Annotated in this window: 53 protein-coding genes (1 of these 53 running past the window's edge); 24 read left to right on the plus strand and 29 right to left on the minus strand. The window is 42.0% G+C overall.

All coding sequences use genetic code 11. From position 1 onward, the window contains the following. Positions 1-237 precede the first annotated feature (237 nt). From polA to FRX45_RS15135, 3 genes are all read right to left on the minus strand, one after another. Positions 238-3,087 carry a DNA polymerase I gene (gene polA / locus FRX45_RS15125; RefSeq protein ID WP_152269290.1) on the minus strand — a complete coding sequence of 950 codons (2,850 nt, stop codon included), beginning with the start codon at positions 3,085-3,087 and terminating at the stop codon, positions 238-240. A 316-nt stretch (positions 3,088-3,403) separates the two neighbouring features. Further along, positions 3,404-4,132 (minus strand): esterase family protein, encoded by a 729-nt coding sequence (locus FRX45_RS15130; protein WP_152269291.1) that lies wholly within the window; start codon positions 4,130-4,132, stop codon positions 3,404-3,406. Between the two features lie 74 nt (positions 4,133-4,206). Next, a complete protein-coding gene (locus FRX45_RS15135) occupies positions 4,207-4,950 on the minus strand; it encodes a ParA family protein (protein ID WP_152269292.1) in 744 nt (247 codons plus the stop codon). A gap of 164 nt (positions 4,951-5,114) precedes the next feature. Here FRX45_RS15135 and FRX45_RS15140 point away from each other — a divergent pair, with 164 nt between their 5' ends. The 3 genes from FRX45_RS15140 to FRX45_RS15150 all read left to right on the plus strand — a co-directional run bounded on the left by FRX45_RS15140 (position 5,115) and on the right by FRX45_RS15150 (position 7,967). Continuing rightward, the gene (locus FRX45_RS15140) at positions 5,115-5,432 is read left to right on the plus strand and encodes a very short patch repair endonuclease (RefSeq protein WP_152269293.1); all 318 of its coding nucleotides are present in this window, start codon (positions 5,115-5,117) and stop codon (positions 5,430-5,432) included. A gap of 192 nt (positions 5,433-5,624) precedes the next feature. Further along, positions 5,625-7,601 carry a DUF2075 domain-containing protein gene (locus tag FRX45_RS15145; protein WP_152269294.1) on the plus strand — a complete coding sequence of 659 codons (1,977 nt, stop codon included), beginning with the start codon at positions 5,625-5,627 and terminating at the stop codon, positions 7,599-7,601. 222 nt (positions 7,602-7,823) lie between these two features. Beyond that, the gene (locus FRX45_RS15150; RefSeq protein ID WP_226805399.1) at positions 7,824-7,967 is read left to right on the plus strand and encodes a hypothetical protein; all 144 of its coding nucleotides are present in this window, start codon (positions 7,824-7,826) and stop codon (positions 7,965-7,967) included. Positions 7,968-8,144: 177 nt separating this feature from the next. Here the strand turns inward: FRX45_RS15150 and uvrB are convergent, their stop codons facing one another. From uvrB to FRX45_RS15180, 6 genes are all read right to left on the minus strand, one after another. After that, the gene (uvrB, locus tag FRX45_RS15155; protein WP_152269295.1) at positions 8,145-10,190 is read right to left on the minus strand and encodes an excinuclease ABC subunit UvrB; all 2,046 of its coding nucleotides are present in this window, start codon (positions 10,188-10,190) and stop codon (positions 8,145-8,147) included. Positions 10,191-10,196: 6 nt separating this feature from the next. Further along, a complete protein-coding gene (locus FRX45_RS15160) occupies positions 10,197-10,778 on the minus strand; it encodes a hypothetical protein (protein WP_152269296.1) in 582 nt (193 codons plus the stop codon). 11 nt (positions 10,779-10,789) lie between these two features. Further along, on the minus strand, positions 10,790-11,290 hold the full coding sequence (locus FRX45_RS15165; protein ID WP_152269297.1) for a GNAT family N-acetyltransferase: 501 nt from the start codon (positions 11,288-11,290) through the stop codon (positions 10,790-10,792). A gap of 11 nt (positions 11,291-11,301) precedes the next feature. Further along, on the minus strand, positions 11,302-11,754 hold the full coding sequence (locus FRX45_RS15170; protein ID WP_152269298.1) for a methylglyoxal synthase: 453 nt from the start codon (positions 11,752-11,754) through the stop codon (positions 11,302-11,304). 200 nt (positions 11,755-11,954) lie between these two features. Next, positions 11,955-12,956, minus strand: coding sequence for a recombinase RecA (gene recA, locus FRX45_RS15175; protein ID WP_152269299.1), 1,002 nt, complete (start codon positions 12,954-12,956; stop codon positions 11,955-11,957). 496 nt (positions 12,957-13,452) lie between these two features. Beyond that, a complete protein-coding gene (locus FRX45_RS15180; protein ID WP_193311717.1) occupies positions 13,453-15,012 on the minus strand; it encodes an SUMF1/EgtB/PvdO family nonheme iron enzyme in 1,560 nt (519 codons plus the stop codon). A 451-nt stretch (positions 15,013-15,463) separates the two neighbouring features. On the opposite strand from FRX45_RS15180, the gene porV reads away from it, so the two are divergent. The 6 genes from porV to FRX45_RS15210 all read left to right on the plus strand — a co-directional run bounded on the left by porV (position 15,464) and on the right by FRX45_RS15210 (position 21,917). Next, on the plus strand, positions 15,464-16,621 hold the full coding sequence (gene porV / locus FRX45_RS15185; RefSeq protein WP_152269300.1) for a type IX secretion system outer membrane channel protein PorV: 1,158 nt from the start codon (positions 15,464-15,466) through the stop codon (positions 16,619-16,621). 293 nt (positions 16,622-16,914) lie between these two features. Further along, on the plus strand, positions 16,915-17,394 hold the full coding sequence (ispF, locus tag FRX45_RS15190; RefSeq protein ID WP_152269301.1) for a 2-C-methyl-D-erythritol 2,4-cyclodiphosphate synthase: 480 nt from the start codon (positions 16,915-16,917) through the stop codon (positions 17,392-17,394). A 391-nt stretch (positions 17,395-17,785) separates the two neighbouring features. Beyond that, positions 17,786-18,232, plus strand: a complete 447-nt coding sequence (gene dut / locus FRX45_RS15195) for a dUTP diphosphatase (RefSeq protein WP_152269302.1) — start codon at positions 17,786-17,788, stop codon at positions 18,230-18,232. 24 nt (positions 18,233-18,256) lie between these two features. Then, positions 18,257-19,069: a DUF4292 domain-containing protein gene (locus FRX45_RS15200; RefSeq protein ID WP_152269303.1), complete on the plus strand. Its 813-nt coding sequence runs from the start codon at positions 18,257-18,259 to the stop codon at positions 19,067-19,069. An 82-nt stretch (positions 19,070-19,151) separates the two neighbouring features. Continuing rightward, entirely contained in the window at positions 19,152-20,435 is a 1,284-nt protein-coding gene (locus FRX45_RS15205; protein ID WP_193311718.1) for a murein hydrolase activator EnvC family protein, read from the plus strand. 180 nt (positions 20,436-20,615) lie between these two features. Further along, positions 20,616-21,917 (plus strand): DUF3748 domain-containing protein, encoded by a 1,302-nt coding sequence (locus FRX45_RS15210; RefSeq protein ID WP_152269305.1) that lies wholly within the window; start codon positions 20,616-20,618, stop codon positions 21,915-21,917. 26 nt (positions 21,918-21,943) lie between these two features. Here FRX45_RS15210 and FRX45_RS15215 read toward each other — a convergent pair whose 3' ends face one another. Continuing rightward, positions 21,944-22,969, minus strand: a complete 1,026-nt coding sequence (locus FRX45_RS15215) for a transglutaminase-like domain-containing protein (protein WP_152269306.1) — start codon at positions 22,967-22,969, stop codon at positions 21,944-21,946. Between the two features lie 160 nt (positions 22,970-23,129). Here FRX45_RS15215 and FRX45_RS15220 point away from each other — a divergent pair, with 160 nt between their 5' ends. After that, the gene (locus FRX45_RS15220) at positions 23,130-23,915 is read left to right on the plus strand and encodes a hypothetical protein (protein ID WP_152269307.1); all 786 of its coding nucleotides are present in this window, start codon (positions 23,130-23,132) and stop codon (positions 23,913-23,915) included. Between the two features lies 1 nt (position 23,916). Here FRX45_RS15220 and FRX45_RS15225 read toward each other — a convergent pair whose 3' ends face one another. The 6 genes from FRX45_RS15225 to FRX45_RS15250 form a co-directional block, all read right to left on the minus strand. Then, complete coding sequence (locus FRX45_RS15225; protein WP_152269308.1) at positions 23,917-24,462, minus strand: DNA-3-methyladenine glycosylase I; 546 nt, start codon at positions 24,460-24,462, stop codon at positions 23,917-23,919. A gap of 268 nt (positions 24,463-24,730) precedes the next feature. Then, positions 24,731-25,048 (minus strand): Dabb family protein, encoded by a 318-nt coding sequence (locus FRX45_RS15230; RefSeq protein WP_152269309.1) that lies wholly within the window; start codon positions 25,046-25,048, stop codon positions 24,731-24,733. Positions 25,049-25,164: 116 nt separating this feature from the next. Beyond that, complete coding sequence (locus tag FRX45_RS15235) at positions 25,165-26,334, minus strand: N-acetylmuramoyl-L-alanine amidase (RefSeq protein ID WP_152269310.1); 1,170 nt, start codon at positions 26,332-26,334, stop codon at positions 25,165-25,167. 433 nt (positions 26,335-26,767) lie between these two features. After that, positions 26,768-27,373, minus strand: coding sequence for a L,D-transpeptidase family protein (locus FRX45_RS15240; protein WP_152269311.1), 606 nt, complete (start codon positions 27,371-27,373; stop codon positions 26,768-26,770). A 197-nt stretch (positions 27,374-27,570) separates the two neighbouring features. Next, the gene (locus FRX45_RS23595; protein WP_226805400.1) at positions 27,571-28,170 is read right to left on the minus strand and encodes a MerR family transcriptional regulator; all 600 of its coding nucleotides are present in this window, start codon (positions 28,168-28,170) and stop codon (positions 27,571-27,573) included. 51 nt (positions 28,171-28,221) lie between these two features. Next, positions 28,222-29,193, minus strand: a complete 972-nt coding sequence (locus FRX45_RS15250; protein WP_152269312.1) for a M23 family metallopeptidase — start codon at positions 29,191-29,193, stop codon at positions 28,222-28,224. A 136-nt stretch (positions 29,194-29,329) separates the two neighbouring features. Here FRX45_RS15250 and alaS point away from each other — a divergent pair, with 136 nt between their 5' ends. The 8 genes from alaS to FRX45_RS15290 all read left to right on the plus strand — a co-directional run bounded on the left by alaS (position 29,330) and on the right by FRX45_RS15290 (position 41,631). Next, on the plus strand, positions 29,330-31,969 hold the full coding sequence (gene alaS, locus FRX45_RS15255) for an alanine--tRNA ligase (RefSeq protein ID WP_226805401.1): 2,640 nt from the start codon (positions 29,330-29,332) through the stop codon (positions 31,967-31,969). Between the two features lie 251 nt (positions 31,970-32,220). Next, complete coding sequence (locus FRX45_RS15260) at positions 32,221-32,694, plus strand: Dps family protein (RefSeq protein ID WP_152269313.1); 474 nt, start codon at positions 32,221-32,223, stop codon at positions 32,692-32,694. Between the two features lie 196 nt (positions 32,695-32,890). Beyond that, positions 32,891-34,876, plus strand: a complete 1,986-nt coding sequence (locus FRX45_RS15265) for a glycoside hydrolase family 127 protein (RefSeq protein ID WP_226805402.1) — start codon at positions 32,891-32,893, stop codon at positions 34,874-34,876. A 103-nt stretch (positions 34,877-34,979) separates the two neighbouring features. Then, positions 34,980-36,323, plus strand: a complete 1,344-nt coding sequence (locus FRX45_RS15270) for an APC family permease (protein ID WP_152269314.1) — start codon at positions 34,980-34,982, stop codon at positions 36,321-36,323. Between the two features lie 5 nt (positions 36,324-36,328). Continuing rightward, the gene (locus FRX45_RS15275) at positions 36,329-37,489 is read left to right on the plus strand and encodes a trans-sulfuration enzyme family protein (RefSeq protein WP_152269315.1); all 1,161 of its coding nucleotides are present in this window, start codon (positions 36,329-36,331) and stop codon (positions 37,487-37,489) included. Positions 37,490-37,596: 107 nt separating this feature from the next. Next, positions 37,597-39,057, plus strand: a complete 1,461-nt coding sequence (locus FRX45_RS15280) for a TolC family protein (protein ID WP_152269316.1) — start codon at positions 37,597-37,599, stop codon at positions 39,055-39,057. Between the two features lie 17 nt (positions 39,058-39,074). After that, positions 39,075-40,481, plus strand: coding sequence for an efflux RND transporter periplasmic adaptor subunit (locus FRX45_RS15285; protein WP_152269317.1), 1,407 nt, complete (start codon positions 39,075-39,077; stop codon positions 40,479-40,481). A 112-nt stretch (positions 40,482-40,593) separates the two neighbouring features. After that, positions 40,594-41,631, plus strand: a complete 1,038-nt coding sequence (locus FRX45_RS15290; protein ID WP_152269318.1) for an NAD(P)H-dependent glycerol-3-phosphate dehydrogenase — start codon at positions 40,594-40,596, stop codon at positions 41,629-41,631. A gap of 3 nt (positions 41,632-41,634) precedes the next feature. Here FRX45_RS15290 and FRX45_RS15295 read toward each other — a convergent pair whose 3' ends face one another. Beyond that, entirely contained in the window at positions 41,635-42,249 is a 615-nt protein-coding gene (locus tag FRX45_RS15295) for an HAD family hydrolase (RefSeq protein ID WP_152269319.1), read from the minus strand. Between the two features lie 292 nt (positions 42,250-42,541). On the opposite strand from FRX45_RS15295, the gene FRX45_RS15300 reads away from it, so the two are divergent. Both FRX45_RS15300 and FRX45_RS15305 read left to right on the plus strand, forming a co-directional pair. Then, positions 42,542-42,916, plus strand: coding sequence for a VOC family protein (locus FRX45_RS15300; RefSeq protein ID WP_152269320.1), 375 nt, complete (start codon positions 42,542-42,544; stop codon positions 42,914-42,916). 38 nt (positions 42,917-42,954) lie between these two features. Continuing rightward, on the plus strand, positions 42,955-43,461 hold the full coding sequence (locus FRX45_RS15305) for an SAM-dependent methyltransferase (protein ID WP_193311719.1): 507 nt from the start codon (positions 42,955-42,957) through the stop codon (positions 43,459-43,461). Here the strand turns inward: FRX45_RS15305 and FRX45_RS15310 are convergent. Further along, positions 43,458-44,108: a CGNR zinc finger domain-containing protein gene (locus FRX45_RS15310; protein ID WP_193311720.1), complete on the minus strand. Its 651-nt coding sequence runs from the start codon at positions 44,106-44,108 to the stop codon at positions 43,458-43,460. The two genes, FRX45_RS15305 and FRX45_RS15310, sit on opposite strands and share 4 nt — an antisense overlap. Before the next feature lie 80 nt (positions 44,109-44,188). On the opposite strand from FRX45_RS15310, the gene FRX45_RS15315 reads away from it, so the two are divergent. Continuing rightward, positions 44,189-45,007, plus strand: a complete 819-nt coding sequence (locus tag FRX45_RS15315; protein WP_152269323.1) for a helix-turn-helix domain-containing protein — start codon at positions 44,189-44,191, stop codon at positions 45,005-45,007. Positions 45,008-45,118: 111 nt separating this feature from the next. Here FRX45_RS15315 and FRX45_RS15320 read toward each other — a convergent pair whose 3' ends face one another. The 11 genes from FRX45_RS15320 to FRX45_RS15360 form a co-directional block, all read right to left on the minus strand. Beyond that, positions 45,119-46,543 carry a sulfatase family protein gene (locus FRX45_RS15320; protein ID WP_226805403.1) on the minus strand — a complete coding sequence of 475 codons (1,425 nt, stop codon included), beginning with the start codon at positions 46,541-46,543 and terminating at the stop codon, positions 45,119-45,121. After that, positions 46,515-46,730: a hypothetical protein gene (locus tag FRX45_RS15325; protein ID WP_152269325.1), complete on the minus strand. Its 216-nt coding sequence runs from the start codon at positions 46,728-46,730 to the stop codon at positions 46,515-46,517. Before FRX45_RS15325 ends, FRX45_RS15320 begins: the two co-directional genes overlap by 29 nt. Before the next feature lie 211 nt (positions 46,731-46,941). Next, positions 46,942-47,604 (minus strand): GDSL-type esterase/lipase family protein, encoded by a 663-nt coding sequence (locus tag FRX45_RS15330; RefSeq protein WP_152269326.1) that lies wholly within the window; start codon positions 47,602-47,604, stop codon positions 46,942-46,944. 303 nt (positions 47,605-47,907) lie between these two features. Continuing rightward, positions 47,908-48,237 (minus strand): fibronectin type III domain-containing protein, encoded by a 330-nt coding sequence (locus FRX45_RS23600; protein ID WP_226805404.1) that lies wholly within the window; start codon positions 48,235-48,237, stop codon positions 47,908-47,910. Next, complete coding sequence (locus FRX45_RS15335) at positions 48,204-49,013, minus strand: discoidin domain-containing protein (RefSeq protein ID WP_226805405.1); 810 nt, start codon at positions 49,011-49,013, stop codon at positions 48,204-48,206. The genes FRX45_RS23600 and FRX45_RS15335 overlap by 34 nt, the downstream gene beginning before the upstream one ends. An 8-nt stretch (positions 49,014-49,021) precedes the next feature. Then, on the minus strand, positions 49,022-49,579 hold the full coding sequence (locus FRX45_RS15340) for an REP-associated tyrosine transposase (protein ID WP_152269327.1): 558 nt from the start codon (positions 49,577-49,579) through the stop codon (positions 49,022-49,024). A 273-nt stretch (positions 49,580-49,852) separates the two neighbouring features. Beyond that, positions 49,853-50,269 (minus strand): DoxX family protein, encoded by a 417-nt coding sequence (locus FRX45_RS15345; protein ID WP_152269328.1) that lies wholly within the window; start codon positions 50,267-50,269, stop codon positions 49,853-49,855. Between the two features lie 33 nt (positions 50,270-50,302). Beyond that, positions 50,303-51,466, minus strand: coding sequence for a Gfo/Idh/MocA family protein (locus tag FRX45_RS15350; RefSeq protein ID WP_152269329.1), 1,164 nt, complete (start codon positions 51,464-51,466; stop codon positions 50,303-50,305). 495 nt (positions 51,467-51,961) lie between these two features. Then, positions 51,962-52,852, minus strand: coding sequence for a FecR family protein (locus FRX45_RS15355; RefSeq protein WP_394350031.1), 891 nt, complete (start codon positions 52,850-52,852; stop codon positions 51,962-51,964). 5 nt (positions 52,853-52,857) lie between these two features. After that, positions 52,858-52,980, minus strand: a complete 123-nt coding sequence (locus tag FRX45_RS23850) for a hypothetical protein (protein ID WP_394350032.1) — start codon at positions 52,978-52,980, stop codon at positions 52,858-52,860. Positions 52,981-53,045: 65 nt separating this feature from the next. Further along, positions 53,046-53,591 carry an RNA polymerase sigma factor gene (locus FRX45_RS15360; RefSeq protein ID WP_152269331.1) on the minus strand — a complete coding sequence of 182 codons (546 nt, stop codon included), beginning with the start codon at positions 53,589-53,591 and terminating at the stop codon, positions 53,046-53,048. Between the two features lie 382 nt (positions 53,592-53,973). Between FRX45_RS15360 and FRX45_RS15365 the strand changes: the two genes are divergently transcribed. From FRX45_RS15365 to FRX45_RS15375, 3 genes are all read left to right on the plus strand, one after another. After that, the gene (locus tag FRX45_RS15365) at positions 53,974-54,582 is read left to right on the plus strand and encodes an RNA polymerase sigma factor (RefSeq protein ID WP_193311721.1); all 609 of its coding nucleotides are present in this window, start codon (positions 53,974-53,976) and stop codon (positions 54,580-54,582) included. 40 nt (positions 54,583-54,622) lie between these two features. Further along, on the plus strand, positions 54,623-55,864 hold the full coding sequence (locus FRX45_RS15370; RefSeq protein WP_152269333.1) for a FecR family protein: 1,242 nt from the start codon (positions 54,623-54,625) through the stop codon (positions 55,862-55,864). A gap of 154 nt (positions 55,865-56,018) precedes the next feature. After that, positions 56,019-57,671, plus strand: the start of a protein-coding gene (locus FRX45_RS15375) for a TonB-dependent receptor (protein WP_152269334.1). The gene runs 1,707 nt beyond the window's last position; only the first 1,653 of its 3,360 coding nucleotides appear in the window; it begins with the start codon at positions 56,019-56,021; its stop codon lies beyond the right edge, outside the window.

The following is a 57,671-nucleotide window of genomic DNA, read 5'->3' on the forward strand; positions in this document are numbered from 1 at the left end:
AAAAAGATAACCGATGCCCGCCTTTTGAATAGAATCAACAAAAAAGAAATCAGAATGAGGGCCTCGGCACCTCCCCAACTGCTCAAAATCGTCTCGAAAATAATCAGACCGCACTAAATCGGACAAGCCGGGTGCTTATTTTTGATATTTCTATTGTGTGTCTATGCTTCTATTGTGCCTATGTATTGAATTGCTTATACCACACATACACATCGGAGTAGTACATCATCACAAGTATCAATGCGCTTCCAGCCAGTTCTCCCCTTCTCCTGCTTCGGCAACAACCGGCACAGCATTGGGCAACAGCATAGCGGTTTGCATACATTCAATGATCAGTGCTTTTAATTCATTCGCTTCCTCTCTTACAGCATCAAAAATCAATTCATCATGTACCTGCAGGATCATTTTGCTCCGCATATTCTCCTTTTTTATTGCAGCATGCACTTTTTGCATGGCCAGTTTTATCATATCCGCCGCGCTGCCCTGGATAGGCGAATTGATGGCATTTCGCTCGGCAAATCCGCGCACTGTAAAATTGGATGAATTAATATCACGAAGCCAGCGCTTGCGTCCCATCAGCGTTTGTACATAGCCGTGCTCGCGGGCAAAATTGATGGTATCATCCATATATTTCGTGATCCCTGCAAACTGCTTTTTATAATTGTCTATGATCTCCTTTGCTTCCGTGCGGCTGATGCCCAGGTTATCAGCCAATCCAAATGCGCCCTGCCCGTAAATGATGCCAAAATTTACGCTCTTGGCTTTATACCGCTGTTCCTTTGTAACCGCTATTTCTTCAATGCTATATACTTTTGAGGCAGTAGCTGCATGAATGTCTTTGCCATTTCGGAATGCATCGCACATGGCAGGATCGCCGCTGATGGCAGCAACAATGCGCAGTTCAATTTGCGAATAATCGGCAGAGAGTAATATATGTTTATCATCACGCGGCACAAAAGCTTTCCGTATTTCTCTTCCCCTTGCTGTACGCACCGGTATATTTTGCAAATTGGGATTATTGCTCGCCAGCCTGCCGGTAACGGCCACTGCCTGCCCGTAGGTGGTATGTACCCTTCCCGTTTTACGGTTCACCATTTGGGGCAATGCATCCACATAGGTAGATTTTAATTTGGTCAGTTCGCGGTATGCTAAAATATCTTCCACAATTTTACTGGAGTGCGCCAATTTCAGCAACACATCCTCGCCTGTGGCATATTGCCCGGTTTTGGTTTTTTTCGCTTTAGGATCCAACTGTAGTTTTTCAAAAAGCACTTCTCCCAGTTGTTTGGGAGAGGACAGATTAAACCGTACCCCCGCCTGCTCATATACATTTCCTTCCGCCTGCTTCGCCTCTCTATCCAATTCCGCTGAATACTGGTTTAAAAAACCGGTGTCAATCCTTACCCCCTCAAACTCCATATCAGCAAGCACTTTTACCAGGGGATTTTCTACTTCATAAAAAACCTTCTCTACATCTTTTGCCTTCAGTTCAGGCAACAGGGCCAGCTTCAACTGCAATGTTATATCCGCATCTTCAGCAGCATATTCTTTTATCCTTTCCAGCTCCACATCGCGCATATTGCCCTGTTGCTTGCCTTTTTTGCCAATCAGTTCTTCTATATGTACCGGTTCATAGCCCAGATACTGCGCACTCAGCATATCCATACCGCGCTTGCCATCAGGTTCAATTACATAATGGGCCAGCATGGTATCAAAAAGCGCTCCCTGTATTTCTATGCCATACCATTTTAAAACCAGCATATCGAATTTAATATTCTGGCCAACCCAGGTAATATCTTTTTTAGTAAAAAGCGGTTTAAAGTGACTGAGGATTGCATTTGTTTTTTCCCGGTCAGGAGAACAGGGGATATAATAAGCTTCGCCCGGCTTCCATGAAAAACTCAACCCTACAAGTTCTGTATCATTGGCATCCAGTCCTGTTGTCTCTGTATCGAAACATATTTCTTTTTGCAACAATAATTTTGCTGCAAATGTTTTTAACTCCTCCTCTTCCGTAATGGCGGTATAGGTATGTGGCGTGTTATGAATATTTTTACCTTCAGGTAAGCTTGTTAACGCTGCATCTTCACCTGTTTGCTTTTTTTCGGGAAAGGTGCTTACCGAAACTTCCTGAACATTGGTATTCCCGAAAAGGTCGGTTTGCACCGCGGTGATAGTAACTTTTTCACCCGCATTCCTGGCGGCAAGGGGCAATGTTTCTCCAAATATTCTTTGGGCTATTGTACGAAACTCAAGGCTGGTAAACACTTCCATCAGCAGTTCGCGGTTCCAGTCCTTTAGTTTAAAGTCTTCATCATGAAAAGTAACGGGCACATTCGTAATAATGGTAGCCAATTTTTTACTCAGTATGGCGGAGTCTTTTCCGTTCCTTATTTTTTCTCCCAGCGCACCTTTTATTTTATCCGCATTTTCAAGTATATTTTCCAAGGTTCCGTACTCGGCCAATAGTTTAGCGGCGGTTTTTTCACCTACACCCGCAATACCCGGAATATTATCCACCGCATCGCCCATCAAACCCAATACGTCTATTACCTGTTCCACACTTTTAATGTTCCATTTGGCACATACTTCCTCCGGCCCCATTATTTCCACATCGCCGCCCTGGTAACCGGGTTTATAAATTTTTATTTTATCGCTTACCAACTGTCCGTAATCTTTATCCGGCGTTACCATAAATACATCATATCCTGCATTTGCAGCCTGTATGCTTAATGCGCCAATAATATCATCTGCTTCGTATCCGTCGAGTTCAATTACAGGAATATTAAACCCCTGTATAATGCGTTTAATATCGGGCAAAGCGCTCAACAGGTCTTCCGGCGCCTCCTGCCGGTTGGCTTTGTATTCCGCAAAATCGGTATGCCGTTCAGTAGGTGCATGCGTATCAAAGCACACGGCCATATGCGATGGTTTTTGATTGTTGATCAGTTCTACCAGTGTATTGGTAAACCCAAACTGGGCATTGGTATTACGCCCTTTTGAAGTAATGCGCGGATTGCGGATCAATGCATAATAAGCGCGAAAAACCAGCGCCATGGCATCCAGGAGAAATAGCTTTTTACTCATGCCGCTAAGGTAATTGTTTTGGATTTGAGATTTGAGATTTATGCAGGTTACAAGTTCCAGGTTGCAGGTCCAGGAAGATCCGTTTTAATGTGAGCTTATCGTTTGGGGCTATCAGCGATCAGCCTTCAGCTATCAGGTGAGTAACTACTAATGATAGGATAATATTCCTTCTGTACTGCTCATAGCTAATTGCTGATAGCTGACAGTCCTCGATTCTTAGTGCTTTACGGCTATCAGGGGAGTAACTACCAATGATAGGATAATATTCCTTCTTTGCTCTGCTCATAGCTGACCGCTGATGGCTGATGGCTCACCCCTAAAACCTTGTTCCCAAAAAATGAGGCAGCATTTTGCGCCAGGTGGGCCAGTCGTGGGTAATATCTTCACCCCATATATCCAGCTCATGCGGAATCCCTTTATCGTGCAGTACACCCGAAAACCTCCTGTTGGCCTGCGGATCTTCATAAGCGCCGCTGCCTGTTGCTATAATAATTTTCCCTGCTCTTATCCGGCTGAGATACCAGTCATCTGTAAGATTGGGAATATAGTGTATGGGTGAATTGTAGTAAACCTGCTCATCGTAATATCCCTTTGTATATTCTGTAAGATCATACACCCCGCTCATGGCTATAGCTCCGTTAATGAGGTCGGGACGTTTTAAAAACAAATTCATGGAATGCAGCGCGCCAAAAGATGCGCCACTTATGATCACCGGAGCATCCCACGACGTATGATTTTTAACAAAAGGTATTACTTCATTAAAAACATATTCATTAAACTGGTTGTGCCGTATTCCTTTATGTGCCCCTTCCATGTCATTATGTAACCAGCTTTCGTTATTGATACTATTTATAGAGAATACTTTTATTTTGCCCTGGTTAATAAAAGGCGCAATGGCATCAATCAATCCAAAACGTTCGTACTCTAAGTAATCTGCTCCGGCTGTTGGTACCAGCAATAAGGTGAAGCCGTAATGTCCGTATGCAGCTATTGGCATTTCTTTTCCAAGGGCATGACTAAACCAGGAAGTGAGCTCTTTCTTCATACGATTGGTATTGTGTTAGAAATGTAACTTCATTCGTAAAAATGTAATACTCAGCTTCCGAACTATTTTCCGCATTATTCCAGTACCCCCTCCTTTATTTCCGTCCACAGATCCCTGTAGCACTGCGCTGCATAACCCGACCGGGCATATGCTTCAACAGGCGCTTTGTGTATGCCCATTTTTTCCACGTCGGAAAGATAAGGGATATAGTTTCCAAAAAACCTTTTGTCTTTATATAATGTTTCCATGATCTCATTGTGCATATTCTTTCTCAGGTCAACCATGGTAAAAAAGCACATCATCTTAGAAAGATCAATACTCTTTTCTTTAAAATAATCCTTTACCATATTGTAGGTACGAATGGAAAGTGTGGTTGGAATAACGGGCATCAGTACAATATCGGCAGCATTAAAAATATTTTCAGATAATACGGAAAACCCCGGCGGACAGTCCATGAACACAAAATCATATGTTTTGTTTAATGGCTGAAGAATGGTTTTCAATCTTTTCTTTGACGACTTCATTTCTTCCGTGATCACATCAAAGCTTTTAGCGGAAAGATCGGCCGGAATAATATCTAAGTTCTCATAGTCCGTAGCCATAACCGCCTCTTCCAGGTCGGCATCTTTTTCAATTAATTTTTTGATGCCCCCTTTATGTTTGGGTTTGGACTGGTAATAAAAACTGGAGGATCCCTGCGGGTCAATATCCCAAAGCAGGGTTTTATAGCCATCCTGTGCGGCCAAATAAGCAAAATTTACGCAGGAGGCCGTTTTGCCCACACCTCCCTTTAAATTGTATAGTGCAATGGTAACCATACAATGAATATATAATTTTTTAGCTATTGATGGAAAGAGCGGAGGGAATTATTGCCTGTACTGCTATATTTCGCAACATTTTTTGCGGATAAAATACCCGGTATATTGAAATATCTATGCTAAATATCTTAGCTTAGCAATAATAAAGCGGTAAGGCAGGAAGCATGGCAGATGTGCATACCAAAGAAGTCAGGAGCTATAATATGAGCCAAATCCGGCCAAAAAACACAAGACCGGAGTTAGTAGTTCGTAAATATTTATTTGCAAAGGGGTTTAGATACAGACTGCACAGTAAAAATTTACCCGGCAGACCGGATATAGTGCTGCCAAAGTATAGAACCGTCATATTTGTTCATGGATGTTTTTGGCATGGACATGAAGGGTGTAAATATTTTGTAGTACCAAAAACCAAAACAGAATGGTGGTTAAACAAAATTGCCAGAAACAAACAACTGGTTCAACCGCTTATGAAGGCTGCTTAAATATACTTTTTGTCAAAAACAATTATAATGAAAAAAGCGGAATTTAATATAACTATTGAAGAACTTTCAGAGAGATACAAAAACTATCAGCATCAGGTTGAATTGAGAACTTTGGACAATTCCCCTTTTATTGTTTAAACAGATATTGGAGTTATTAAAATAACATCCATTTTCGAAGATAAAGAATAATAAATGCTGAATTACTACTTTAAAGACACGATAGAATCTTTTCTACTAAAAAGCACCGAAGAAATAATTGGTTTGATTACCATGGCAAATCAGTTTGATTCTACGTCTAATCAAAATAAATCATGGGAACAACAAATACCTATTCTGAAAAGTGCTCTTAACGGTTATAGCGGAACAATATTTTTCGAATTTTCTGTACCGAGAATGGGTAAGAGAATAGATTCTCTTGTAATTGTGGATAATGTTGTCTTTGTAATAGAATTTAAAGTTGGAGAAAACAGGTTTCTTTATTATCAAATTGAACAGGTTTGGGATTATGCACTTGACTTGAAAAATTTTCATAAACCGAGTCACAATTTAATATTAGCACCAGTACTAGTTGCAAGCGAATCAAAGAAATCTTTTATTGAAATTATAACAACATCGCATAATGACAATTTGATATTGCCGATAAAAACAAATAAGGAAGATTTAAAGGAGGCAATTAAAAGCACATTAATATTTTTTTCTGAGACAGAAATTATTAACGTTGATGAATATGCAAAAGGAAGTTATTCACCAACTCCAACCATTATAGAAGCAGCTATTTATCTTTTCAATAATCATTCTGTTGAAGAAATTACGAGAAGCGATGCTGCAGCAATAAACTTGACCACCACGACTTCTGCCATTTCTGAAATAATTGATTTTGCCAAGTTGAACAGGAAGAAAATAATATGTTTTGTCACAGGGGTCCCGGGTTCTGGAAAAACTCTTGTTGGATTAAAAGTTGCAACTTCTCATTTGGATGCAGAGAAAGGAAATGCCAGTGTCTATTTATCGGGGAATGGACCTTTAGTTGCAGTATTGCAAGAAGCTTTGACGAGAGATAAAGTTAGAAGAGAGCAGGAAATTGGAAATAAATTATCTAAAGGCAGAGCTAAAGAAAGTGTCAAGGCTTTTATACAAATTATCCATCATTACAGAGATGCTTATTTAGTGGATCCAAGCCCGCCTTATGATCACGTTGCAATTTTCGATGAAGCACAAAGGGCATGGGATAAGGAGCAAACGGTTAAATTCATGATGCAGAAAAAAAATCAACCGCAGTTTGATTACTCTGAACCAGAATTTCTTATTTCATGTCTCGACAGACATAAAGATTGGGCTGTCATAGTTTGCCTGGTAGGCGGAGGACAAGAAATAAATACAGGTGAAGCTGGAATATCGGAATGGTTAAAAGCTATTCATAATCGATTTCAAGAGTGGGAAGTTAATATTTCATCAAACCTAATCGATACAGAATACTCAGCAATTGATGCAATTAAAATATTGCAAGAAAAATGTAAGGTAAATTTTAATGATGCCTTGCATCTTTCAGTTTCAATGCGTTCATTCAGAGCGGAAAACCTTTCTTTATTCGTCAAAAACCTTTTAGACCTGAATATTGGAGAGGCGAAAAATATTCTACTAAACATTTCAGAAAACTACCCCATCGTTCTAACAAGAGATTTGACCAAAGCAAAAAAATGGTTAAAGGAAAAAGCAAGAGGAAGTGAGAGATATGGAATGATAGTTTCTTCGCAAGCACAACGATTAAAACCTTTTGCAATTGACGTTAAGTCTCCAATGAATCCAGTGAATTGGTTTTTAGATGATAAAGATGATGTTCGTTCTTCATTTTATTTGGAGGATGTTGCAACTGAATATAAGGTTCAGGGTCTTGAACTTGATTGGGTCTGCGTTACATGGGATGGAGATTTGAGATATTCGGAAAATGGCTGGAAGCCATTCTCGTTTTCAGGCAATAAATGGCAAAACATTCATAAAGAAGAACGAAAAAGGTACTTAGTTAATGCTTATAGAGTACTCTTAACAAGAGCCCGGCAAGGTATGGTAATTGTAGTTCCTGAAGGGAATATTGAAGACCACACAAGAAAAGCGGAATACTATGACCCAACATATAACTATTTAAAAACTCTTGGCATTAATACCCTATAAATTCAGAAGATATTTATAAGATTAAACCAGTATTCCGGAGGCATTGCGTATAATAGAATATTAGGAAAAAAGAACAGAACATTCGCACCGTTGTTAGTGTTTGTGAGAGCGGCTAAGTGAGCTGGCATCACCAACCCGTCCGATCTCTTTTGTTGTTGGTCTCTTATACACGGCACAAGAAGCCCATCACTCTTTTCCTGCACCTCATTCTTGCGCCAAAACATGGCTGACCGGGCAAAAGTAGTAGGCTTAAAAAGCAGGGCGAGTGAAATTTTGAATAAGAAAAGAAAATTGTCTATAGATATGATACGTCAGTTACACGACATGTTAGAGATACCTACCGATGTATTGATACAGGCTTATTGACAAAGCATAAACGCCCAACACCAGCCGCAAGGTTGCCAACCTTCAACACCTACTTATAAACTGAAGTTTGGCGGATATAATGAAATGAGGATTTGGCGGATAAATGGCAGATATAATGTTAAATATTGAATTGCACTGATTGCAACAGATCAAAAAACAAGCGCTTAGTCGTGAGGATCAGGAGCCTTTCTTCATCTCCTGCAGCTTCTTCTGCATCGTAAACATTTCATCCCGCAACCTGGCTGCTTCCATGAAGTCAAGGTCTCTTGCAGCCTTTTCCATTTCTTTTTTAATTTTTGTTATGGCTTTTTCCATTTGGGGAACAGTATGATAGATCTCCTGATCCTCCGCCGCTACGGTTACCAGGTCTTCATCCGGCGCCATAGCATAAGGCTTATTTACATCATATCCCTTAATGTCAAGCACCGATGTTTGCGCAAATACCTGCTCCTTTGATTTTTTTACTGTTGTTGGCGTAATATTGTGCTCAATGTTATAAGCGACCTGTTTTTCCCGGCGACGATCCGTTTCGTCAATCGTGCGCTGCATGCTTTCGGTCATCTTATCCGCATAAAAAATAACCAAACCATCCACATTTCTTGCTGCACGGCCTGCCGTTTGCGTCAGTGACTTTTCATTGCGTAAAAAGCCTTCTTTATCAGCATCCAGAATGGCCACCAGCGATACCTCCGGCAAATCCAGCCCTTCACGCAAAAGGTTAACGCCTACCAGCACATCAATTTCTCCAAGACGCAACTGCCGCAGTATCTCCACACGTTCCAGCGTATCTACCTCACTGTGTATGTATTTTGATTTGACATTAATGCGATGCAGGTATTTGTCCATTTCTTCGGCCATTCGTTTGGTTAAGGTAGTTACCAGTACCCGGTCACCCTTCGTTATTCTTTTATCTATTTCATCCAGCAAGTCGTCTATCTGGTTCACACTTGGCCGTATTTCTATAGGAGGATCAAGCAATCCTGTGGGCCGTACAACCTGTTCCACTACCACCCCGCCTGTTTTTTCCAGTTCATAATCCCCCGGCGTGGCAGATACATACACGGTTTGGTTCAGCATGGCATCAAACTCATGAAAGTTCAACGGGCGGTTATCCATTGCCGAAGGCAGGCGGAAACCATAATCAACCAGCACCAGCTTGCGGCTTCTGTCGCCGCCATACATACCACTGATCTGAGGTATGGTTTGATGGCTTTCATCAATTACACATAAAAAGTCTTTCGGAAAATAATCTATCAAACAGAAAGGCCTTGTGCCTGGCTCGCGGCGGTCGAAGAACCTGGAATAATTTTCTACCCCATTACAATAACCCAGCTCACGGATCATCTCCACATCATAATTTACCCTTTCGCTGATACGTTGCGCTTCTATGTATTTACCGGTGCTTTTAAAATACTCCACCTGCCTCGCCATTTCGTCCTGTATTTCATACAACACCTGTTGTAACTGGTCCTTTGGCGCCAGGTAAAGATTGGCGGGAAAAATAGCTGCATTTTCTACAGGGCTGATGCGTTTGCCACTATTGATTTCCAGGGTTTCGATCGTTTCAATTTCATCACCAAAAAAACTAATGCGGTAACCATAATCCATATAAGGCAGGTTAATATCAACGGTATCACCCTTTACCCTAAAGTTTCCACGGTTAAAATCGCCCTGGCTGCGGCTATACAGTGAATTAACCAATGCATGCAAAAATCCCTGGCGGCTGATCACCTGTCCCTTATGAATACGGATGATTCCATTGGCAAACTCAGCGGGATTACCAATACCATATATACAACTTACCGATGCCACTACAATAATATCCCGCCTGCCGCTTAACAACTGGGCAGTAGCCTGCAGGCGCAACTTGTCTAATTCTTCATTTATGGAAAGATCCTTTTCAATATAAGTATCACTAACAGGCATATACGCTTCGGGCTGGTAATAATCGTAATACGAAACAAAGTACCCTACCGCATTTTCAGGAAAGAACTGCTTAAACTCGCCATATAACTGTGCAACCAAAGTTTTGTTATGTGTAAGCACAAGGGTGGGCCGTTGCACATTCTGTATTACATTGGCCATGGTAAAGGTTTTACCGGAGCCCGTAACCCCCAGCAACACCTGGTGTTGCTCTCCTTCTGTTATTCCCTCGGTGAGCTGACGAATAGCTTCGGGCTGGTCGCCAGCGGGTGTATAGGATGAATGTAGTTTGAAAGACATAATATTTTATTCAGCAGAAAGGCTGATAATTTTTGCGGGTCTGTCCTCGTTCAGGTAAAAATTATCAAACCCGTTTTCAAATATTTCGTTTAGGTATTTCAGGGAGTAGGTCATTATTTTATCGGCGCCCTCCTGTGGGTCAATATTTTCCAAAGCATCTGTTCCATTTACTTCTTTATAGTCCCTCATACCCAACTGGAAAGAAGCTATTTCGGCTGTTTTGTTAAAATAAGCGCTATTGGATATCATTTGCTGATCCTCCAAAAATGGTTCACTATAATTTAATTTATCTTCACCGGCATCCAGGCTGATTATGTCTTTAACTCCAAATTTTTTAAAATGCACCATAAGAAAAGCCTCAAGGTCAACAGCATCATTAAATAAAGGAGATTCATCGTTCACTTCAACATCGTCATCTTCTTCGTCATTACCTAAAGCCGCATTATCAATAAGGTCAATCCCCAAAGACACCAATTGAAGAAGCAGCCTGTATTGTTTGTTGGTCAGTTCTATTTTTTGCATACTTAATTGTTTGTTGCCGATCAAATAATTGCACAAAGATAAGTTGATACTTATTTTCTGCCTCATACGGCTGTGGTTTATCTGAATTTTACCCAAACATATTCATCTATGATTTCGTTATTTTTAATCGCCGACTTTTTCTGCACACTTTCTAAGTGAAAGCCATTTCTTTCCAATACGTTCATGGAAGCTTTATTGTATTCAAATACTTTAGCGTAAATACGGCTGAGTACGGGAAAAGCTTCAAATATATATTCCATCATTTGCTTTACAGCTTCAGTTGCAACGCCTCTGCCCCAATAAGGTTCTCCTATCCAATAGCCCAGTTCTGCACTAATACGTGAGATATCGTCCTGTAATTCAAGACCTATGCATCCTGCAAGCTGCCCCTCAACCTCAATGGCCAATACAGGTGATGGATCCTGCTTTCTGCAATACTTTATAAATGCACTGGCATGTTGTATGGTATAAGGATGAGGCAGCCGGTCACGCACATTGTTCCATATCCTGATATTATTGGCCAATGCAGCCAATATAAAACGGTCTTTTTTTTGCCAGTGGCGTAAGGTCACCTGCATGAGCTTCTGCTTTATAACTTCCTTTTTATATAACTGCTGTAATCGGGAATCACAGCTTCATACACTTCGTGCATGAGCGGGGAAGTCATTAAAAAGTCGGAACTGGTTCTGTTGCTTGCCGCCGGAATATTCCAAACCACAGCAAGCCGAAGCAATGCTTTTACGTCGGGATCATGGGGCTGTGCTTCCATCGGATCCCAAAAAAAGATCAGTACATCAATTTCTCCTTTGGCGATCATCGCTCCAATTTGCTGGTCGCCACCTAACGGTCCGCTCAATACCTGTTTTACCGGTCTGTCCAGGCTTTCTTCCAGCAGCTTACCCGTGGTTCCTGTGGCAATTAGTTCATGGCGCGCCAATACTGTTTTGTTAAAATCCGCCCATTCAATAAGGTCTTTCTTTTTATGATCATGTGCCACTAATGCTATGCGTTTACGTGCGCCTAAAATGCGGGAGGTAGTCATGGAAATGTATTTAGTATGGAAAAGTAAAACCCTAAAAGCAATAAAAAAAGGCTTTGGATTATTTATTGAGCATGTTCACACAATAATAAGCCATATTTTTTAATGCATGGTTTTAGAGATGGCGTAAAAAAGCCGTTGAAAAATTAATCTCAACGGCCTGCCTTAATAACCGTCCATTATTAAAAAGGTAAATATTGTATTTATGCCAATTGCACTTCTTTGATCTTCTCCCTGATCCTGGCTTCAATTTCGTTTGCCAGTTCCGGGTTATCAATCAGTAATTGCTTTACTGCATCTCTGCCCTGTCCCAGCTTATCTGTATTATAACTATACCAGCTTCCGTTTTTTTGTATGATGCTCATTTCAACACCCATATCAATAATTTCACCTGCTTTAGAAATACCTTCACCATACACAATATCAAATTCAGCCGCACGGAAAGGAGGCGCCACTTTATTTTTTACCACTTTCACTTTTACACGGTTCCCTACAGCCTCATCGCCGTCTTTAATTTGCGCCATGCGCCTGATGTCTAACCGTACAGATGCGTAAAACTTTAAGGCATTACCGCCTGTGGTAGTTTCGGGGTTACCAAACATAACGCCGATCTTTTCCCTTAACTGGTTAATGAAAATACATACCGTATTGGTTTTGCTGATGGTAGCTGTTAGCTTACGCAAAGCCTGCGACATGAGTCTTGCCTGCATTCCCATTTTACTGTCTCCCATTTCTCCCTCCAGTTCGCTCTTAGGTACCAGCGCGGCTACAGAATCTATTACTACCACATCTAAGGCGCCGGAAAGGATCAGCCGGTCTGCAATCTCCAGTCCCTGTTCGCCATAATCCGGCTGGGAAATCAGCAGGTTGTCTATATCTACACCCAGTTTTTGCGCATAACCGCTGTCAAAAGCATGCTCAGCATCTATAATAGCGCATACACCTCCTTTTTTTTGCGCCTCCGCAATGATATGTATGGCAATGGTAGTTTTACCCGAAGATTCAGGCCCGTATATTTCAATAACCCGTCCTTTTGGCACACCACCAACGCCCAGGGCAACATCCAGTCCAATTGAACCCGTAGAAATCACTTCTATCTGCTGTACTCCCTTTTCATTCATCATCATCACACTCCCTTTACCATAGTCTTTTTCAATCTTATCCATGGTAAGTTTCAGCGCCTTTAATTTTTCATTGCTTGACATATTGTATGGGTTTTATATCCTCAAAATTAACTGTTGAACGTAAAGATATATATAAACTTATTAACACTAACATATTTAGCAAAAAAATACTAAAATTTTTTGTTTTGCCTCAATGACCTTTTAAAATCCGAAGCCGGAAGTCCGAAATCCGAAGCGAAATACAGCCGAAAAGAACCAGGAACCAAATCACAAGAAACAAACATGCCTAAAGGGCAGGCAGGCCTGTCCGCCGGGGCGGATAAATTTCAAGGCGAAGATTTAAATTTCGAAATCCGAAACGAAATGCAACCATAAACCACAAACGATAAACCACACATTAAAAATCCGAAGGAAGGGGTGTCAGCAATCAGCCAATAATGCTATCAGCAAAAGACGGAGTATGCATCCTATCATTAGTAATAACCCACCTGATACCTGATACCTGATACCCAATACCTGATACCAAAAAAATACCCTCTCCGGAGAGAAGGTATTTCTTTATGAATAAACCTTAATATTAGTTTTTGCGGGAATTCTGGCGGCGTTTGCTCCAGTTGTTGCCTGGCTTAAACCCATTGCCTTCCTGGCTGCCCACCCTGTCCATGGCGCATCGGAAACCAACAGTGCTGCTACCCTGTGTTTCATCAAGGAAGCGGCGCGTGCCGGGACTTAACCAGTAAGCGCGGTCGTTCCAGCTTCCGCCCTTAATTACCCTGGCGTGATCACTTATTAACGTAGTTTTTCCATAACCATAGGTAACCTGTGAGGCAGAATCACCATCAAGATAATCAATTACATCACCTCTCTGGTAGTTACGGCGGTTCTTACTTTCTTCATCGGTAACAAATTCCTTTACCACTCTGCCGAGGCTATCCCTCTCGAATTCGCTATTTTCATTTTTCTTGAATTTCTCAAAGCGGTTACCACGATAAGGATTGAAATCGTCATTATCCATACTGGAAAGCGGACGATATACATCGGATACCCACTCATTGACATTTCCTGACATATTATATAATCCAAAACCGTTAGGATAAAAAGCATCAACCGGACCTGGTATAGAAGCGTTGTCATTTAAACCGCCTGCCACACCCATCATATCGCCACTTCCACGCTTAAAGTTGGCCAAAAATTTACCCTGCCAGCTTCCGTGACGACCATCGCGTAAGCCGTTAACATTCTGGCTCCAGGAGTATACTTGCTTTTCTTTAATCAGCTCTTCGCCCGAACCATTGGATTTTTTCTTTGGCCTGGGGTTTTGATTGATATATCCGTATGCGGCGTATTCCCATTCGGCTTCGGTGGGCAGCCTGTAGTTGGGCAGCATATAACCATCTTCAAAAGTTACTTTTAGCCTGGGTCTGCCATTGGCGTCCATTAAAGGATTTTTCTTGGGTTTGCCCGGTTGCGGCTGATATAAATCTTTCAGATAAGACTGGGTGTTAAAGTTTTCCTGTCCCTGACCCTGCGTAGTTTTTAATTGGTTTTTATTGATATAGCCTTTTTCAACCAATATTCTTTCATTTACCCTGTCGCTGCGCCAAAGGCAGAAATCATTTGCCTGCTTCCAGCTTACTCCTACTACGGGGTAATAATTATAAGAAGGATGACGGAAATAGTATTCCACCAACGGTTCATTATATGCCAGCTCTTCTCTCCACACCAGCGTATCAGGTTTTGCCGCTTCTAAAACGGCGGCATACTGAGGATCATCAAATACCGATTCCAGCCAGTGCAGGTATTCGCGGTAATGAACGTTAGCTACTTCTGTTTTATCAATATAAAATGAAGAAACCGTTACACGGCGGGGTATATTATTCCAATCTCCCATAACATCTTCATCTGTAGCGCCCATAGTAAACGTACCACCCTGCACAAACACTAATCCTGGGCCGGTATTCTGCTCTTTTTCCTTAGAAACGTTGAAACCACCCATATTTTTATCATTGTAGTTCCAACCGGTTACATCCGATTTCTCGAATTTCTTCTTGCCAAAAAGGCCATTTTTACACGAAGTAAAAAAAAGCCCGGCAGCAGATAAGAGAAGAAGCGTTTTCAAATTCAGTACTCTTTGCATTTTGCTGGATTTAAACTAAAAAAAGATAACGGGTATACACTGTAATTATTGTATTAAAAGAAAGCCAAACTCTCCTTTTTTAATGGTATAGAACAAGGTTAACAGCATGCAATTTAATTACTTTACAAAAATGCCGGTATACCTGTTGTGTTTATTAAATGCTAAACTTACGAAACACTATCTATTATTGCGCCAAAGTGGTGAAAATCATATACAAAACAATAATTATTTTTTTACCCCGTTTGTAAGAAAGGTTTAACAGGAATGAGATATGATAATAGTTAAATGAGCCCGGTTTTTGAAGGGATGTTAACAATTTGATGAAGAAAAGCCCTGAAAAACAAAAAACACTGCCTTACTTTGCAAATCAATTTCAAAACACATTAAACAGATTCCGAATATTGAATAAAATGCTACTTCTTTATTCATTTTCAATCAAACACAATTTCTGATGAAACATTCATTGAGGAGATTTTCTGTTGCCGGCCTGCTGCTTATTGGGATATCGGCCAGCACTTTTGCGCAAAGTGCCGAACCCATAAACATTGTTACTACTGCGGTTCCTTTTTTGCGTATTTCACCCGATGCACGTGCAGGTGGAATGGGAGATATGGGCATATCTACAACTCCGGATATCAATTCGCAATTTTATAATGTTGCCAAGTATCCTTTCATGAAAAGTAGCGCCGGTATTGGACTCACCTACACTCCATGGTTAAAGGACCTGGGGCTTAATGATGTGTTCCTGGCTTCTTTGGCCGGGTATTATAAGTTTGATGAACAACAGGTTATTTCCGCTTCCTTAAGATATTTTAGCCTGGGTAATATACAGTTTACAGACGCTCTGGGCAATGATTTGAACCAGTTTAACCCCAGGGAGTTTGGGCTGGATCTTGGTTATTCCCGTAAATTATCTGATCAATTGTCTTTAGGTGTTGCGCTTCGTTATATTTATTCCAACCTGGCAGGCGGAGCGTCTTCAAATGGCGTTTCTTATAAAGCGGGTACTGCTGTGGCAGGAGATATTGGATTGTACTATACAACAGCCAATGAAGAAGGACAGGGATGGAATATTGGCGCAGCATTTACCAACCTGGGTTCAAGGATATCGTATACTTCGGATGCCACACAGAAAAATTTTATCCCCGCCAATTTCGGTATAGGAGCAGGGCATACGTGGGTCAGCAACGAAGTGCATAAAATAACGCTCAGCGGAGAAATTAATAAATTACTTGTTCCGGCGCCTCCGGGATCAACCGGCGACCAGTCTAAAGATTCAATTGCCTATGCAAATTATAACAGCGATGGCGTGGTAACCGGCTGGTTCAAGTCTTTCAGCAATAACGCGCTTGCTTATTCTGTTGGCGGAGAGTATATGTATAATGACCAGTTTGCTTTAAGAGCAGGCTATTATGGCGAAAGCGCCAATATGGGAAAAAGAAGTTATGTTACCCTCGGTGTGGGTATCAATTATAATATTTTCGGGCTCAATTTTTCTTATCTCCTGCCTTCAGGAAATGGCGTAAACAGGAACCCGCTTTCTAACACAATTCGTTTCAGCCTGCTGTTTAACCTTGATGGCAACATGGAAACAGGGACCGGAGAGTAGTAGTAATATGTGAGAGGTGAAATAGTGAATAATGAAGGGAGTAAACCGCGATTCACTATTGCCTATTGCCTGTTCACCTTCAATAATCGCCGGGGCGGATAAAGCCCGAAAGCTCAATTTCGAAATCCGAAGATAAAGCCAGGGAGCCAAATAAATCAGAAATCAACAAACCAGCAATCAAAAGGGCTCCATACCTGATACCTCAATAGCCGATTGCCGGCGGCTGATTGCTGGGAGCTTATGAGAATATATGCTGCCTCCTGGGTCTTTCTTTTTATTTTAGCAAAAAAAACATGTCGTACAGAATAGGATTGGGAGTAGATTTTCACCAGTTGGCTGAAGGAAAAAAATTATGGATAGGCGGAATTGAAATCCCCCATCATAAAGGATCGCTGGGGCACAGTGATGCCGATGTATTGCTGCATGCCATTTGTGACGCCATGCTGGGCGCTTTGTGTTTAGGTGATATTGGCGTTCATTTCCCCAATACTTCCGCGGAATTTAAAGATATTGACAGTAAAATTCTGCTGGAGCGAACTTTTGCATTAATTCAAAAAGAAGGATATGTTATTGTAAATATTGATTCCACCCTTTGCTTAGAACTTCCTAAAATAAAGCCCTATGTACTGCAAATGCGCGAAACGATCGCGCGTATTGTACAGCTTACGGTTAAGGATGTTTCGGTTAAAGCCACTACTACCGAACAAATGGGCTTTGCCGGAAGGGAAGAAGGATTAATGGCCTATGCAACGGTATTGCTGAGGAAGAAGTGAATGGTGAATGGTGAATTGGTGAGAAGAGAGAAGAGAGAAGTGAGCGGGTAAATACAAAACACCAAGAACCAAAAGACAAGAACCAAACTTGCATAGGGCAGGCAGGCCTGTCCGCCGTGGCGGATAAAAATCAAATCGTAAAGTTGAAATCCGAAGCCGGAAGTTCTAAATCCGAAGCGAAATGCAACTATAAACCATAAACGATAAACTACAAATAAAAAAATCCAAAACCGTGAGACTCTTAACCACAGAGAGACAGTGGCACAGAAGCTCGCAGGGGAATGCATATAGTCTGTATAAGGAGCATTCAGTCTGTCATTAGTAGCCGCTCACCTGAAAGCTGACAGCCGATACCTGACAGCCTATAGCTAAATAATCTTATTTTTGCCGCATGTCAGCAACACTCACTATTAAGATTATCAATCAATCTGATAATGCCCTGCCCGTGTATGCCACCCCGGGAGCATCCGGTATGGATATCCGCTCATTTCTTCCGGCGCCGGTTATTTTACAACCCCTGGAACGTTCATTGATCCCTACAGGGCTTTTTGTTGAAATACCCGAAGGGTACGAAATACAGGTTCGCCCACGCAGCGGATTGGCTGTTAAACAAGGAATTACCTGTTTAAATACACCGGGCACTATAGATTCGGATTACCGTGGTGAAATAAAAGTTATTCTTATTAATCTTTCCAATGAACCCCAGTCCATTCAACCCGGAGACAGGATCGCTCAAATAATCGTTCAGCGGGTAGAACAGGCCCAGTGGGAGGCAACAGAAAAAATAAGCGTTACCTCCAGGAATGAAGGAGGTTTTGGCCATACAGGAAAAAATTAATTCAGCTAAAAAGCAAAAGCGATCATGCGGTTTATTATTACCATACTTTTCTTTATCGCTCTATTGTGCAGTTGCCGCAGCTCAAAAAAACTACAATCAGCTATCAGTAAAAAAGATACCATCGTTACTGTGCTTTTAAACCCGGCAGAAACCGATTCGGCCAGGCTGGTGCATGAAACATTCGAAAAAATAAAAGCCAATCATATTGACTTCAATACTTTTTCTTCCAAAATAAAAGTGCAGTATAAAGACAATAAACAAAGGAATTATGATTTCAATGCATTTGTGCGTATTCAAAAAGACAGCATCATATGGATATCTATAAACGCTGCATTTGGCATTGAAGCTTTCAGGGTTTTTATTACGCCGGACAGTGTAAAGGTGATGGATAAGTTAGACAAGAATGTACAACATCGTTCTGTGGAATATATCAGGGAAATTATACAGCTACCGGTAGATTTTTATATCTTACAAGACTTAATAGTGGGCAACCCTGTATATTTAGACAGCACACGTGTGCTTATGTATAAGGAAAGGGAAAATTCAATTACATTATCTACGATGGGCGACTTTTTTAAACATTTGCTTGCTTTGCGAAAGTATGATTTTGCTGTATTACATAGTAAACTGGATGATGCAGATGTTGTACGCAGCCGTACTGCCGATTTCACCTATAATGATTACGTTACGATAAATGGAAGGCTTTTTTCCACCAGCAGAAAAATTGCCGTAGCCGAAAAAACAAGGCTGGATGTAAGTCTTGAATACAAACAGGTAGCATTTAATGAGCCCCTCAGCTATCCTTTTAATATACCCCGTAATTACAGTACAAAATAATTTTAACAAAATTCAGTACAATCACATTCCTATACCATCGTTATTTGCAGTACCATCCCTTACATCATATAAAATTTCAGGCATGCGCAAATTCTTTTTCTTACTGTTCGTTTTACTTTGCGGGTTACAAATTTCATCCTGGTCACAATCAAAAGATGAATTAGAAAGCCAGCGGAAACAAATACAACAGGAGATTGAGGAGTTAAGAAAATCGCAAAGTAGCATCAAAAAAGATAAAAAGGAAAGCCTGGGACAACTGGCCCGCATACGTAACCTCATTAAGAAAAGGGATGCTGTTATAGAAACCATTAACAGGCAGGTACGTCTGATCAATGATGATATTCACACCAATAACAGGGAAATAGCACGTTTAAAAAATGAGCTGGATACGCTTAAAGCCCAGTATGCCAAAACGATTGAATACGCCTATAAAAACAGGAGCAGTTACGACATGCTCAACTTCATTTTTTCCGCTGTTAGCTTCAACGATGCCATCAAAAGAATTACCTACCTGAAAGCATACCGTGAATACAGGGGGAAACAGGTAGATAATATCCATCAAACCCAATTGTTGTTGGCTCAAAAAAACCAGACGCTTGCCGAAAATAAAAACCTCAAAACACAAACGCTTGCTGTGCAAAGCCAGCAAATGCAGAAGCTGGAAGAGGAAAAGAAGCAAAAAGACGCCGTTGTTTCCAAGCTGAAGCTTAAGGAAAGAGAGCTGGACAAACAGCTCACTTCAAAAAGGAAGTTAGAGAATAATATTAAAAATTCAATTGCTGCCATTATTAAAAGAGAAATAATGGAAGCGGAAAAAGCAGAGCGGGCAAAAAGAGAAGCCGCCGCTAAAGCTGCAGGCGGCAGTAAGCCTGTTGCTGCTGCAAGTACCAGCTCCCGCGCGGCAAATAAGCTTGAAAATACACCCGAAGTAACCGCGGTTTCAGTAGGCTTTGAAAATAACCGCCGTAAACTTCCCTGGCCGGTATCCAAGGGAGATATTACCGGGCCCTTTGGCAGGCATAAAATAGAAGGAACCCGGTTATTTGAAGACAATATCGGGGTTTACATTCAAACAAATATTGGTGCACCCGTAAAGGCTGTATATGAAGGCACCGTATCTTCCGTACACAGTTTTGGCGCTGTGTCTGCCGTAACCATACGGCATGGTAAATACCTTACTACTTATTATAATCTCATCGGTATAACTGTTAATAAAGACCAGGAAATAAAACTGGGACAAGTGCTTGGCAAAGCCGCTGAATCGGAAGATGAAGACGGCATAGGCAAAGTTCTTTTTGTTGTAACCGTGGTGGTAGGTAACAATCCCAAATATCTTAATCCCGAAGACTGGATAAAACCAAGATAGGGCATGAATGACATGTGGCGAAAGGGAGTGATTTTCAAATTTTTCTCCTTATGATAGTATCCAGCCTAATTATTAACCTCTATACCTGCTATGTACAGGCCAAATAGAATTATCCTGCTGTTGGCTTTTTGCGGTATTTTTTTGATGGCTTCCTGCTCAAATAAAAAAATCAACGAGCCAATGCACTTTACTGAAACGCAGCTTACCAATGACAGCTACGGCCATTTTTTAAATTCAACCCAGGTTTTTTCTCCCGATGATGAATGGATTGTATATGATACCCGCAATGATGATGGCGGTATTGGCGTAACGGGCCGCATTGAAATGGCAAACGCAAAAACGGGTGAGATAACCCCCTTGTACCGTACTCAGAATCAAACACCATATGGCCCCGGCGTTGGCGCTGCTACTTTTTCACCGGTTGATCAAACTGTATTATTCATTCACGGCATCCGCAATGCCAGCCAAAATAATCCCTATGGTTTTACCCGCCGCACGGGGGTAGCCATTCATACCGCTAAGCCTTTTGAGCCTGTATTTATGGATGCCCGCAATATTGTACTACCTTTTACACCCGGAGCCTTACGGGGAGGAACACACGCCCACTCGTGGAGCGGCGACGGGCAATGGATAAGCTTCACCTATAATGATTATATTATGGAACAGTTGGCCAAAACTGATTCCACGGTTAAAGATTTAAGGACCATTGCTGTAATGATGCCTGAAAAAGTAACAGTTCCGGATGATGGTACAATGGAGAATAATAATGGTGAATATTTTTCGGCAGTAGTGGCAAAGGTTACAGAAAATCCCAAACCAGGGAGTGATGAAATTGAGAAAGCATTTGACGAGGGCTGGATTGGCAGAAAAGGATATCAAAAACCAGATGGAAGCTGGCAACACCGGGCTATTGCTTTCCAGGGAAATGTACGCGATGAAAAGAATGAAACAATAGCCGAAGTTTTTGTAACCGACATTCCGGATGATATAACCAAAGCTTCACCTGGCAGTCCTTTGGAAGGTACTGCCCGCACAAGACCTAATCTCCCGCAAGGCGTTTTGCAAAGAAGAATAACCTATACCCAGCAGGGTATTCAGGGACCCAGGCATTGGTTGCGCACCACCTCCGATGGAACGCTAATATTATTTATGGCAAAAGATCCCAAAGGAATTGTCCAGGTTTTTGGCGTTTCGCCAAATGGAGGAGCGATCAGTCAGATCACATTTAATGATTTTTCTATCCAGGGACCCATCAATATAAGCCCCGATGATGCTTATGTTTCCTATATAGCAGATAATAGTGTATACGTCACCGGTATAAAAAACCATTTGTCCGAAAGGCTAACGCCAACCAGTTCTGATGAAGATGCTCCATTCGGGGCGGCAATATGGTCGAACAATGGGAAAGCATTAGCTTTCAACCGCAGGGTAAAGAAAGGAGCGCAAAGATATGTTCAGGTATTTTTGCTGAAGGAACAATAGATAAAAATTGAGCAGACTGCAGAGCACTAATTTTGGTTCAATGCTTCAAAAGCACCTTCCCATTTAACCCCGGTGTAAGGTTTACCATCTATTTCAACATACGGATCGGCAAAGATATTCAATGCCGGTCCTTGTTGGGCGGGCTCAAGCACCACATCTCTTCCATGTGAAATAGTAAGATACAGGTCGCTTAGTGTTCCAAATAAATAATCCCGCAGTTCGGGATGTTTGTCGGCCTCAGACGCATCAATAGTAATCCAGCCCGGCCCTTCCACGTAAAACCTGGCCCAGCAGTGCCAGTCTTTTGCTTTCCCTTTACCCTGCGCAGCTCTCAATGGCAAACCAAAAACATGATCAGCCGGAATACCCCGCGACCGGCACAGCGCAATAAAAATAGAATGATAATCAGAACAATCGCCCGTTTTGCTGTTACAGGCCCACCGTACGTCACCTATTCCCGCACCCGGTGCTTTATAATTGTAAACCATATTGTCAATCAAATAATCATATATCTGTCGCGCCGCCCTAATGGGTTCGTTTTCCAATTGCAATTGCTGATTCAGGGCTTCAATGGGTCCATCAAGGGGGATCAACCTGTTGCTGGTTAAATAAACCTTCATCCAATCACTATTTCCGGCTTTAGGCAGGCTTGCCAGAGCTTTGGCCTCCGGTACCGACTTTTCATTTAATTTTATTTTATAACTTAAGGTAATAGTTAGGCTGTCTTTAACGTTTACTCTGTCAAATGCAATCTGCCTGTAATACATCCGGTTGCCGTATTTGTGTTCAGTAGTTATTTTTCCGGAGTCCAATACCGGCAATAACTCTACTGTTTGCCGTTCATCAGAAGAGGGAACAGGGATCCAACAGTTCAATTGCCTGGCACCGGAAGGAATATTCGTAATATGGCAGGTATAGGTAAATGTTAGTGTACGTGGTTGAATAGTACCGGCATAGCCACTGCATGCAATAAAACAGGCCGCTAATAATGTTACATACCATTTGTATGAACACGCGCCTTTGGGAAACAAATTACCTGGTTGCTGCTGCATATTTAAATATTGAAAATATATAGATAAAAATACAACTGGGCCAACAAAAATGAAAATAAGTATGGGTATCTCTAATATGAAGATAAGCTAAAACTATGTTCATCAAAAACCATATATCCTATAAAATGAGGGTGTGAAGCATCCTTACAAAACCTTCGTTATGAAACAAAAATACATTTTATTTTTCAGCATGATCATTCTTGTAGCGGGAAGCAGTTGCAACCGCTATTATTATAAACCCAATGGGGTAAATGCGCCTTTGTTTACAGATGGCGGGCAGGCGCACCTGAATGTAGCGGGAAGCATAGGGGGCAACAGCGGCGACTATGAAGGCAACCGTTATGTTTTTGATCTGCAGGGTTCCGTTTCGCCAATAAAGCACCTGGGCATTATTGCCAATTACAGCACTTATGGCTATACCCCTGATAATCCCGATGCTATGAATGGTAATGTGGAGGGCAAAGCGCATTTACTTGAATTTGGCGTGGGAGGATATTACGCCAAAGGCAACAAATTTAAAATGGTTACAGACTGCTATGTGGGCTATGGAACCGGGCAGATCAGAAGTGATGTTGACATGCGGATGAAGCGTTTTTTTATACAACCCGGTATAGGTGTTCGCTCTCCTGCTTTTGATGCCGTATTTAACCTTCGTTTCATCAACCTGAAGTACGATAATTTTAATGCAAAAGGAATGAGCAACGATTATCTTCTGCAGCAAAACCTTATCAACAGCAGCGGACGCCGCATTGATAATTCCAATTATACATTTGTTGAACCTTCTTTTACGGTAAGAGCCGGGTACAAATTCCTTAAAGTACAATTGCAGATGGTATTTGCGCAGGAGATTACAGGTGTGGCATGGCATTATAATCCTTCCAGGTATACAGTTGGACTTTATTTTAGTTTAGAAGATGCTATAGCGGAAGCCATGAAGGGCCGATGACTTACCTGTTCCAGGCAGGCTTGCTCTTTATTATTTTTTTATATACAGGGCAATCAGCAGTGTGTGCGCCGGGTAAATATCCTGTGCTGAGAAGAAACTCATTTACAATTTCACCGCCGGTGAATTTGAATGTAGTTTTAAAAATCTTCATCCATTCCTCTTTGGTTTTAGGATGATGATGTTCTATCCAGCTTTTGAATGAACCAAATTCTTTTTGAAGCTGAACAACGGCTTTGGCATTTTCAATAGCCGCATTCACTTTCAAACGGTTCCTTATAATGCCGGCATCATTCAGCAACCGTTCCCTATCCTTGTCTGTATATTTTGCAATACGGGCAATATTGAAATTGTGATAGGCTTTCCGGAATCCTTGTTCTTTTTTTAAAATGGTAGTCCAGCTTAAGCCCGCCTGGTTAATTTCCAGTATTAAACGGCAAAACAATTCATTATCATCCTCAATAGGAAATCCGTAGTGGTTATTGTGATAATCCCTGTGCACATTTTCTTCCGCAGCGCTTAATCCGTTTATATAACTGCAATAGCTCATGGTATAAAATATACGGTGTGGTGAGTATAATGCTATATATGCGATCAGCAATTAGCTTTCAGTGAGTTTACTACTAACGACAGGATGAATACTCCTTCTTTCACTGCTTTTCTCTTTCTTCTCATTACACCCTGCTTCCTTTTTCACACCAGCCTGTCGTCCGCCCGGATGAGCCATTCGGACGGGCCTGGCTGCCTCTCTTTAAACCTATGAGGTTTTCCCCACCCTGCAATTGCTGTCCGCAAATCTCATGGGTTGCTCCACGTTCTCAAACATTTACGGTATCGTACACCACCACTTTTTTCCAAAGGTGCTTGCATTCGTCAACAAATTTTAAATGGATGGGATCAGTCTGGTAACTATCCTGGTCCGCTTTATTGTTAAACAGCAGCAGCCATGAAACGGAATACGACCGGTCTATCACATCGCGGTTGGTGTCGGCAGGCTTGCCCATGTAAAAGGTTTTAATGGTTTTAACGGCGGAGAGCTTTCTCAATCCTGCTACCAGTTCTTCAAAATCTTCCTTGCTTTCCGGCTTGTTCAGCCAGAAATAAACGTGGTGAATAAAAATACTGTTATCACTCATAGCTTGTGTATTTACAATAGCGCCTGCCGTTATTACAGTGGCGGGGGCCGTTTTAGTGTTTTAATGAACAAACTTACGATGCGAAATTTTATGCATGGGTAAATTTTATGAAAAGCTTATTTCATTTCTTTCAGCCAGTCTTTTATACCCCTGTATATTTTTTTAGCTACAGCATTCTGAAACCGCGGATCCAGTATCATTTTTTCATCGTCCATATTGCTTAAAAAAGCCACTTCTACAAGGCAATTCGGATAATCCGTTGGACCATTCAGGGCAAAATTGAAACCGCCTACGTTACCTGCTTCCATTAACGGAAGTTCCAGCATACGCCGAAGTATAGATTGGGACAGGCTTCGGAAACCAATATAACGGTAATATGTACTCGTTCCTTTTATAAGCATATTACCCGAAGAGTTGAGGTGAATACTTATCAGCAGACTGGGGTTTTCGGTGCTCAGCATTTCCACCCGTTCCACCATACTGAGGGTTGTATCCTTTTCCCTGGTCATATATGTTGTTATCCCTTTCCGTTTCAACAATTTGTTTAATGCATGCGAAATTTTAAGCGTGTACGCTTTTTCCATTATGTTACTGGTTACACCTGCAGCACCAATGTTTGTACCTCCGTGGCCTGCATCAATAGCAATTTTAAGTTTGCGGATATTCAGATCTCCGGGCTGTCGTTTTACACGTATCACCAGCTTTTTCCCTGTGCTGTCGTACCCGATATGATAACCCCAATGCTGCTCATGCTTTAATTCAATATATACCCGCATCACATCATCATCTGCTTGTTCATACCAGGCATTTTTGATTTCTTTTGCTGATTTGAATTGCGATATCCAGTTCGTATTGGAATTGGCCCCGAAAATATCCACTACAATACGGGAAGGGCCGATTTGCTGTATACTGCGATAGGGTAATCTTTCATCGAGGCCAATGGTAACATAATCGAACTGATCATCCCCGTATACCCGCCAGCTTGATGTAAGATGATACGGCGCCGGCGCTTTGCATGGCAGCCATTGTGTATTGACTTTAGCGATATATGCAAAATGATTTTCAGAGAGCCGCACTTTATAATCGGTGTTCACAGAATCCACTACCCGCATTACTACGCCCGAATCCAGGTAGGTCATTTTTGCACCGCCCAAACGGTCTTCACCCAATCCATATTTTAAAAAAGGGAGTTTGCCAACAGTTTGTACCATCATCGCTTTTGTGGTATCCTGTGCAACAGCAAGAAGTGGTAAACAGAGCAAAAAATTTAAAAGCGTTTTTTTCATCGGTTGAAGATAAAGCAAACGCTATATAAAAAGAAAACCCCACGGCAGGCAGTGTGGGGTTTCTCTGAATCCGTTATGTTATCACATTCACGGAATGAAGTAAGCACATCTTTACAGATTGTTATTGGCAGGTTTTCGCTGCAAGGCCTTTCTTTTTTATACGTATGATAACTATTTCGGTGCGCAAGGGCAGGCATGCGGGCTTAAACGATAAATGATTTAGCTTTTGATAACAGGAAAGGCAGGATTTGAGGTTGATGCAGGTTACAGGGGTGCATGTTACAGGGGTATTGCTCATAGCTCCTATTTTGCTTTGCTGAAAGCTGATAGCCCTCTTCGGATTTCAAATTTTAGTTTTCGGATTTAATCCACTCGGGGAAACAGGTTTGGTTCTTATTTTTTGGTTCTTATTATTTTGTTCTCTCCAGCATTATCATTTCTCAATGATCACTTCTGTGCCAATGGGCAGCATATCATACAACTCATCCATGTCGCTGTACCGTACAGAAATACAACCGGCGGTCCAGTTAATGTATTTGTCAATCACCCATTCTTCATTCGGACGTGTTCCATGAATACCTATTCCGCCACCTATGGAGGCCTTTTTAGGTATTACACCTGATGCTTTACGCACTTTAAATTTTTCGTAGCTTTCTTTGTTTGGATAATCCAGCATTAGAAACTTGCCCCACTGCTTATGGATCTTTTTGCCTACAATTCTGAAATGTCCTTCAGGTGTAAGCCTGTCGCCTTCCATGCGTTTATCGGCCTGGCTTTTATTACCAAAAACAACCGGGTAGGTGCCATACCAGCCTTCATCATCATAAAGGGTCATTTCGTAAGCGCCCTTTTTTATTACCAAACGGTAAGCAGAACTGACGGGTGTATTGGCCGCCTTTTTTTTATCCTTAACCGCAGAAGTATCTGAAACTGCTGAAAGCACCCCGGCTAAAGCGGGTTTTTTGTTTTTAATGCCTTGAAAACCAAAGCACATTCCAATTGTCAAAAATGAAAAAAGGATTCGGACGGGATTATTCATACTAATCAACAATTAAGCATTTTAAAAAACGAGTGCAGCGTTTAAATATTTCCACTTACTCATTTCTTTGACTTTTGTTATACCACAAATTAAAAGCCGTTAATTGTTATTCTTTTTTTAATAAATGCTATCTATTCTGCAATTTACTATACAACCTGTTAAATCATAGCTGTTGAATAATGATGCCATCAGAAATATTAAAGTCCGGCTTTGAGCTCCAGTAAAAACCTTCTGAGCTTTTCCAAACGTTGTATGAGTTCGAAGTTTTGCTGTGCTTTTGATTTGTTTTTTTTCAGGTAATCCTTTGCGCCTTCAATGGTATATTTCCTTTGCCGCAACAGGTGATGAATAAGAGAAAGATTTTTAATATCTTCCGGGCGAAAATGCCTGTCGCCTTTCCGGTTTTTCCGTGGTTTTAAAATGTCAAATTCTGTTTCCCAGTAACGCAATAAAGAAGTATTGAGGCTAAACATTTCTGCCACTTCACCAATACTATAATATTGCTTCTTAAAAAGCAATTCATCATCCGGTATGCTGATCATAGCGGATTCTGCGTCCATTTCCTTAATTGATTTTCGGCCTCTTTTGCCTTTTTTTGTGGGTTGTGCAGTGGCTTTTTTATTTTTGGCGGCACCATTTTCTTCAGCAGGGGGCTGAATTTCCTCATCCATATCGGCCGCCACTTCTGTTTTAGCAACAACAGGCAAGTCCTGTTTATCAGCGTTTGCGGGTGAAGAAGGTTTAATTTTCTGCTCTTCTTCCACTTTGGATCCGAACAAGTCTAATTGCTTAAACATACTGCTAAATTAACGGTATGCAGAAAAAATGATGCCGGGAATTATCAACATTTAATCAAAGCTCTGGTTGCCCGAGGCGGCCATTTTCACTATCCGGTCAAATTGTTCAGGGGTAAGATCATTATAAAAGAAATAAATAGGGTCAATATGCCGCTTGTTTTTATGTACTTCATAATGCAGATGCGGCCCGGTAGATTTACCTGTGCTGCCTACCCAGCCTATCAATTCGCCACGTTTCACTTTTTGTCCCACTTTGGCTTTAATACGGTACTGGTGCCCGTATAAGGTTTCATAACCATAGCCATGATTGATAATAATATGATTACCATAACCATTACCTGTATTGCCGGCTAACCGCACCACGCCATCTGCCGTAGCATAAATAGGCGTTCCCTGCGGCGCGGCAAAATCAAGCCCCGCATGCATTTTTACAGTTTTATACACGGGGTCTATCCGGTAACCAAAACCGGAAGCGATCCGGCTGAGATCCTTATTGCTCACCGGTTGAATGGCCGGTGTTGCGGCCAGCATCTTTTCCTTATTCCTGATCATTGCCTCAATTTCTTCGTAAGATTTTTTCTGGAAAGCGATCCGGTTCATCATCTTATCTAATGTAGCGGCAATGGAATAAGCCAGCTCGTTATCTTCCATGCTTTCCGCTAACTGCACTTCCTGCTGTTTTTCCAGGCTTTTTGCCCTTGCGCTATCTGGTATAGGATTGGCTTCAAATATTTCACGGTACACATGATTATCCCTTTTTTCCAGTTCAACCATCTGCTGCTGCATGGTTCTTACCCTGGCATTCAACAAACGGTAATCCTCCTTTATGCGGTTATTTTCCTGCCGCATCATCATTTCTTTGGGAGAATCTATTACCTGGAAGGCTATTACTACTATAATTAAAGCGGTTACTATGGCCCCGGCTAAAAAGCCCAGTATGCGCAGGAGTTTTACCCGCAGAGGGGTTACCAGTTTTTCGTAACGGAGTGAGTTGGTATTGTAGTAATACTTTATTTTTTTCATGAAGCAGGTATCTGTTGCCGGCTTTATTCAGCGTATAAAATCCAGCTATAATTTAACTACCTTCGGCCCCGGTTTTACGGGTAAAGGCAAATATAAAATTTAAACATCCAAACGCCACAAAAAATATAACGGTGCAATGATGACTTCAGTACAAATAAGGCAGGCTTTCCTTGATTTTTTTCAATCCAAACAACACCATATTGTTCCATCAGCCCCTATTGTAGTTAAGAATGACCCTACGCTTTTGTTTACCAATGCGGGGATGAACCAGTTTAAAGACTATTTCCTTGGAAACAAAAAAGCGCCTTATCAACGGGTAGCCGACACGCAGAAATGTTTGCGGGTAAGCGGTAAGCATAACGACCTGGAGGAGGTTGGGGTGGATACCTATCATCATACGATGTTTGAAATGCTGGGCAACTGGAGCTTTGGCGACCCTTCCCGCCCCGAAGGCGGATATTTTAAGCAGGAAGCCATTGCCTGGAGCTGGGAACTATTGACATCCGTATATAATATTCCAAAAGATCGCTTATACGTAACCGTTTTTGAAGGAGATGAGAAAGAAGGGCTTCCCGGGGATGAGGAAGCATACAACGAGTGGAAAAAAGTAATCGCTGAAGAACGGATATTGCAGGGAAAGAAAAAAGACAATTTCTGGGAAATGGGTGACACAGGACCTTGCGGACCCTGTACAGAAATACATGTGGATTGCCGCAGCGAAGAAGAAAGAAAAAAAACGGATGGAAAATCATTAGTAAACAATGATCATCCGCAGGTAATTGAAATATGGAATAATGTATTTATACAATTCAACCGTTTAAAGAACGGAAGCCTTGAACCATTGCCTGCCCGCCACGTGGATACGGGAATGGGATTTGAAAGATTGGTGAGAGTGCTGCAGGAAAAAAACTCCAATTACGATACAGATATTTTTACAGGAACCATTGCAGGCATAGAAAAAATAACCGGACAAAAATATGACTTCGGCGACAGTAAGCAGGCTGTGGCTTTCCGGGTGCTTGCTGATCATATAAGGGCTATAAGCTTTACTATTGCCGATGGGCAATTGCCTTCAAATACCGGGGCAGGGTATGTTATCAGACGGATATTGAGAAGAGCCGTAAGGTATTATTATTCTTATCTTAATTATAAACAACCCTTGCTGCACCAGTTGGTGATGGATACAGCCCTCCGGTTCAAATATGTTTTCCCGGAATTGTACCAGCAGGCGGAGTTTGTTATAAAAGTGGTGCGGGAAGAAGAAGATGCATTTTTAAGAACCCTGGAAAAAGGATTGAAGCGCATTGACGATATTATCGGATCTGTGAGTGACAGCAAAGCCATCTCCGGCAGGGATGCGTTTGAATTGTATGATACTTATGGGTTTCCTTTTGATTTGACACGACTGATCGCAGATGAAAATAAATTGACAGTGGATCAGGCCGGTTTTGAAAAGGAAATGCAGGAACAAAAAAACCGGAGCCGGGCCGCAACCGCTATTGATACTGAAGACTGGATTGAAATAAATAAAACCGATAAATTTACTTTCGTTGGCTACAATGATCTGCTGGTAGAAACACTCGTAGTTAAATACAGGAAAGTTAAAACGAAAGGAAAAGAACAATACCAGTTGGTATTAGAAACTACACCCTTTTATGCCGAAAGCGGCGGACAGGTGGGCGATAAAGGCATTCTTCAGTTCGGAGATGAAAAGATTGCCGTTACGGATACCAAAAAAGAAAATGACCTGATCATTCATTTCACTGAAAAATTACCTTTCGATATTACCCTTCCGGTTACTGCTTCGGTAAGTTTCGAAAACAGGTTGTATACCATGTACAACCATACTGCCACGCATTTGCTTCATGCCGCGCTGCAACAAATTTTAGGCAGGCATGTAGCGCAAAAGGGTTCATTGGTATCGCCAGGCGAATTGCGTTTCGATTTTTCACATTTTGCAAAAGTTACGGAAGAGGAAATCCGGAAAGCAGAGTTGCTGGTAAATGAAAAGATACGCCAGAATATTCCTGTGGTGATTAAAGAAATGCCGAAAGCCGAGGCGCTGCAACTGGGTGCTATGGCCTTGTTCGGAGAGAAATACGGCGATATTGTGAGGGTAGTGATCATTGATCCGGATTATTCCGTTGAGTTGTGCGGTGGTACGCATGTGAGCAATACCGGCATGATCGGTTTATTTGCTATTGTATCTGAATCGGCTGTAGCCGCCGGCGTAAGGCGCGTGGAAGCGCTTACCGGCCCGGCAGCCATACAATACAGTTTTGATAAAATAAGTGAGTATAAGCATATTAGTGAATTGCTGAAAGCAAGGGATCCGCTAAAAGCGATAGAAAAACTGATAGAAGACAAAAATGCCCTCCAAAAAAAAGTTGAAAGTTTGGAGGCAAGGCAACTGGTGCAGATCAGGAATGAACTCCTGCAAAAAGATGAAATAATAAATGGCGTAACTTTTATCGGCGACATTGTGCAGGTAAGCCATGCAGATGCATTAAAAAAGCTCTGCTTTGATGTAAAAAACAACCTTCGTGATTATGTAATGGTGCTTTGCGCCAATATTGATGGTAAGCCCTTCGTGGCCGTTGGCATGAGTGACGTGGTTGCTGCTGCAAAACAATTAGACGCAGCTAAAATCATTAAAGAACATATAGCACCATTGATTAAAGGCGGTGGTGGCGGACAAAAAACCCTGGCCACGGCAGGCGGACAGGATGCATCCCAGTTACACCAGGTTATCGAAAAAGTAAAGTCCCTACTATAAAAACATACTGCGTGTTATATGACTTGCTGTGGATGTATTGTAGAAGAAATTCCCCTGCTCCGTTAAAAATGAATGCCATTTCCGTTAACTTTAACAGCATAATCATTCACTATAAATAAACGAACCGTACTGAAAGACTTTTCAAGGCTCATTCTCAGTCAAACGGAAAAGCCTTCCAATACATATGCTTTTGCATGTTCTTTCATTGGTTTGATTATTGAGGTTAGTAATAAAAAACAAAATCTATACATATGGCTAAAGTAAACATCGGGATTACCGAAAAAAACAGGCAGGCAGTTGCCGCCATCCTGAATCAGATTCTTGCTGATGAACATATACTGTACAATAAAACGCGCAGCTACCACTGGAATGTAGAAGGATCCAGTTTTATGGAGCTGCATAAACTCTATGAAGAACAATATACTGCTTTGGCTGAAATCATTGATGAAATAGCGGAACGCATACGTACGGTTGGGCATTATGCCGAAGGAAGGTTAGTGGAACTGCTGAAATTAGCAACACTTAAAGAGCCGCAGGTACCCACAGGTTATAAGCAACAAATCCCCAATCTTGATGCGGATCATGAGAAGATCATCATTAATCTGCGCAAACAGATTACAGAATTTGACGAAAAATATAAAGATATAGGCAGCAGCGATTTTTTAACCGGACTGCTGAAGCAGCATGAAAAAATGGCCTGGATGCTGAGGTCTTATGTAGGATAGCAGCATTGTACTTATTAAAAAGAGAGACAAACACGCGCCAGGCTGTTTGTCTCTTTTTGTTTCCAGGAATGCATATGATGCGAAACTTGTGTATTAAATGCGGTAAAATGAATAATTTCATTACTGGTTGCCCTGCATTATGCTTGTATGGCATTATTCGCGGTCAAATAAGATGCTTAATTCAAAATACCTTTAAATGATGAGACTGACTTTATCCCAAGCAGCCCTTTTGAAAGAATGTTTAATGGTTCCGGCGGTACTTTTTGCAACCGTGGCAGCATCACAAACCTCCTTACAAAAATTATATCCTGTACCTTTTTCAGATGTAACCATCACGGATCCGTTCTGGAAGCCGAAAATGGAAACCGTAGCCACCGCTACGCTTGATGCCTGCGTAAATTACACGCAGGATAAAACCGGGCGAATCCGCAATTTTGAAAAAGCGGCCAAACGCTCCGGCAGGCATGAGGGCATATATTACGATGACTCTGATGTGTATAAAGCCATCGAAGCCATTGCCTATTCCCTGAAAAACTATCCCGATGCCGGACTGGAAAAAAATACGGATGAATGGATTGACAAAATCGCCGCGGCACAGTTGCCGGATGGTTACCTGAACACCTATTATATCCTTACTGATATTAGTAAGCGCTGGACGGACATGGAAAAACACGAGGATTATTGTGCAGGCCATCTTATTGAAGCAGGCATCGCTTATTACAACACAACCGGCAAAAGCAAGCTGCTGAATACGGCCATCCGTTTTGCAGATCATATTGATTCTGTTTTCCGCCAACAAAACCGGCCATGGGTAAGCGGTCACCAGGAAATAGAATTAGCGCTGATGAAGCTGTATCATCATACACAAAATAAAAAATACCTTGAATTATCAAACTGGTTCCTGGAACAGCGCGGGCATGGAAATGGAAGAGGCGTGATATGGGATCAATGGAAAGATCCGGATTACTGCCAGGATGGACTACCGGTAAGGGAGCAACGAAAAATAACCGGCCATGCGGTAAGAGCCATGTACCTGTATACCGGCGCTGCGGATGTGGCAGCCGTTACCAATGATGCGGGATATATTACGGCCATGGATTCCATTTGGCATGATGTAGTATTCCGTCATATGTACATTACCGGTGGCATTGGCGCACAGGGAACCAATGAAGGATTCGGTAAACCCTATGAACTGCCTAACGCCACCGCTTATTGCGAAACCTGTGCTTCCGTGGGCATGGTATTCTGGAACCAGCGTATGAACATGCTTTCGGGAAATGCAAAATACATTGATGTGCTTGAAAGAAGCTTATATAATGGCGCCTTAGATGGCTTATCGCTATCAGGTGATCGCTTTTTTTATGGTAATCCCCTGGCATCTTCGGGTAACCATAACCGGAGTGAATGGTTTGGAACAGCCTGTTGTCCCTCGAACATTGCCAGGCTGGTAAGCTCATTGGGCAATTATATATACGGAACTTCAAATGATGCCGTGTGGGTGAATTTATTTGCCGGCAGCCATACAACAGTACAACTGAACAATAGCAAAGTAGATCTTACCATGGAAACCGGTTATCCCTGGAAGGGAAATGTAAAGCTGCTGGTATCACCCACCAAAAAACAGAACTTTGAACTGCGCATACGGATTCCCGGCTGGCTCTCAGAACCTGTTCCGGGTGATCTGTACAGGTATGCCACACCGGAAAAGGAGATTCCGGCAATACAAGTGAACGGAAGCCCTGTTCCATACGATATGGCAAGCGGTTATGCTGTTGTAAAACGGGTTTGGAAAAAAGGCGACATTGTTACGATGGACCTGCCAATGAAAGTAAGAAAGATTGTAAGCAACCCGGCCGTTAAGCAGAATAAGAACCGGGTAGCGCTTCAATACGGACCCCTGGTATATTGTGTGGAAGGCGCCAATGACGAATTTGATGCAGGAGGAGTAATCGTTCCGGACGGTACTACATTTGAAATATCGTATGAACCTTCTTTACTGGGTGGCGTGAATGTATTGCGCTTTGATGCGCCCGTAGTAACAGTAAATAAGGACAGCTTATCGGTAGCTACGTTTAGAAAAAAAATTACAGCCATCCCTTATTTTAGCTGGAACAACAGGGGCGCCAATGATATGCAGGTATGGTTGCCATCCGGCATTCAGCAAATAAGTATAAATGAATAGCCCTGCTTTATACAGCGCAGCAGGGGCCCGTTATGGATTTTTGGCGGTCATTGCGCCTCAGCACAACGGGTAACAGATAACAGCGCCACAGGAGGAAAAAAACATGACCAAACCAGAGAATATATCTTCCAGAAACCAACTGGGTTTTTTCTCTGTTACCATGATCGTGGTAAGCCTGGTTGTTGGCATGGGCATATTTGGTACGCCCGCTAATGTAGCTGCCTCTTCAGGCTCAGCCTGGATTTTTTTTGCAGCATGGGTGGCAGGCGGCCTGGTTGCCTTATGCGGAGCGCTCACTTATGCAGAAATAGGTGTACGGTTGCCGGTAATGGGTGCTTACTATAAGGTTTTTTCCACCTGCTATCACCCCGTGGTAGGATTTACTGTAAATGCGCTTATTCTTATCAGCAATGCAGCATCACTGGGCATTGTATGCCTCATTGGCGCCGATTATGTAAGCGACCTGCTGTTTGGCCAACCTTCGGGAATAGTATTTAATATCTTAGTTTCTATATCAGCGGTTTTTATTTTTTATATCGTGAACCTGTTTGGTTTGTATACGAGCAGCCTGACGCAAAATATACTTACGGTAATTAAAATTGCGCTTATTGTTTTACTCATTGCCAGTATGCTGAAAGGAGTAGTGGTAGAGCCCCATGGCTATATTGAAGGCGCCCGGCTATACCAGTTTAAAGACAATCACTGGCTCACTTTGTTTTTGGCGAGCATGATACCGGTTAGCTTTTCTTACGGAGGTTACCAGCAAACCATCAATTTTGGCAGTGAAATAAAGGATACACGGCTTTTACCCAGAGCCATTGTAACAGGTATTTGTATTGTTATCATTCTATACCTGGCGCTCAATGTCGCTTATACGGAGGTCATTGGCTACGATAAAATGAAAAACGCTTCCGCCATCGGAGCACTGTTGTGCGAAGCATGGTTCGGTACAACAGGTGCAAAGGTTTTTGATGCATGTATGTTCCTTTCGGTGCTGGCTTATGTAAATATTATATTGATGAGCAATCCCAGGGTAATGTACGCCATGAGCGGGGACAAGGTTTTTCCTTCAATATTTTTACGCAGGCACTCCAAAACCCAGGCGTTGGTTCCCGCACTTACCGCTTTTTCATTAGCCACCATTTTCATTACCTTCTTTGGTAAAAGTGTAGACAGCATCCTGGGGTTCACTATGTTTTTAGACAGCATTGGTATGAGTACTTCTGCAGCCGCCCTGTTCTATTTAAGAAGAAAGCAGCAAAAGGATGCAGTTCGGGGCAAATGGACAAAACTTACACCTTTCTTAACCGTTATTTTCGTATTGTCGTATTTTGGAATTGCGGTTGCTGTAGTTATCAGCAAACCCCTGGCCGCCGTTACCGGAATGTGCCTTTTGCTGCTATTGGCCGCGATCTATTTTATTTTTTATTACAAAAAGAAACAATAAGGCGTATGGATCTTTCCTACATCATTAATGAACTGGGCGAAGAACGGGAACAATATTTTAATGCTGTTGCTCCACCCATTATACAAACCAGCAATTTCACTTTTAAAAAAGTGGATGAAATGCGTAAGCTGTTCAAAGATGAATACAGCGGCTACATTTACAGCAGGGGGCTGAATCCCACCATTGATATTCTCCGGAAAAAATTAGCGGCGCTTGATGAAGCCGAAGACTGCCTGGTGTTCAACAGCGGCGCTTCAGCCATATTTGCCTCAGTATTGGCCAATGTAAAAGCAGGCGATCATATCGTTTCTGTTGAAAAACCTTATTCATGGGCGCAGCACATGTTTAATGTGATACTGCCACGTTTTGGTGTAACAACTACTTATGTAGACGGCACACAAATAGAAAACTTTGAAAGAGCCATTTTACCCAACACTTCCATCATTTACCTGGAATCGCCAAACTCATGGAGCTTTGCACTGCAGGATTTAACTGCCGTTGCGGAATTGGCCAAAGCGGAAGGTATTATTACCATTTGCGACAACAGCTATTGCACTCCTTTATATCAAAAACCATTAATCATGGGCATTGATATCGCGTTGCAATCGGCTACAAAATACATAGGCGGTCACAGCGATGTAGTGGCGGGCGTATTAACGGGGCGCCGCGAAATGATGGCTAAAATATTTAACAGCGAGTATCTTACCGCAGGAAATGGCATTTCGCCTTTTAACGCATGGCTGCTGATCAGAGGATTAAGAACCCTTCCCATACGGCTGCAAAAAGTAACGGAAAACACAAAAGTGGTGCTGGCCTATCTGAAAGCGCATCCAAAAGTGGAATCTGTATTGTTCCCGCACGATGAAAGCTTTCCCCAGTATATTTTAGCGAAGCAGCAAATGAAGGCTGCCTGTGGTCTTATATCATTTTATCTGAAGGTGGAAAAGATTGAAGATATTGTGAAATTTTGTGAAAGTCTTAAACATATACTCATGGCCGTTAGCTGGGGCGGCTATGAATCTTTAATTATACCCGGTTGCGCTTCGGTGACTCCTGAAGCATATGATATAAATCAAAAACCGCAAAGGATGCTGCGGCTGTATATAGGACAGGAAGAACCTGATTATATCATTCAGGATATAGACCAGGCGTTAAATAATACATGAAGGGTTTTGTCAAATCTTTTTTTAATTGAATATTTGTAGCCTAAACAGAAAATTTGACGTCATCCAAAAGGCAGGCTTCCTGCCATGGTATATTATAAATTTGTTTCATGAGAAGATTACTATGCTGTCTGGTTGTACTAACAATCTTACTGGTTAATCAAATTGCCAATGCTCAAACGAATGAAAAATGGGGTCTCCGGCGGTGCGTGGAATATGCCCTTACCAATAATGTTTCTGTAAGACAAGCTGATATACAGGCGCGACTTTCAGCTATTGCGCTTAAACAAAGCAAGCTTCAGCAAATACCTTCACTCAACTTTTCCGGTAACCACGGTTTTTCGTTTGGACGTTCATTAGATTATTCAACCAATGTATACACCGACAATAATGTAATGTACCAACAACTGGGATTGAACGCCCAGGTTAATTTATTCAATTGGAACAGCCAGAGAAATGCCATAAAATCAAACGATTATAATTACCAGGCTGATGCAGCCGCAATAGACAAAGCAAAAAATGATATCGCTTTGAATGTAGCCCGTCAGTATCTGCTCGTGCTTTTAGATGTTGAACAGGCCGAGGTAACAGATATACAATTAAAGCAAAGCCAGGCGCAATATCAAAATACACGCAAGCAGGTAGATGCGGGAGCATTACCGGAATTAAACGCGGCGGAATTAGAAGCACAGGTTGCCAGGGACAGCGCCAACCTGATCAGCGCCCTGACACAGATAGAAGTAGATAAACTTACCCTGAAAGCCCTCATCAATCTTCCGGCCGATGCTGCTTTTGAGCTGGAAGTACCCGTAATAGAACAAATACCGGTAGATAATATCCTTGAAATTTCACCCGCAATGGTGTTCAATATGGCTATAAAATCGCAGCCCCAGATTAAAGTGAATAATTTGCGCCTGCTGGCATCCGAAAAAAGCTATGCGTCTGCAAAAGGAAGACAATATCCTTCCATTTCAGCATTCGGACAGTTAGGAACAGCTTTTAATAGTTCTTTTAAAGCAATAAACCAGGTTAACCTGGGTGATCAACCCACACCAGCCTATATACTTAATGGTACAGATAAAGTGTATGTGTATTCGCCACAGGCAGGTGTTGTAACCAGTAAAAAGAATTTTGGTCAATTATGGAATGGATATGGCAGCCAGTTGAAAAATAATTTCGGACAGGGAATAGGTATTGGCTTAAGCATTCCCATCTTTAACGGATGGTCGGCACGTGCGGATATAGAAAGGGCGAAATGGGATATTAAAAACAAAGAACTGGCAATCGAACAGGATACATTGAAGTTAAAGCAGGATGTATATACTGCTTACAACCAGGCGCTGGGGTCCTTTCATACATTCAGTGCAAGACAAAAAGAGGTTGCCATTGCTGAACGTTCCTTTGATCTCGCTTCCAAAAGATATGATATTGGCGCCATGCAAACTATTGAATGGCTTACCAATCAAACCAATTTATACAATGCAAGAATAAATACACTTATTGCCCAGTATGATTATGTATTTAAAATGAAAGTACTTGAATTTTATAAGGGACAGGGCATCAGGTTATAACTTCTAAACAACAACACATGAATAAAAAGCTGCTGTGGATCATTATTAGCCTCGTAGTATTGGTAGTATTACTGGTAGTATTGAAAAAGAACGGTGTGATAGGCAAAGAAGAAGGAATAAAAGTTTCTTCCGAAAAAGTAATACGCAGAAATATTACGGAAATTGTAACGGCAAGTGGTAAGGTATATCCCGAAATAGAGGTGAAGATCAGTCCCGATGTTTCAGGTGAAATAACAGAGCTGAATGTGGAAGAAGGCGATAGCGTAAGAAAAGGGCAGATACTGGCACGCATATACGCTGATATTTATGCTACGCAGCGCGACCAGGCTGCAGCACAGGTTGCCGGCCAGCAGTCGCTGGTATCTAATGCAGAGGCGCAGTTAGAAGCATTGAAATCTTCACTTGAACTGGCAAAACTTACCTTCGACAGGCAAAAGCAATTGCTGGACGATAAAGTAATTTCAAGAGCGGAGTTTGAGCAGGCAGACAATACCTTAAAAACGGCCCAGGCCAATTATGAAGCCGCATTGCAGAGCGTTCGCAGCAACCAGGCCCAGGTAAGAAGCGCTACAGCCAATTTGCAAAAAGCCAATAAAGACCTGAGCCGGACGGCCCTGATATCACCCATGACAGGCGTAGTTTCTTTACTGAACGTAAAAGAAGGTGAAAGGGTAGTAGGTAACTCTATGATGGCGGGAACTGAAATGATGCGCATAGCAGACATCAGCGTATATGAAATTAGGGTAGAAGTAGGTGAGAATGATGTTCAGAAAATTGACCTGGGCGATACCGCTATTATTGAAGTTGATGCTTATAACAACCGAAAATTCAACGGCATTGTTACTCAAATCGCCAGCAGCCAGAAAGGAGCAGCTTCGCAAACCGCATCTTCAGCCATTTCCAGCACAGATGTTACAAACTATGAAGTAAGGATCCGCATCGTTCGCGACTCTTATGCAGATCTTTTTGATCCCTCCAGACCTAAAAAATTTCCTTTTCGCCCGGGTATGAGCGCCAGTGCCGATATACAAACCAAAACGCACAGGGATGTGCTTTCTGTTCCAATTAATGCAGTAACCACACGTGATAAGAAAGATACCGCCAGTGAAGGCGCTAAAACTAAGGATGTTAAAAAGCCAGACAATGCTGCCGCAGAAAACAATAATGCGAACGGCGATAATGTACCCGTCATTGCATCAGATGACCTGCTGGAAGTAGTATTTGTTTTGCAAAAAGACAATAGCGTAAAACTGGTAACGGTAAAAACAGGCATTCAGGACATTAATAATATTGAGATAGTGGATGGGTTGAAAGAAGGTGATGAAGTAATTACGGGACCTTATACCATTGTAAGCAAAACACTCAAAAACAAAACAAAAGTAAAAGTAGTTCCCAAAGAACAATTATTTGAAATAAAGAAATAAATGGAGTTTGAAAGTTTATTGTTTGTTGTTTATGATGGGATGTATTCAAAACTATAAACAATAGCCGCATTTTAAAAGTTTGAGGCCTACTTTTGAGGCTCAAATTTTTTTTATGCAGTTTGGTATTATCGGCAGCGGAAGCTGGGGAACGGCGTTGGCAAAAATGCTTACAGACAATGGAATGCACATTAACTGGTGCGTACGCAACGATGCAGTAGCAAAACATATTCTGAAAAGACATCACAATCCCAATTACCTTCAATCCGTATCTTTTGATGCAGGCTTGCTTTCCCTGTTTACCAATCCCAGGGAGGCTTTTAATACGTCAGATCATATTGTTATCGTTACGCCCTCTGCTTATGTAATACAACAGTTTACCGGTATTACTGCCAAAGACCTGGCAGGGAAAAAAATCATTTCCGCCGTTAAAGGAATTTTACCGCAGCAGAATCTGCTGCTAAATGATTACCTGAAAAAGAAGTTCGATCTCAGCATTGACAACTATTTTACCATTATGGGACCATGCCATGCCGAAGAAGTAGCGGCTGAACGATTATCCTATCTTACTTTTTCAGGAACAAAACAGGCGGCTACAAAAGTGATTGCCGGCAATTTCGCTACCCCTTATATCAATACCATTATTAATCATGATATATATGGTGTGCAGTATGCCGCCGTACTCAAAAATATTTACGCTGTTGCGGCGGGCATGGCGCACGGACTGGGTTACGGTGATAATTTTTTAAGTGTGCTGATCGCTAACAGCGCCGATGAAATGGCAGGTTTTTTGCGCAAAGCGGGTATACGCAATATAAAAGTAGGCGTGCATACAGCGGCGAGTGCGCTGCAGCAAAAAAAGTCGCCCAATTATGCCGCATCGGTTTATTTAGGCGATCTGCTGGTAACCTGTTATTCGTTGTTCAGCCGCAACCGCACTTTTGGCGCCATGATCGGCAAAGGTCATTCCGTTCAGTCTGCTCAAACAGAAATGAAAATGGTGGCCGAAGGATACAATGCGGGGCGCAGTATTCATGAACTGAATAAAGAAATCAGGGCGGATATGCCCATCGCGGAAAACATTTACCAGGTATTATGGAAAAAGCTCTCTCCGCGTATTGCATTCAAGTATATAGAAGACAGCCTGGTATAAAAATTATAAATCAATATCAAGAATAGACATGCCGGGTTTAATATGTATTCCTTTTAAACCCACAGACTCAGCACCTTCAATATTTAGAATGGAATCGTCTATAAAAACCGTTTTTGAAGGATCAAGGTTATTTTCTCTGATGATATGCTCATACGATTCCTTATCGGGTTTGCGCATGCCTAATGTATGTGAGTAATAGGCTTTTTCGAAATGATCGTCAAAAACATTTCCATTGAATGTATCTGCATATGCTTTTCTGAAATTTGTTAAATGCAGCGCATTGGTATTGCTGAAGAGGAATAAACGGTATTTGTTTTTTAATTTGTTCAATAAGGAAATCCGTTCTTCAGGAAAATGGCCAAGCATTGCATTCCATGCGGCTATAAGGTCATCATCCGTTAAGGGTAGTCCGGCCAATTTTTTCAGGGATCCCAGGAATTCGGCATCCGTTATACTACCCACTTCATATTCTTTAAAAAAAGAGGAAACATTGCCGCTGCGGAAAAGCGTGTTGTAATCTTTTACACCCAAAGCTGTAAAATGTTGTTCGGCGCGGGGCATATCCAATGTAAGTATAACGCCTCCCAGGTCGAAGATCAGGTTTTCAATATTTTGCATGGGCTAAAATACGGAGGATTTTATAAAAATATGTATTGCAGCAATCGTGACCGGTTCTTCTTCTTTTTTCTATACTTCTTTTCGTAACCAACATGTTTCTATTTCCATCCTGTTGTGGGGTAAATATTAATGCGGAGGAGGTGGCTTTATATTCAGTACTAATGATCTGTTTCCGTCCCCGCGTCTCCGGTCAGGCTGCGTGAAACAATGCCCAAACAATGTCCCTTTTTTCCAATTTTGTTTTGCAACAACCAAATACTTTTGTTCTTATTATTTAACTAAATGTATGAACATGAATATTCCAAAAGGTCACCAGCAGTTAATGCCTTATTTGATATTAGAGAATCCCAGGGATTTTATCCGCTTTGCTTCAACTGTGTTTGACGCCGTGCCCGGCAATGAGCATTTAAGGGATGATGGCGTTACCATTATGCATGCCGAATTAAAAATAGGTGAATGCACTATTATGTTTGCGCAGGCCACGGAACAATGGACTTTACAAACAGCTAACCTGTTTATATATGTTAATGACGCCGATAAAAGCTATGCAACAGCGCTTGAAAGTGGCGGTATATCAGTAATGGAACCGGCAGACCAGAGTTACGGACGCGCCTGCGGCGTAAAAGATCCTTCGGAAAATACCTGGTGGATCACAGGCGTACAATAAAGATTCATAAACGCATCAACAAATGAATGCACACGGAAATGCATGAACGCTATAAATGGGCAATAGCCCTGCTCAACATTCAGGCGGATGATCAGGTACTTGAAATTGGCTGTGGCACAGGTATTATGGCCGAACAAATTGCCATGCGGCTAAGGAGCGGAAGGCTTCATGCTATTGACAAGTCGCCGGCGCAAATACAAAAAGCCATAATGCGCAATCAAAAATATATTCAATCCGGCAAAGCGGTATTCAACACCATGGCGCTTGAAGCAATGGATGAAACCGAACGCTTTGATAAGATAACCGCCTTTAACGTAAATGTATTTCTCAAACCTAACCCACCGGCATTACGGTTGATCCGGCAAATGTTGAAGGTGAACGGAAAGCTGTTTGTATTTTATCAGCCGCCGTCTGAAAAAAGTGAAAGTCTTTGCGAAACAATAAAATACGCTTTGAAAGCAGGTGGCTTTGAAACTGAGAAGGAAATGATAAGATCAATGCACCCTGCTTCAGCAGTATGTGTAACAGCAACTGCAGATCGCTAAGAAGCGTGGGAGACCTGCTTTGTTTCTTTCTGCCGGTAGTACCACTCCAGCGCCTTTATGTTACTGCCACAGCTCTTCATGCTGCACCAGCGCCGTTTGCCATTTTTTGTAGTATCTAAAAACAACCACCCGCAATTGGAACATTCTTTTACACGATCAAGCCTGTTGCCCAGCAATAATTCGTAAGCATCCTTAACCACAGGCGCTGTAATGCGTTGCAGGCTGTCGTTTGGTAAATTCCAGCCTGCACGGTATTCGCCCTGCTTCGCTTTCAGATTTATGAACGAAAAATGATCAGCTATATAAGCATTAAATTTTTCAAGGTCGGCATTACGGGTTGCGTTTCCCTGGCTTATTGTAAAGAACATGTCGTACAGCAGTTCCCTGAGGCTAAGTGCATAAGTAAAAAACTGGTCGCTTTTTTTAAGATTACCGGGTATACTGCGATTGAGCAATGTTTCCGATTTTTTATCAACCAATCCAATCTTCCCCGCCCATGCTACGAGGTCTATAATGTGGTGCAGGTAATCCGGCACAGGCTTTTTTTTACGATCATGCACGGTATTAACAAAATCCAGGCATAGTGTTCCCCCGTCAAATTGAATATGATCTATCCGTTCATTTCTTTTCAATACAACCTGCGTCATTACAAATAAAATTGTTACTTTACCGTCTAAATACATTTAAACAGTAATACAAATGTAGGTAAAATATAGATAAGCGATACATGGAATATACTACCATCCAACCTTCTGCTCATCTTGCAGACATCGTGAGGCATTTCTGGATATTAGAAAGCCGGGGAGCCTATACTCATTTTTCCATGCCTGATGTGTGCTCCGAACTGATATTTCATTTCCGGGGAAGCTTTACTGAGCTATTGAATGATGGCAGGGAACAGCCATCTTTTACAGCCGGTGTGCATGGACAAAGCCGGCAGGCCAGAAAATTTGAGATCAATTGCGGCTTTGGTATTTTGGGCGCCTACCTGTATCCACAAGCCATCCCTTTATTGTTTAATTGTTCCACACCTGAAGTAAGCAACCAGATGGTGAACCTGGATCTGCTTCTGGGAACGGAAGGCAAATTGCTGGAAGATGCTATTGCAAGCGCCGCAGGCAATACTGAAAGAGTAAAGCTTTTGGAAGCATTTATAAGCAGGCAGTATAGCCGGAAAGATAAAAAAATATTACCTGTTTTCCGCACCATTCAAACCATCATTGACCAAAAAGGCCTTGTAAAAATAAAAGATATAGCCAAAGGAGTCTTCCTTTCGGAAAGGCAATTCAAGAGGCAGTTTTATCAATATGCGGGATTCAGTCCAAAGCTGTATGCACGCATCGTACGATTCCAATCTGCAATGGCATTATACGGTCAAAAATGCAAATCGCTTACAGCTATCGCACTTGAATGCGGCTATTATGATCAATCGCATTTTATCGGTGACTTTACTGAATTTGCCGGCATCTCACCTAAAACCTTCTTTTCGGGCAAATCCTGTGCAACAGCATGGAGGGATACAGCCATTGAGATTTCTGATTTCTGATTTGAGATTTTTCCGGATCAGCAGTCAGGCCTCAGCTCCAGGTTAGCTATTAGATTCTTATGATTTGAGTTAAAAACTACAAACCATAAACGTATAAACCATAAACTTTCCTCAATAGGTTCCCCTGTATAAATTATCGCCCTTCATTGGAGCTGCTCTTTTTAGAGGTATTTGAAGACCGCCGGTTTTATCGAGCCAGTTAAACAACTCCGTTTTCAGCTGCATGCCTGTTTTTCTATATGCCGTATCGCGGATCAGGTTGTTCATTTCATAAGGGTCATTTTTCAAATCATACAGCTCGTTAATATCCCACACGCCATTATAATAAATATACTTATAGCGATCCGTTCTTACTGCAAAAGTGGTAGGGGTTTGGGGAAAAGCCTGTTCCCAGTAATACTCATAAAACACTTTATCGCGCTGCCAGTCCGCTGTCTGCCCCTTTAATAAGCCTGCAAAAGAATAGCCCTGTATCTGCGATGGTTTGTCAATACCCGCCAGTTGCAGGAAAGTAGGTGCGATATCCACGTTCATGATCACCTGTTCCAGTACCGATGAAGGTTTCACCATGCCGGGTGCCCATACCAGCATGGGAACCCGCATAGATTCTTCATACGCATGTCTTTTATCTATTAATCCATGCTCTCCAAATGAAAAGCCATTATCACCCATATATACAACCATGGTGTTTTGTTCCTGCCCGTTCTCTTTTACCCATTCCAATATTTTCTCAATGCTGTCATCCACCGCCTGCAGCGTTTCGAGGTAGCGCCGGTAAAAATCATCAAATACAATAGTGCCATGGTACATATAATCCACACCATGCCAGCTATACCGCTGGTTGCGTACCCATTGGGGAATATCGCGGTAATTTACTTTTGTTTGAGGAGCCGTAACGGTGCCGAATGTTTTGCTGCTATCCGTTACCGTTAAATACATGGAAGGCGGGCTAACCACAGGAATACCGGCATACTTTCCTTTGTGCCTTTTGGCAGGGTAAAATTCGGCGTGCACACCTTTGTGCGACAAGTAAAGAAAAAAAGGTTTGCTTTTATTGGTTTTATTCAGCCAGGCAACGGCATAATCTGTCAAAAGATCAGTAGTATATGCGCTGTCAGTATGTTCTACCTGTTTACCATTGATATTAAATACGGGATTGTAATATACACCCTGGTCGCGGAAGCTGATCCAGTAGTCGAAGCCCGGCTGGGGATTATCATTATTGGTGGCGCCCATATGCCATTTTCCCATGAACGCAGTTTGATAGCCTTTCTGCTGCAGGTATTGCGGAAAGAATTTAAGGCCGCCGGGTAACGGAGAATTGTTGTCTACAACGGTGTGGGTATGCGCATACTGACCGGTTAATATGGAGGCCCTGCTGGGAGAACATAAGGCCGTAGATACAAATGCATTCTTTATATGCATCCCTTCCCGTGCCATCCGGTCCATGCCCGGTGTTTGCAATCCCTGTATTTTATTCATGAAGCCCATAGCATCGTAGCGGTGATCATCTGCCAGAATGAAAATGATGTTCATGGGTCTTTGCTTTTCCGGTTGCGGGAACGCCCGATTTGCGGATGCGATAAACAGCAGCAATAACAGAAAACGCATATCGTTCTTTTTTAAGTAAATTCAGTTGCCCTATTTTTTCAGCAATCGTCATTTTGCTCATCAACGATGAAACAAAAGCGTTCATCTTTGTTTGCTGAGCAACAGTTTGCATCTGTGCTGTAAGCGGCAGGTAAGCACGAAAGTAATAATAGTAAGGAGGAGTTTCATAAGCAACTATTTAATGACTATAAAAAAGATTGCTTCACTACAATGCTGCTAATGAAAATTACTTCGCAACACAGTCTTCCCTTCTCATCTTTTTCCTTTCACTTCTCAATTCTGACTTCTCACTTTTCACCTCTAACTTCTCACTACTCATCCATTTATTTCAGGTAAGGTCCTATCGCCTTTTGCCAAATTGCATATCCGTTCTTATTCATGTGCAGCATATCCTCAACGAATAGTTCTTTCCGGGGCTTGCCATTGGCGTCCAGCATTAAATGATACGCATCAACATACACGGTTCTCTTTTGCTTCTTCAGAAATTCCTCTATAGCCCAATTGCCTGCATCCATTTTAGGCATCAGGTGTTCCCGGCTGGGACTGGGTTTCATGGAAACATACAACACCGGTATTCTGGGATATTTATTCCTGATCATTGTGAAGAATGTAATAAATCTTTGGGCAACCGTTGCAGCACTAACGGTATCGGATGCGGCGAGGTCGTTTTCGCCACAATAGATCACCACCTGTTTGGGATCATAGGCAAAAACAATATCATCCGCATAACGGATCAGATCGGGCAGGCACGAGCCGCCAAAACCGCGGTTAATAATAGTGCGTTGTGGGAAATATTCCTGCACATCTTTCCAGAAGGTAAACGATGAACTGCCAATGAACAGAACAGCCTGCTTTGGAGGGAAATGGGCGCTGTCGAGTTTTTTGAAATGCTGTATATCGTTATAGAAAGGGGGTTGCTGAGCATATACAGTTGTTACAGCAAATACAATAAGGAGTACAGTAATGATCCTGGTTATGATTTTCATTCGTAAGTTATTAATAATTTCAAAAATACAACTGGTTCCGGCTTTGGCAGCGATTATAATCAAATGATATACCTCATTTATATAAGGTTAAGTTATTGAAGGTAACCCTTTCTGTTAATTAAGTTGCGCTGAGGGTCTTCATAAAGAGCCATTATGAGCAGCTATGAAACCCTGGCGTTGAACGATTCGCCAGGGCCGCTCTTCTCACGTTGCCCTGCTGTGGAGACCCCATCGAGTCCCAAATCACAATACAAAGCAGACCTGTGCCAGTCTTTAGAATGTCCATGTTATAGTAATTTATACTTACTCCGCTTTTATCAGACTGCCTTTTTGCGATACCCCGTTTTCATTGATCGCCTCTATGTTAAAGTAATAAGGTTTCTGGCTGTCCATTGCCTTAAACCAATACTCATTGGCATTGTGCACCATTATGCAATTGTACAATTTATCCGGCGCGGTGCCGTAATAAATATTGTATGCATAAGCATTATTTACCGGCCGCCATTTGAGCCAGGCGCTTCGTTTATCCTTTTCAGTACGCAATACAATAAAATCTTTTACCGCTTCAGGCTTTGCTCCAGCGCCTTTTCCAAAAACCCTTAACCCGCTGATGGCAAACTTACCGGTAGGCATGTGTATATTTTCAGCTTAATGAATCTCGCCTGTACAGGAGTTGCCAGTTCCACGTAATCATGCGGCACATCTTTTTTATTACCGCTTTTATCTATCAGGATTTTCCATTTTTTGCCGTCTTCTGAATAATACATTTTATACTGGTGATATACCCCCAATAATTTACCGAGGAAACTACTGTCCACATCCTGGTCGGCATAATTAACCTGTATGGCATTAACGGTGTTCACTTCTCCCAGATCGGTTTGTATCCACTCTTCTTTATTTGCGGTGGCGGCGCTCCAGTAGGTCTTAATGCTTTCATCCACCGCGTTATTGGCGGTATAACTACCCAGGGTAGACGAAACTGTAACCGGCTTATTATAATTCAATAACATCCAGCCGGCAAAATATGCCGAAGGGGCGGCACTCTTTATAGTGCTTTCAACGGCAGTTGCATCGGGCAGGTAATGCGGGTAATCGCCAAAAGCCGTATTACAAAACATCACATCATCTTTATCAAATCCTGCGGGGCAAATGCTGATCCTTCTTTCAAGATTATTTTTTACTGACAACACGGTTGTTGACACATGCCAGTAATTGTTCCCCTTATCCTGAAAAGTAGCGCCATGGCCCGCACCCCGTGCAAATCCGCCAGGCTTATAACTGAAAGGATCGCTTTGTGGGGTGAAAGGTCCCAACGGATCGTCTCCTACCACAACGCCATCTGCGTAACCGCTGAACTCCGTACCCGGGGCTCCGTACTGCAGGTAATATTTACCGTTATGCTTAGTCATCCATGCCCTCAAAATAAATAATCAATTTCCATTATCCCCCTGCCTGTTATATAGTTGGAAGCACTGGAATACAAATAATCTTCAGGCTCTGCCACCCAACCCGCTTTTACAGGATTGTTATGGATATAGTCAAGCTTTGTCCTTAAAAACTTTTCTGTTACAATTTCTTCCGGATGATTTGTACCTGTCCATATTTTATACTCTTTATTTTGATTGGTTTGCTGCGCATGAAATTGAAACATACGCAGCAGCCATTCTCTCCTGCTTTCATTTTCGGTTTGTATGGCATGAATGAATTCCTTTGTGCAAAAGGATTTAAAATCCCTGACCGTATCACTCAGTTTTCCACACTCAGACTGCCAGATAACATGCATATGATTCGTCATTATTACATAAGCGCCTATCGAAAGCTGTTTCTTTAACCTGCAATGCTGCATGTTTTTTACCAAAATGTCCCTGTAACACTGGCGGCTGAACAAATCTATCCAGTCTACAACAGTAAAAGTCATAAAATGCAATCCGTGCTGGTTGCGAATTTTATAGCCATCAGCGTTTTCGTAACTCATAGGTGGTGTTTTTAAGGTGGTTAATGATCCGCATCGCCAGAGGCGATAACAATATCGTGTGAGGCGATGACGCCTCACAAAGCGTTTTTCATACAGCGTTGTATTGCATGCAGCACAATTAAAGTGTTGTTTCATGGTTTTTATTTTAAGCGATGAATAAACCTTGTATCTATCTGCGGCTCATCACATCATTTGAAGGCTCATCGTACAAAAGCGCACACAACGAGCACCTGAACAATATGTTTGCGACTCTGCGGCTAGCTATACATCTATTTACTTCTTTTTCCTTTGAAGCCATTCAGCAACACTCCATTTTCCGGAACCTGAAAAAAAGAAAACCAATCCCAGCAGCACAAATAAAAAAGGGTGCTGGTCTTCGTACCATATTTTTCCGTTACCTACGTAAAAAGCAATATACAGCATGGTGGCTATTAACACCAGCGAAGCAAGACGGGAGAATAACCCGATAGTCAGGAATATGCCCGCCAGTAATTCTGCACTCTTGCCAATGTATACCACAAATAAGGGTGAGGCAAATTTTTTAAAAAAATCCCATTCCGCATATCCTTTTATCTTACCGGCATCAAAAACTTCCCATCCATGGTAAACCATTAATAAACCTACGATGATGCGGATAAAAGCAAGTCCGCTTTGCTGTGCAACAGGCGAGGATGAAAGTAGCTTTACCATAACCAACATTTAATGTTGTAATAATTTGTATTGCTATACCACCGGCCATTTAAAAACAGATTGCAACTGTATTTTTTTACCCGTATTGCCGGAAGCCCTTGCCGCTTCTATTACTTCCAGTACATGCAATGCATGTTCGGCAGCTATCAGCGGTTCTTTGCCGGTGATGAGCGATTCTGCAATAACACTTGCCCCCTGCTGCCATACATAGGTCCCCGGGTCGGGTAAGTGCCTTACCGGTGGCTCGGTAAATGAAGTAGCCAGATCCACACCAAACGGCGCCCAGTCATATCCGATCAATCCCATATTGCCCTTTGTTCCCCAAATGGTGATCGTAGGATTTTGCTGTCCTTTTCCCTCATGGCCGTATGGATCAAAATAATTGAATCCACATTGCACATGTGAAATAACACCTTCACCATGATCCATTAACAGCATGGTATTGTCTTCTGCTTCTACTTTTATCTTTCCTTTATTATCTACCGTCCTTTCAGAAGTTACAATACTGGTCATGGCCATTACATGTTTTGCAGGACCAAGTAATCCTGTTAAAGTGGCAATATTATATACGCCAAGATCGGGCAAGCTGCCGCCGCCCTTTTCATAAAAGAAGGCCGACCATGTGGGTCCCAGGTGACCGTAATGTGCATGTGCGCTGGAAATCTTTCCTAATTTACCTTCACGGATCGCCTGCGACATGAATGCAAATTGCGGGCTGTTAACCACAGCCGGTGCGCCCCATATCCGCAGGTTTTTACTTTTAGCCAGATCCAATAATGCTTTCCCCTCTTTATAGGTGTTTGCCATAGGCTTTTCGCTCCACACATGCTTTCCGTTCTGCAGCGCCTGCTTATTAAGCCGCCCATGTTCCTGCATATCGGTGAGCGTTATCAGCAAATCAAAAGGAGCGCCAGTCAATTGCTGATCTATATGCGGGTATTGATGGGGGATATTGAATTCCTGTGCTCTTTTTTGAGCACGGGAAAAAACAATATCGCATGCACTTACCAATTCCACAAAGGGCGATTTTGATAAATGTGGTAAGTACACACCGGAAACGCTGCCGCAACCTATTACAGCCACTTTAATTTTCTTATCCGGCATTGTAAGTGCAAAGCCCTCCAAAGCGGATAACAGCATTGCGGCGCCGGCCATAGCAGTATGCTGCAAAAATTGTTGACGGGTGAAGATTTTCATAACAATCGTTTTGCGTAATTTAATAAATATACTTGTTAAAGAAACAGGGAATTATATATCAGGTATCAGCATAAGCCGGAACCAAATCACAATAACAAGAGCGATAAAGTACAGTTGGTTCGTGCTCACCATTACAGGCAAAATCCGAAGCCGTGAAGCAATGAACTACGGAGACAGAGTGACACAGAGAAGCACACAGGAGGTGGTAACTCACTACTGACCACTCACTAAGCCTGAGGATTGGAATGATCGTAGAAAAATAAAATTACATTGACAAAACCGCTTAGCGATGACATTCTTGCTAAACCCGAACTCAGGTCATTAATAATAATTCGGCAAAACCAAAAGCAGATATTCTTATCCACACTTCTCCATCCTGTAAAATGATCTAAAACGTCCGGTGGTCTCTGCTTACCTGCGGCAGGTAAGCAGCTCCGCGGGAGAATTATCGGGTAGCATAGGATTGACATAACAATAGTTATCGTTAATGATTAATTATTGTATCTCGTACTGCTCTCCGGAATGCAATCGAGCGCCTGTTAGCTTGCAAAGAATAAGCAGCGCCTGTGATATTCCTATATCTTTTCTGAATGAAGCAGATATTCTCATTTGCTGCAGCTCTTTATTTGTAATGTCAATTTTTACATTATAGATTCTTTCCAGGTCGGCCACAATATCTGTAAAAACCTCATCGTCATAAATCATATCCCCCTGTTGCCAGGCAGCTACCTTGCTTACTGCAATATTTTTTTCGGCAATCTTTTCTTCTTCATTATCAATTTTAACCTGCTGTCCTTTGGTGAGCGTTGCCACAATACTTTGATTGCGCTTAACATTTACCCTGCCCTGGCTCACTGATATAATCACTTCCTTTTGGCCCGGGTACGCTTTTATATTAAAAGAAGTACCCAACACTACGGTAGATACTTTGCCTGTATGAATGATAAAAGGTTTGTTTGCCGCATGCTTCACTTTAAAAAAAGCTTCGCCACTAAGCAATACTTCTCTTCTGCCGCTGTTAAACTCGTCCGGGAATTCAAGCGAACTGGCCGCATTCAGCCACACTTCAGTACTATCGGGCAGCAACAGGTATTTCTGTTCGGAACGCTCACTGAATTTTTTGATTAAAGAAATGGCCGCATTCCGGTGGGCGCCATTACTGCCGGACATATCTTTCCGCATTAGCCATAGCGCAGCCGATACCATTAAAATAGCGGCCAACAGAACAACCAATACCGGAGTTTTAATCTTTTTTTTGAGCACTGTTTCTTTCCCCGCTGAAGCACTCCCCTGATCAGGCTCTGTAAGTATCAGCCGGCCACTTTCATCAACATAGGTAAAGGAAGGATGGTTTTTCCGGATGTCATCGTATATTTTCCTTACCATGCGTTTCAACGGCGCCTCGCTGTTACGGGCATTCCGGATATAATAAAACAATTCTTCAAGCTCTTCCTGAGAGCACTTGTTGTTTTCATACCGGCGAAGCAGGTATCGAATTCTTTCTTCCATTGCACAAATATTCTCTTATTATGTATTGACGAAACAACACACAATAGTTCCTATTGGCGAAAAAATTATTTTAAAAAAACAAAGAAAACAATTTCATTGTGCGGGTAAGAAAGTTCCTGACGGAGCGCATAGCAGTAAAAAGCTGGTTCTTCACCGTGTGCCGGGAGATCTGTAATTCATTGGCGATCTGGCAGTAATTAAGGCCCTGTTCTTTACACAGGCGGTATATGCGTTTGCGCTGGGGGGGCAAATGACAAATGGCTTTTTCAATAATCTGGTTATATTCCCTGGAGGATACAGTGTCTTCTGTTTCATTCATCATATGCTGCATATTGGTCCACAATGCATCCCTCAATCTTTTATCGGCAGCGGTTTTACGCAAAAAATCAATCACTTTATTCTCGGTAAGCCTGTATAGCCAGGCATCCATATTGGCGATAGTATGTATATGACTGCGGTGCTCCCACAGCTTTAGAAAAACTTCCTGAACAATATCCTTGGCGTACTGGTCGGATTTGGTAAGGGTTAAAGCAAGCGTATACAGCTTGTATTCGTGCCGTTTAAAAATATCCGTAAAACGAAGTTCCAGCGTGTGCTCACTACTTTGGGTGGTCATGAAACACCTGTTTTGGGTTTAATCAATCCGATCATTTATTTTTTTAAAAATAACGAAAAAATGATACGCTTTCCTTTTTTGATATGTATTATTCTGTATTTTCTAAAATTGGGTCTTTGAACCGGGTACAACAACCTGCCTATTCGTGGATGGCATGCGCATAATACAGTTCTTCACTATTATCCTGCATCTCATACAAAGAAGCGATGTGCCTGCTCTTACTTTGGTCATTGTGCTTTGTTGTTGAACCAGGTACAGATTACAGGATACAACATGCAGATCTACCGCTGACGCTCTCTATTTTTGAAATACGTTTGGTATTTTCCCTGCCCTGCGGCCAAATTCTTTTTTCCTATCTTCATATGCTACTTACCAAAATACTGTGAAAGAGAATACGGAATATATCATTGATAAAACCGTGCTTGCTAACATTGCCAGGGGTAATGAGGAGGTATTTGCAAAATTTGTACATGGGTTATATAAAAAACTTTTCCCGCTCACCGTTTCGCTTATTAAATCAGCATCTGAGGCCGATGATATCCTGCAGGAAGTTTTTTTAAAAATTTGGCTTCACCGTTCATCTCTCACCACTATAGAAAACCCTTTCGGGTGGATATGCAGAATAATAGCAAATACAGCTTCTAATCATTTGAGGTCAAGGATCAGGCGCGAGTTAAACATACACAGGTTTAATAGCCAGGTACCTGTTGTTGAAGAGATCGAGGGTGAGATAGATGCGAAATTTACCCAGTCTCTGATTGATGAAGCTGTAAGCCTGCTGCCTCCAAAAAGAAAGCTTGTGTTTTTATTAAGCAAAAAAGAAGGGCTTAGCCGAAAGGAAATTGCGCACAGGCTAAATATTTCTGAGAATACTGTCCGCAACCAGCTAGCAGAAGCGATACATTCCGTTTACGAACATCTTAGCCACAAGGGAGACGCTATTATTCCTTTTTTAGTTGTGCTGCATTTTTCCTGTATTTTTTTTGAATAAGCAATAGTACATCCTGCTACGATGCGGTGTCAGTAGTATTGTGAACAATAAGATTAACATTAAATATTTATTGCAGGGGTATATTACCAATAGTCTTACTGATGCGGAAAAATCGCAGTTACTGAAGGCGTTGCTCAATCCTGAATATATAAAGGAGTTTGCAGAGTTGATCCCTGTATTGTATAATAAAGCCTCAGAAGAAGACATAGTATACGATGAGGAAAAGGTTGAGATGATGATTCAAACCATTTTGAAAGGCAATACATCTCCGGGAGAGCCATCAGCATTAAACAATAAATATTTAAGGGATACTGCTGCTGTTTCAATTCTATGTTCAGCAGAGGAGCATGTTCAGGTAAACTTAAAAGACAGATTTTTTCTTTTCTTAAGGAACGGTTGGGTGCGTTATGCTGCCGCGGCAGTTTTTCTTGGAAGTACAGGCTTATATGGTTATTACCGTACCGGTATCTTTTCAGCAGCCACTGTAAAGGAGGTTGCTGCTAAACAAACTGATCCTGCAAATGATGCTTTGCCTGGTTCTGATAAAGCGATACTTATTTTGAGCAGCGGAAAAAAAGTACTATTGGATGCTGCTGTGCAGGATGTGATTACGGATGAAGGAGTGTCTATACACAATAATAACGGATCGCTTAACTATGGTAAATCAAATATTGTAGCCTACAATACCATGGAAACGCCCAAAGGCGGTCAGTACAAGTTGGCATTATCCGATGGTACAATCGTATGGCTAAATGCCGCGAGCAGTATTACTTATCCTACATCTTTCCCTGGAAAATCACGTGTGGTAAGCATTACGGGAGAGGCTTATTTTGAAGTAGCCAAAAATGCCTCAAAACCATTCACAGTGAAGACCTACAAAGATGAGATCACCGTAAAAGGCACATCGTTTAATGTTAACAGTTATCCTGATGAACCGGGCATTAAAACTTCCCTGCTGGAAGGATTGGTAGAAATCAATCAAGCGCTTTTAAAGCCTGGCAATGCATACATCTCCGGCAAAATAATAAAAGCCGATCTGGGCAAAGAACTGGCATGGAAAAATGGTGTATTTAACTTTCATCACGTAAAGCTGGCAGACGCTATGCGCCAGATTGCCCGGTGGTACAATGTAGATGTACGCTATGAAGGGAATGTAGGAGAGATAGAGCTGGGTGGAGAGATTGGCAGAAATCTTACACTTAAGCAATTGCTGAACGGACTACAGGATAAGGATATTCATTTCAGTTTGGAAGACAGGCTACTCACGGTTTCACAATTATAGATTCCCCCCTGGATAAAATAGTGCTAACTATAAAAACTGTATAATAAAAAACCGGACTCTGCTCGCAACAGAATCCGGAAAATTTCAGGCTAACTCTATATAAATTCCGGTTGAACAGACAATTTATTCATTAACCCAAAACAGAATCAAAAGTATGCAATTAACTGCTTTTATTCGCGAACATAGTCATGTTCGCGGATGGTCATCCAAAATTGTGCGAGTGATGCAACTTACCACTGTTCTACTCCTCGGTCTTTGCTTGCAAACTACTGCCTCTGGTGTTTCACAAACCATTACTTATTCAGGAAAAGATGTTTCGCTGGAGGAAGTATTTGCCGCAATCAAACAGCAAACCGGCTATTTCGTTAGCTACAAGGCCAGCCAGATTAAAAAAGCAAAGCCTGTAACGATTCATGGCGAAAATATGCCCCTCGGCCAATTTTTGAGTCGTGTGCTTGAAAAAGAGCGTCTTGGATTTACTATTGAAGTCAATACAATTTTTATTAAAAGGAAAAGCGAGCTGCCATTGTCGCCGGACATTCAACCCGGGAGCAATGCAAATGCTCCCCCTGTTGACATTACGTTAAGAGGAAGGGTAACCAACGCCGAAAACGAACCGCTGCAGGGAGTTAGCGTAACAGTGAGGGGAACCCGTAATGGAACTATTACTGATGCTGATGGCAGGTTTCAGTTGTCCGTATCTTCCGCTAAAAATGTTGAACTGGTTTTTTCTATCGTAGGATATGAAACAAAAACGGTAAAAGCAGGTAGTCAAACGGTATTTGATATTGCACTGGAGACGTTTGCTTCTGAATTGACAGACGTGGTGGTGGTAGGATACGGTACGCAAAGGAAAAGGGATTTGACAGGCTCTGTAGCCCAGGTAAGTACTAAAGAGCTTCAGGCTGTGCCGGTATATAACGTGGGTGAAGCTTTACAGGGTAGAGCGAGTGGGGTATCGGTAGCTCATAACTCCGGCGCACCAGGTTCAAGAGTTCAGGTGAGGGTTCGCGGAGGTAATTCCATGATCGGAAGCAATGATCCTTTATATGTTGTGGACGGTTTTCCGATAGTGGGTGGCATAAACTTTATAAATCCTGCCGATATAGAGTCTATAGATATATTGAAAGATGCTTCTGCTACTGCTATATACGGGGCAAGAGGAGCAAACGGTGTGGTGATGGTGACTACCAAAAGAGGAAAGCAGGGAACTAAAGACATGCTCTCGATAAATAGTTATTATGGAGTGCAGGAGACAGCCAAACGATTCAGGCTGCTTGATGCCAAACAGTATGCTGTCGTTGTGAACGAGTTTTTAAAAAATGATGGGAAAGATCCCTATTTCGATGTAAACCAGGTTACCGGTCCGGGAACAGATTGGCAGGACGCCGTTTTCACGGCCGCCCCGGTACAAAATCATACGCTTAGCTTTTCGGGGAGCGGTGGTAAAACCAATTATGCACTTTCAGGGAATTATTACAACCAGCAGGGAATAATCATCAACTCAGGCGTTCAAAAAGGTTCGTTCCGGCTTAACCTGGATCATGAAGTAAAAAGCTGGCTCAACCTGGCGGTTAATCTCAACGTATCACGGAGAGAACAGAATTCCGTTCCTGTTGACAATGGCAGAAGAGGCAATAATATGTTTTCTGGCGCTTTGTCTGCCCCGCCCACGGTATCCATTTATGATGATGAGGGATTGCCCGTTCGCATAGGAGAAGCCTATCCATTTACCGACCCGGGAGACATCAGGAATCCGATGCTTTGGAACAAGCCTTACAAAAACAAAACATTGGCAAACACTATA

The organism is Agriterribacter humi (assembly GCF_009192765.1).
GTDB classification, from domain to species: Bacteria; Bacteroidota; Bacteroidia; order Chitinophagales; family Chitinophagaceae; genus Agriterribacter; species Agriterribacter humi.

What these genes read in the sequence shown, in the direction of transcription:
- FRX45_RS15340 (WP_152269327.1), bottom strand. Translation starts at nt 49,579, where the DNA reads ATGAGTTACGAAAACGCTGATGGCTATAAAATTCGCAACCAGCACGGA.
- FRX45_RS15150 (WP_226805399.1), top strand. Translation starts at nt 7,824, where the DNA reads ATGGCTGACCGGGCAAAAGTAGTAGGCTTAAAAAGCAGGGCGAGTGAA.
- FRX45_RS15295 (WP_152269319.1), bottom strand. Translation starts at nt 42,249, where the DNA reads ATGCAAAATATTGAAAACCTGATCTTCGACCTGGGAGGCGTTATACTT.
- FRX45_RS15260 (WP_152269313.1), top strand. Translation starts at nt 32,221, where the DNA reads ATGGCTAAAGTAAACATCGGGATTACCGAAAAAAACAGGCAGGCAGTT.
- FRX45_RS15320 (WP_226805403.1), bottom strand. Translation starts at nt 46,543, where the DNA reads ATGAACATCATTTTCATTCTGGCAGATGATCACCGCTACGATGCTATG.
- ispF (WP_152269301.1), top strand. Translation starts at nt 16,915, where the DNA reads ATGTCGTACAGAATAGGATTGGGAGTAGATTTTCACCAGTTGGCTGAA.
- FRX45_RS15330 (WP_152269326.1), bottom strand. Translation starts at nt 47,604, where the DNA reads ATGAAAATCATAACCAGGATCATTACTGTACTCCTTATTGTATTTGCT.
- FRX45_RS15170 (WP_152269298.1), bottom strand. Translation starts at nt 11,754, where the DNA reads ATGACTACCTCCCGCATTTTAGGCGCACGTAAACGCATAGCATTAGTG.
- FRX45_RS15180 (WP_193311717.1), bottom strand. Translation starts at nt 15,012, where the DNA reads ATGCAAAGAGTACTGAATTTGAAAACGCTTCTTCTCTTATCTGCTGCC.
- FRX45_RS15280 (WP_152269316.1), top strand. Translation starts at nt 37,597, where the DNA reads ATGAGAAGATTACTATGCTGTCTGGTTGTACTAACAATCTTACTGGTT.
- recA (WP_152269299.1), bottom strand. Translation starts at nt 12,956, where the DNA reads ATGTCAAGCAATGAAAAATTAAAGGCGCTGAAACTTACCATGGATAAG.
- FRX45_RS15360 (WP_152269331.1), bottom strand. Translation starts at nt 53,591, where the DNA reads ATGACCACCCAAAGTAGTGAGCACACGCTGGAACTTCGTTTTACGGAT.
- FRX45_RS15275 (WP_152269315.1), top strand. Translation starts at nt 36,329, where the DNA reads ATGGATCTTTCCTACATCATTAATGAACTGGGCGAAGAACGGGAACAA.
- FRX45_RS15235 (WP_152269310.1), bottom strand. Translation starts at nt 26,334, where the DNA reads ATGAAAAAAACGCTTTTAAATTTTTTGCTCTGTTTACCACTTCTTGCT.
- FRX45_RS15310 (WP_193311720.1), bottom strand. Translation starts at nt 44,108, where the DNA reads ATGACGCAGGTTGTATTGAAAAGAAATGAACGGATAGATCATATTCAA.
- FRX45_RS15325 (WP_152269325.1), bottom strand. Translation starts at nt 46,730, where the DNA reads ATGCAAACTGTTGCTCAGCAAACAAAGATGAACGCTTTTGTTTCATCG.
- FRX45_RS15250 (WP_152269312.1), bottom strand. Translation starts at nt 29,193, where the DNA reads ATGAAAAAAATAAAGTATTACTACAATACCAACTCACTCCGTTACGAA.
- FRX45_RS15335 (WP_226805405.1), bottom strand. Translation starts at nt 49,013, where the DNA reads ATGACTAAGCATAACGGTAAATATTACCTGCAGTACGGAGCCCCGGGT.
- FRX45_RS15315 (WP_152269323.1), top strand. Translation starts at nt 44,189, where the DNA reads ATGGAATATACTACCATCCAACCTTCTGCTCATCTTGCAGACATCGTG.
- FRX45_RS15240 (WP_152269311.1), bottom strand. Translation starts at nt 27,373, where the DNA reads ATGAATAATCCCGTCCGAATCCTTTTTTCATTTTTGACAATTGGAATG.
- FRX45_RS15265 (WP_226805402.1), top strand. Translation starts at nt 32,891, where the DNA reads ATGATGAGACTGACTTTATCCCAAGCAGCCCTTTTGAAAGAATGTTTA.
- FRX45_RS23600 (WP_226805404.1), bottom strand. Translation starts at nt 48,237, where the DNA reads ATGCCTACCGGTAAGTTTGCCATCAGCGGGTTAAGGGTTTTTGGAAAA.
- FRX45_RS23595 (WP_226805400.1), bottom strand. Translation starts at nt 28,170, where the DNA reads ATGTTTAAGCAATTAGACTTGTTCGGATCCAAAGTGGAAGAAGAGCAG.
- FRX45_RS15135 (WP_152269292.1), bottom strand. Translation starts at nt 4,950, where the DNA reads ATGGTTACCATTGCACTATACAATTTAAAGGGAGGTGTGGGCAAAACG.
- dut (WP_152269302.1), top strand. Translation starts at nt 17,786, where the DNA reads ATGTCAGCAACACTCACTATTAAGATTATCAATCAATCTGATAATGCC.
- FRX45_RS15215 (WP_152269306.1), bottom strand. Translation starts at nt 22,969, where the DNA reads ATGCAGCAGCAACCAGGTAATTTGTTTCCCAAAGGCGCGTGTTCATAC.
- polA (WP_152269290.1), bottom strand. Translation starts at nt 3,087, where the DNA reads ATGAGTAAAAAGCTATTTCTCCTGGATGCCATGGCGCTGGTTTTTCGC.
- FRX45_RS15210 (WP_152269305.1), top strand. Translation starts at nt 20,616, where the DNA reads ATGCACTTTACTGAAACGCAGCTTACCAATGACAGCTACGGCCATTTT.
- uvrB (WP_152269295.1), bottom strand. Translation starts at nt 10,190, where the DNA reads ATGTCTTTCAAACTACATTCATCCTATACACCCGCTGGCGACCAGCCC.
- FRX45_RS15200 (WP_152269303.1), top strand. Translation starts at nt 18,257, where the DNA reads ATGCGGTTTATTATTACCATACTTTTCTTTATCGCTCTATTGTGCAGT.
- FRX45_RS15230 (WP_152269309.1), bottom strand. Translation starts at nt 25,048, where the DNA reads ATGAGTGATAACAGTATTTTTATTCACCACGTTTATTTCTGGCTGAAC.
- FRX45_RS15165 (WP_152269297.1), bottom strand. Translation starts at nt 11,290, where the DNA reads ATGCAGGTGACCTTACGCCACTGGCAAAAAAAAGACCGTTTTATATTG.
- FRX45_RS15205 (WP_193311718.1), top strand. Translation starts at nt 19,152, where the DNA reads ATGCGCAAATTCTTTTTCTTACTGTTCGTTTTACTTTGCGGGTTACAA.
- FRX45_RS15160 (WP_152269296.1), bottom strand. Translation starts at nt 10,778, where the DNA reads ATGAGGCAGAAAATAAGTATCAACTTATCTTTGTGCAATTATTTGATC.
- FRX45_RS15285 (WP_152269317.1), top strand. Translation starts at nt 39,075, where the DNA reads ATGAATAAAAAGCTGCTGTGGATCATTATTAGCCTCGTAGTATTGGTA.
- FRX45_RS15290 (WP_152269318.1), top strand. Translation starts at nt 40,594, where the DNA reads ATGCAGTTTGGTATTATCGGCAGCGGAAGCTGGGGAACGGCGTTGGCA.
- FRX45_RS15145 (WP_152269294.1), top strand. Translation starts at nt 5,625, where the DNA reads ATGCTGAATTACTACTTTAAAGACACGATAGAATCTTTTCTACTAAAA.
- FRX45_RS15220 (WP_152269307.1), top strand. Translation starts at nt 23,130, where the DNA reads ATGAAACAAAAATACATTTTATTTTTCAGCATGATCATTCTTGTAGCG.
- porV (WP_152269300.1), top strand. Translation starts at nt 15,464, where the DNA reads ATGAAACATTCATTGAGGAGATTTTCTGTTGCCGGCCTGCTGCTTATT.
- alaS (WP_226805401.1), top strand. Translation starts at nt 29,330, where the DNA reads ATGATGACTTCAGTACAAATAAGGCAGGCTTTCCTTGATTTTTTTCAA.
- FRX45_RS15305 (WP_193311719.1), top strand. Translation starts at nt 42,955, where the DNA reads ATGCATGAACGCTATAAATGGGCAATAGCCCTGCTCAACATTCAGGCG.
- FRX45_RS15345 (WP_152269328.1), bottom strand. Translation starts at nt 50,269, where the DNA reads ATGGTAAAGCTACTTTCATCCTCGCCTGTTGCACAGCAAAGCGGACTT.
- FRX45_RS15140 (WP_152269293.1), top strand. Translation starts at nt 5,115, where the DNA reads ATGGCAGATGTGCATACCAAAGAAGTCAGGAGCTATAATATGAGCCAA.
- FRX45_RS15355 (WP_394350031.1), bottom strand. Translation starts at nt 52,852, where the DNA reads ATGGTAAGGAAAATATACGATGACATCCGGAAAAACCATCCTTCCTTT.
- FRX45_RS15350 (WP_152269329.1), bottom strand. Translation starts at nt 51,466, where the DNA reads ATGAAAATCTTCACCCGTCAACAATTTTTGCAGCATACTGCTATGGCC.
- FRX45_RS15300 (WP_152269320.1), top strand. Translation starts at nt 42,542, where the DNA reads ATGAATATTCCAAAAGGTCACCAGCAGTTAATGCCTTATTTGATATTA.
- FRX45_RS15225 (WP_152269308.1), bottom strand. Translation starts at nt 24,462, where the DNA reads ATGAGCTATTGCAGTTATATAAACGGATTAAGCGCTGCGGAAGAAAAT.
- FRX45_RS15270 (WP_152269314.1), top strand. Translation starts at nt 34,980, where the DNA reads ATGACCAAACCAGAGAATATATCTTCCAGAAACCAACTGGGTTTTTTC.
- FRX45_RS15130 (WP_152269291.1), bottom strand. Translation starts at nt 4,132, where the DNA reads ATGAAGAAAGAGCTCACTTCCTGGTTTAGTCATGCCCTTGGAAAAGAA.